Origin of the sequence: Nonomuraea sp. GTA35, assembly GCF_041950525.1 — a bacterium.
In the GTDB taxonomy this organism is placed as follows: domain Bacteria; phylum Actinomycetota; class Actinomycetes; order Streptosporangiales; family Streptosporangiaceae; genus Nonomuraea.
Map to the genome: position 1 here is coordinate 1 of NZ_JBGNUV010000017.1, position 57,671 is coordinate 57,671.

Here is a 57,671-nt window from a genome sequence, read left to right on the forward strand (position 1 = left end):
TCCGAGGCGATCATCCGCTGGGCTGCCATCGCCGGCATGACCCGCCGCCTCACGCGAGGTGGCCCCGCTCGGCGACAGGCCAAAATCGTCTGCAAGTAAGCAAGATCGTCGATCTCAAACACTCACTGAGGTTCTCGCAGGTCAACCGTATGCCGATGCATGCCACGACTGGCGATGCCAACTTACGGGGGATGGACCGCCCCGGGAATCTTGGAGGCTACGATTCCTGCGAACTTGCGAATGACGTAGTAGATCCCTGCGTCTTATAGAAGGCGTCCTCGTACTCCTTCGGCGGAATATTACCACAGAATGAGTGGAGCCTCGTCTCGTTGTACCAGGAAACCCATTCCATAGTTTCCAGCATCACGTCGGTGACGCCGCGCCAGCCGCCGCGAAAGTCGATGAGCTCTTTCTTGTACAGACTGTTCAGCGACTCGGCGGCAGCGTTGTCGTAAGAATCACCTTTACTGCCGACCGAGCGCACCGCGCCGATATCCGCCAGACGCTCACCATAGCAGATCGACGTATATTGCACACCCCGATCAGAATGATGCACCAGATCGCCGTCCAGGCTCTCACGCCGCGACCATATCGCCATTTCCAGCGCCGACAAAGCCAGATCGGCCCGCAGATGATCGGCAACCTCCCAGCCGACAATCATCCGCGAATACAAATCCATCACGAATGCCGTATACACCCATCCCGACGCGGTCGGCACGTACGTCAGGTCGGCGACCCAGCGACGGTTCGGCGCCAACGCATCGAAGTCCCGCTTCAGCAGGTCAGCGGGCGGCTCCACACCGGCCGGCAACGTCGTGCGGGGCCGCTTACGGCGCGCGCACGCACCCTCGATACCTAATTCACGCATCAACCGCTCGACCGTGCACCGCGCCACCACGATTCCCTGACGATTCAGTTCACGCCAGACCTTGCGCGCCCCGTACACCTTTCTGCCCGGATTTTCCCACACACGCATGACCTCGACTTTCAACTCCTCGTCACGGCACGCCCGAGCCGACGGTTCACGTTCGCGTCGCTTGGCTTCGTGATAGCTGGACGGGGCAAATTCCAGGACCGCGCAGATCGGTTCCACACCGAACCGATCCCGATACAGGTCAACGAACTCGATCAGCGCGGCAGTCTCGGGTCGAGTTCCCGGGCGAAAAACGCGGACGCCGCCTTCAGAATCTCGTTGGCCCGGCGCAGCTCACGATTCTCCCGCTCCAATTCGGCGATCCGCTGCGCGTCGCTCGACGTGGTGCCCGGACGCTTTCCCTCATCTACTTCCGCCTGCCGTACCCATGAGCGCAGCGCCTCGCGATGCACGCCGAGCCGGTCGGCCACCCGGGCAATCGCCCCGGCCTTGCCTCCGGTCTCCTCACGCAGGTCGAACACCATCTTGACGGCGCGATCACGCAGCTCTTGGGGGTACTTCCTCGGTGCGGGCACGACTCCCAGCCTTCCAGTCTTGGGAGCCTCCAACCAACCCGGGGCAGCTCAGGATTCCAGAAGCCTGGCCGCGATGGATCGGATTCCTCCCTGATGAGTGAAACGACCGGGCACAGGCGGGGATGGCTGGCAGTGGCACAACGAGATGGGCGAGGGCGCCGGCTGCGGCGGGTGTGCGGGCCTGGCTGTGGGCCGAATTGGAGTTACTGGCGGTGGAGGCGTCCCAGTGGCGTCCTGAGACCCAAGGTGGCCTTTTCTCTGCCGGGTTCATGCGGTGTCCCGCATGACAGCCGCAGGAGGGTTGCGTGGGTGGGTGATCTGGGCGGCTCGCTATGCGTGTCCGATAGATGATCATTCGACGGATGTACGGAGTGTCACGCACCCGAAAGATCTATTGTCCGTTTTGTGATAAACACGCACCTTGCCCGGAACGTCGGATTTCCTTACCTTGATCGTTGGAAATAGATCGACTCTGAGCCGCGCGACCTACGAGGGCCGTGGCGGAGAGTGACGGCTACTCCTCTGCTGGTGTCCCTCCTTACGGTTCGGAGTGTGATGGCGCATGCGCCGTTTTTCGTTATGGCGTCGTTCGACTGGAGTGATCCTTGCGTTAGCCGGGTTAGCGCCGGGTCTGCTTGCGCTGCAGCCTTCGCCAGCCGCGGCTGCTACTTCAGCGGCAGCTGTTGCGGATCTCGGTGCCCCATCTGCGGTGCCGCAGCAAATGATGGAGTCGGCTACGACGCTGCCGCCAGCGGTGCTCGCGAGCAAGGGCTCTACTGCGGCGGAGTCTCCGGCCGGATGGCGGTCGGAGGTGAAGCCTCCGAAGGGTGCAGTGCCGCAGGAGGACCGGACGATTGATGTAGCGTTCGAGTCCGATGAGTCCAGTCTGCCGGCGGGGACTTTGCGGGCCGAGGCGGCTGATCGGGCGGTCATGGCAGTGCCTACGCTGACGAGCGTGTATCCGGTACAAGGGCATCTGGTCGATACGCTGACTCCCACCTTGCGGGCCTGGGGGCAGAGCAACAACTTCACCATCTCCAAGGTGTCCTACTCGTTCAAGCTCTGCGACAACGAGGCCATGACGACCGGCTGCACCACCTCCGGCTATGTGGCGGGCAACGGCAACAGCTGGAGCGTTCCGGCGGCTGGGAAGCTGGTCTGGGGCAAGCAGTACTGGTGGACGGTCACCGTCCGGGACTCCTACGACAGCTCTACCACCACCTCGCCGAAGCTGACGTTCCTCACCGGGGTGCGCCAGCCGATGGTGACCTCGCAGCTGGCCTCCTCCGGTGTGGAGGGGCGGGAGTTCAACCAGCAGACCGGCAACTACACCACGACCTCGACTGATTTGCAGGTGGTGACGGTGGGGCCGCCGCTGTCGGTGGTGCGCACCTACAACAGCCTGGACCCGCGCACGGACGGCATGTTCGGGGCGGGCTGGTCCACGCGCTGGGACATGAAGGTCGTCAAGGAGGTGCGCGGCGCGTCCGCCTCGGCGCTGGTCACCTATCCTGATGGGCGGCAGGTGCGGTTCGCCTCGAACGGGGATGGCACGTTCCAGCCGCCGCCCGGCATGTACGCCACCCTGGCCGAGGAGAGCGGCGGCACCTGGCGGCTGCGGGACAAGATCAACGCTACCTATCTGTTCAACGCGGCCGGGCGGCTGACGAAGCTGACCGACCAGCGGGGCCGCAGCAGCGAGCTGACCTACGACGCAGGCGGGAAGCTGGCGAAGGTGGCCGGGGTCGGTGGCCGGTCGGTGACGTTCACCTGGCAGGGCGACCAGGTCTCGTCTGTGTCCAGCGACCCGGTCGATGGTAAGGCGCTGACCTGGACCTATGGCTATGACCAGGGGCGGCTCGTGCAGGTGTGCGCGCCGGTGGCGGCGCCGAACTGCACCGTCTATGACTACGGCAGCGGGTCGCTGTATCGCAGCAGCGTGCTGGACTCGGACCCGTTCGGCTACTGGCGGCTCGGCGAGGCCTCCGGCAACGCGGTCGACCTGGGCTGGGGCGCCGGCGATGCCAGCTACGACGTCGCCGCCAAACGCGCTCAGCCGGGCGCGCTGGCGGGCACGACGGACGGCGCGGTCGAGCTGACCCCCACCACCGGGGTGCGGCCCCCGGAGGGGATCGTGCCGAGAATCGGCAAGCAGGCGACCATGGAGGCCTGGTTCAAGACCAGCTCCACCGTCGCCGGCACCCTCATCTCGCTCCGCACCGTGGCTAATGGCACCAAGGAGGAGGTGTTCGCGGTCGGCACCGACGGCAAACTGCGCAGCTCCTACCAGCCGACCACCACCCCGATCACCACCGCTGGTCCGGTCAATGACGGCGCCTGGCACCACGCGGTGCTCACCGTCGCCGGCGACCTGCAGACCCTGTACCTGGACGGCGCGGTCGTCGGCACGCTCACCCAGCCCATCATCGGCACCGAGAACCGGTACATCACCACGATCGGCGGGATCGCGGGCCTGGTGGACGAGGTCGCCATCTACGACCGCCCGCTCAGCGGCAGCGAGGTGCAGCGGCACTACGCCGCCCGCACCGCGGCCCCGAACAAGCTGACCAAGGTGACGCTGCCGTCCGGCCGGGTGCACGCGGTCAACACCTACGACGACAAGACCGACCGCATCGCCACGCACACCGACGCCGACGGCGGCACCTGGAAGATCGGCACCGTCGGGATCGAGCAGCAGTCCGGCGAAGCCGAGGTGACGGTGACCGACCCGGGCAACGACACACTGGGTTACCTGTATGACTCCCGGCGCGGCTACCGCATCCGTGGCGTGACCGACCAGAAGGAGTACACCACCTGGTACGAGTACGACCAGGCAGGCTTCCTGACCAAGGTGATCGACCGCAACAACATCGCCAACGACATCTACCAGGACAAACGGGGCAACACGATCGGTCGCAAGTACTGCCGGACAGCGAACGAGTGCGCGATCGAGCACTGGACGTACTACGTCAACGAGAACGACCCGTTCGACCCGCGCAACGACCAGGTGATCGCGTACCGGGACGGCCGCTCAGCCAGCGACACCGACCCCACCCACGCCACCACCACCGAATACAACAGCTTCGGCGAGCAGACCAAGATCACCACCCCGGCGACGGGCGACTTCCCGCAAGGCCGCTCGGAAAGCATCACCTACACCGACGGCACCGAACCGGCGGTGGACGGCGGCACCACCCCGGCCGGACTGACCAAGAGCAAAACCGATGCCCGCGGCAACACCTGGACCTACCGCTACACCGCGGCCGGCGACCTGGCCGAGCAGACCAGCCCGGAAGGGCTCGTCACGAAGCTGGAGCACGACGTGCTGGGCCGGATGATCGCCAGCACCCGCATCTCGGATGCGGTGCCGGACGGGGCGACGACCACCTTCGCCTACGACGGCTGGAACCGCCTCGTCTCCAGAACCGCCCCGGGGGTGAAGAACGAGATCAGCGGCGTCACCCACACGGCGCAGACCCGCACCGCCTACGACCCGGACGGCAACCCGCTGACGCAAACGATCGCCGACCTGACCGGCGGCGACCCGGAGCGCACCACCACGTTCACCTACGACGCGCACGGCCGCCAGGACTCCGTAACCGATCCCGAGGGCGGTGTGGCGCGGCAAGAGTGGAACCACCGCGGCCAGGTCATCCGCACCACCGACGCCCGCGGCACCATCGTCGAACAGACCTACACAGAACGCGGCGAACTGCACACGCGCACGCTGAAGGGCTGGACCGGCAGCCCGGTCAACCCGCAGCCGGCCAAGGACGTGCCGCTGGAGACCCGCACCTACGACAACGGCGGACGCCTTGAGATCATCAAGGACGTCGCGATGGGACGCACGTTCAAGAACTTCTACTGGTGGGACAACCGGCTCAAGGAACAGATCGCGGTCGGGGCCGTGCTGAACAGCCCCACCGCCGCGCCCCGGGATGTGCTGGTCAAGGCCGAGGAGTACGACGCGGCCGGCAACCTGACCGTGCAGGTCAACGGCATCCGCGCGAACGGTGAAGCACTCGTCACCAGCTTCAACTACGACCAGGCCAGCCGGCTCATCAAGCAAACGCTGGACCCACGCTCGGCCCAGAACCCGGACGGGCTGGCGCGCGTCACCGCGTTCGGCTATGACGCCAACGGCAACATCACCACGACCATCCGCACGGCCGCTGGTGGCGACCGCACCGAGACCACCAGCTACGCCTACAACAAGCTGAACCAGCAGACGAAGCAGACCGTCGAGAACGGCGCCCAGGACATCGTCTCCACCACCGACTACGACGACCGTGGCCTGCCCATCGCCAGCACCGACCCGCGTGGCAACGCCGACGGCGCGAACGCCGCCGACTACACCACCACGATGCGCTATGACATCCTGGACCGGCTGGTGGAGAGCAAGGCGCCGCAGGTGCAGGTGGACAAGAACGGCACCGCCGCCCCGGCCCGCCCGACGGCGCTGGTCGGCTACGACACGGTGGACAACCAGACCCATCAGCGCGACGCCGAAGGCCGCACCGTCACCTTGGCCTACGACAAGGCCGATCGGCTGACCAGCACCACTGCGCCCGCCTACACGCCGCCCGGCGGCAGCGCGCTCACCTCGACCGTCGAGCATGCCTACGACAAGGCCGGTCAGCTGATCAGCACGACCGACCCGCTCGACAACGTCACCACCTATGACCATGACCAGCTCGGCCGGCAGGTCCGAGTCACCGATCCCGCCCCTGCGGACGGCCAGACACCCGGCACGTGGGTGAGCGAGTACAACATGGCCGGCGAGAAGGTCGCCACCGTTGATCCGACCGGCGCCCGTGCCACGGCTTTCTACGACGGTCTGGGTCGGCAGATCACCGCCACTCAGATCGAGCGCAAGCCCGCCAGCGCCGCCTACACCACGAGGATGGAGTACGACGACGCCGGTCGGCTGATCAAGCAGATCGTCCCTGGCCCAGGCACGAGCACCAAGACCACCAGCTTCGAGGTCAACGCGGCCGGTGAGATCATCACGGTGACTGATCCGACAACCGCTCCCAACGCCACGACAACCATGGAGTACGACCTGGCCGGGCGTCTGGTGAAGACCACCGACGCGAACGGTAACGCCAGCGTCGCTGAACACGATTTGGCCGGCCGCACGACAGCGATCAAGGACTTGGACGACACCGAAGCGGTCTTGCGCACGTACGGTATGGGCTACGATGCCGCGGGTAACAAGATCAGCACCACCTCGCCAGAGGGCCATGTCACCCGGCAGACCTTCGACGCGCTAGGCCAAATCACTTCGCTCGTCGAGCCGATCTCAGCCGACGAGTCGATCACCACGAGTTTCGGTTACGATGCCACTGGCGCCCGCACCCGGATCACCGACGCGCGCGGCAATGCCACCTGGACCAGCTACAACAGCCTCGGGTTGGTAGAAACGGTGACTGAGCCATCCACGACGGCGCACCCGGACGCTGCCGACCGCACCTGGACTCACGTCTACGACGCGGCCGGCAACCAGACGGCCACCGTTCAGCCCGGCGGGGTGCGGCTTGACCGCACCTTCGACAAGCTGGGCCGGCTAACCAAGGAGAGCGGCGCGGGTGGCGGCGCCACGACGGCCGAAAGCACGTACGGCTACGACCTGGCCGGGCGCCGCACCACCGCCGGCGACCTGACAGTCGACTACAACGACCGCGGACTGCCCCTAAAAATCTCCCGCGGCACCACTCAGGAGACCGCCTACAGCTACGACGGCACCGGCAATCCCACTCAGCGCATCGACGCCGCTGGCACCGCCACCTTCACCTACGACGCCGCCAACAGGCTGAAGACCATCACTGACCCGGTCACCAGCCGTACCCTCACCTACGACTACGACTCGGCCAGTCGGCTCAAGACCATCACTGCCACCACCGGCACGGCCAGCACCCAGATCATCGACTACGACAACATGGACCGGGTCACCGGCCAGACATTGAAGAACGGCTCCGGCACCCAGCTCGCCAAGACCGCCTACGGCTGGGATAAGGATGACAACCTCACCACGAAGACCGCGACCGGCACCGCCGGAGCGGGTATCAACAGCTACGCCTACGACCACGCCGGCCGGCTTACCTCTTGGACCTCCCCCAGCGGCGCCGTCACCGCCTACGAATGGGACGCCTCCGGAAACCGCACCAAAGCTGGCAGCGCAACGTTCAGCTATGACGAGCGCAACCGCCTGACCTCCGGCGATGACACCAACTACACCTACACCCCGCGCGGCGCCTTGGCCACCAGTACCAAGGGGGGCGCCACGACGAACTACACTTTCGACGCTTTCGACAGGCTCATCGCCGACGGCGACAGCCTCTACACCTACGACGCCCTCGACCGTTTGATCAGCCGCACGCGTGGTACTGCCAAGCAGACCTTCGCCTACAGCGGGCTCGGCAACGAGCTGGCCGCCATTGCCGACGGTGCTGACATCGTCCAGGCTAGATACGCCCGCGACCTCACCGGCGGCCTGCTCGGACTGAAGGAAGGCACCGCCGCAGCAGCGGCGCTGACTGACCTGCACGGAGATCTGGTGGCTACTTACACCACTACCCTGCAGAGCTCTGCCGCCTACGACCCGTTCGGCACCATCACTACTCAGACCGGCACCAAAGCCGGCCTCGGCTATCAGGGTGAATACACCGATCCGGACACCGGCAGGATCAACATGCACGCCCGCTGGTACCAGCCCGGCACCGGCACCTTCATCAGCCGCGACTCTATGACCCTGGAACCGATGCCGTCGGTGCAGGCTAACCGTTACACCTATGCCAACGCCTCCCCTCTCACCGGCACCGACCCCACCGGCCACTACACCGTCATCGATAGCGGCTCGCTCGCCGGGGGCGGTGGCTCCGGATACAACAGTTCTGGATACGGCCGCTCCGGATCGAGCGGCGGCTACGCCACCATTCCCGCTGGCGGCTCCAGCAGTTCCGAAACATGGGGAGGCGGCAAGGTCATTGGCCCCGGCGGCGGTGGCTCGGTCGATGACACGTGCGCCCGAATGGGCTTCTGCGTCGGTGCCGGCGATGTCATCGTTGACCCGAGTTGGCTCCAGCAAATCGAATGGAACCCAGGCTTCTCAGAAGAAGAAGCACGCCGAATAGACGTCGTACCCGTGGGGCCAGACGCCGGCCGGGATGCACAGGGCCTCTGGGACGTCATAGATGCGGAAGAGCGTGCTCTATATCCGGGCGTATTCGGCGAGGCACATGACCCCTTGAGCTCAGCCCGCAAGGGGCAGGCGTGGCTCCCGAAGAATAAGGGCGGAGGCGGCGGCAGGGGAGCAAATGCAAATGGTGGTGGCAATACCTCCATATGGTTCAACAGCAAGGCTGAGGCCGAGGCTGCTGCCAGAGCGCAGCACGGAAAGCGAGAAGGCGGCAAGCGCTACGTGTATCGGCCGCAAGGTAATTGCACCAGCCATTGCCATGTCGATGTCTACGACGGCAAGCGGAAAGTTGGAACCATTCACTACAGGTGGTGGCCGCCCACGAACGGTAGTAGCGGAAGGGGACCAACTGCTTCTGCTGATGGCGTGAATCCGGGAAGCGGTCGTGGCGGTGGCCGCGGTGGCCGCGGCGGCGGCGGAGGCGGAGGCGGGCACTGGACTAAAACGCCGCGCTAAAAGACGCGCCGCTAATAACCTAGAGCCCTGCTCTTACGTGCCTGATGAAGCGTAAGAGCAGGGTGCGTTCGACTCTCATACAGTGGAAAGCACTATGGCATCTGAAAAAAGGGCTCACAGACGTGAAGATATCGACGGGCTATGCGCCGCAACTCGAGAACTAATTGCATCCGCCCAAGCGTATTTGCGTGAAATCGAGAAGCATACGGAGTACCTGAGCCTGGCCAATTCGTCGACGCTGGTTGGTGCCCAAGAAAATCTTGCGGGTGCACTACGAAGATGCAATGAAGCGCATACGCTACTCTTCGATCGGAATATGCTGTCACTATCATCTAATGCGACGCCATCAGTGGGAGGTTATAGCCCAACGAGCGTCGATGACGGGGATGAGAAGATCATGTCAATCCTGTCGCGTATTGACTACCGCATCGGCAGCTTTGATGAACTGGTCGAGGAGGGCCGAAACTCCTATCTGCGAGAAAATCCCGGCACGACATATAGTGAGGCCGAAGCTGTGGTTGGCGGCGTCGGTGACGCTCTATATGAGATCCTGCACGAGAACGGCGATTTGGTGCCATTCCCGTTTCCAGCAGCAGCGCCCGTAGCCGGCGTCACCTGGTTTGTGGAAACTGCTGAAGCGTTGTCGCAGGACCCCAGCGAAAGCCCTGATGTCCCATTCGAAATCGCAGAAGAAAGCGAACTTCTCTTCTCTCATCGCGACATATTCATGTTGTCCCATAAACCAGACGATGGTCAAGACTGAAATTCAGCCCACGGTGGCCGGGGACGGATGACGGCCTCTCTTCTTGCCCTTGTGATGACCAGGCGTGCGGCGATGTCGCGCAGGCTGAGGTTCTGCTGGCGCAGGTGCAGGGCCATGGAGAGCATGGCGTCGTCGGTGACGGCGGCGCCGCAGGCCTTCGCCGCCTCTAGCTAGGGGGCATCGCGGGCGTCGTCGAGGACGCGGGCCGCCTCCCGCTCGTACGAGCCGCGGGAGGTCAGCACCACCAGGCCGCCGAGCACCATGGGCACGATCAGCGCGTACATGGCGACGAGGAGGGACCCGGTGGCGTCGGAGGTCAGGCCGACGACGAGGGGGCCGAAGGCGGCGCCGACCGTCAGCAGGAACTGCAGGACGGCGAAGCCGACGCCCCTCGACCTGGCCCCCACGACGTCGGCGATGCAGGCCGTGCACGTGGGGATCGCGGTGGCGGAGACCGTGACGGCGAGCAGCAGCAGGGTCACCATCGCCACGGGGGAGCTCATCAGCAGGGCGACGCCGAGCAGGGACGAGCCGGCGGTGATGCCGGCGCCGCCGACCAGCAGCCGGCCGCCCCTGACCCGGCCGTGCAGCCGCTTGCCGAGGTGGGAGCCGAGCACGGTGCCGGTGAGCACGCCCACGATGGTGACGCCGCCGCTGATGCTGCTGGCGACGCCGGTCTCCATGCCGAAGCCGCGGACCATGAGGGACGGCAGCCAGAAGTAGACGCCGCCCAGGCCCAGGGTGAGGATCATCACGCCGAGGGCGACGCGGACCAGGGTCCGGGTGGCCAGGACCTGACGGACCTGGGGCCAGAAGGGCGGCTTCGCGGTGCCGCCGGGAGCGGGGCCGGTCGCCGGCGGCGCCTCCATGGTGCCGGGCGGGGGCGCCTGCCGGGGTACGGCGGCGGCCATGATCTTGTCGAGCTGGCCGCGCTGCGGCTCGCGCAGCCGCCAGACGAGGACGGCGGTCAGCGCGCCGGGGATCGCCATCAGCAGGAAGGCCGCCCGCCAGCCGAAGGCCTGGCCGATGACGCCGCCGAGCAGGGTGCCCACGCCGCCGAGGTAGGTGGTCATCCGGGTCCAGCCGTACACCTGCATGCGGGTGGCGGCGGGGTAGAAGTCGGCGAGCAGGCTGCCTGTGGCGGGGTTGTCGATGTTCTCCGCGGCGGCGAGCAGGACCCGGAAGAGGTAGAAGACGGCGAACCCGGCCGCCAGGCCCGAGCCGAGCGTGGCCAGGGCCCAGCAGAGGACCACGATCGCGATGATCCTGGTACGGCTGTAGCGGTCGGCGAGGTAGCCGGCGGGCAGCGCCACGGCGGCGGCGGCCAGCGCCGCGGCGGTCGGGATGGACCCGGCCGCCGTGTCGCTGAAGCCCCATTCGGCCTGCACCAGGGGCAGGACGCCGGACATCAGGTTGGCTTCGATGCGATCGACCATGCCCACGATGAACAGCACGACGAACGGCCCCCACCCGAACGGGTTGGGATCGGTCGCGGTGATGCCGGCTTGCGGTGGTGATCCGAGTTTGCGGCGTTCGCGGGTGACGGCCTTCACCATGGACTTACTCCTCCGCGGGTCGGTGCTCCCGGTGGTGCAGCGGACGTGGGAACCCCCCAGAACTCCGTTCTAAAACGAAGTTCTAGGAAGAGTGTCGTACATCACACTGCGTTTCACCAGTGCCAGGCCGGGCCCTGTGAAACTTCCGCCGCAGAGGCCGTCGTGCGTCACCATGGCTGGAGGGCAGCGGCCTGCCCCGTGATCCCATGGTTGACATCGCTTCGCCTGTCCCATGAAACTCTCCCGAAACAGTACGCGCGCGTACAGTAAACGTTTACAGGAGTGCCGATGCCCTTACCCCGTTGGACCGCCGCCGGCGCCCTGGCCGTCCTGGCCGCGCTCATCCTGACGGCCCTGCCTGGTCAGACGGACGTACGGGCGGGCGGGACGCTCGCGGCCGGCTCGGCGCCGTCGCCGGCCCTGGGCGAGGACATCGCCTACAACGTCTACCTCCCCGCCCGCTACGACCGGGACAACGCCCGCCATCCCGTGCTGTACCTCCTGCACGGCCGCGGCGACACCATGCAGGCGTGGACCCGCGTGAAGACGACCCTGGACGACATGATCCGCACCAGGCGGATCCCGCCGGTCATCGCCGTCATGCCGGACGCCCCCTGGAGCGAGCGCGGCAACTGGTACGTCGACTCGCGGCACACCGGCGGCGACCTCCCCGGCCGCCCGGTGGAGACGGCGCTGACCCGGGACCTGATCGCGCACGTGGACGCCACGTACCGGACGGCGCCCATCAGGCAGGCGCGCCTCGTCGGCGGCTACTCGATGGGCGGCGCGGGCGCGCTGCGGTTCGCGCTCGCGCACCAGGACCTGTTCGGCGCCGCCGCCGTGCTCAGCCCCGCCGTCTACACGCCGCTGCCCCCGGCCGACTCCTCCGCCCGCGACCACGGCGCGTTCGGCAAGGACGGCGCGAGGTTCTCGGACGAGGTGTACCGGGAGCTCAACTATCCCGCCCTGCTCCCCGAGCTGGACCCGGACCTGCCCGTCCGGCTGTTCGTGGCGGTCGGCGACGACGAGTACGCCAACCCCGGCCCCGCCGACGCCCGCCACGACCTCGACTTCGAGTCCGCCGCCCTGTACAACGCCGTCAGGCGCTCGCCGGCGATCTCCGCCCAGCTCCGCGTCCTGGACGGCGGCCACGACTGGACGGTCTGGTCGCCCGCCTTCGAGCAGGCCATGGCGGAGCTCGGCCCGGGCCTGAGCACCACGCCGCCGACGGGCCTGCCCGCCCCGCTGCACGGCACGCCCGCCACCGACTGGGCCGGCGGCGTCGCCGCCCACGCCGACGGCTCCCTGACCGTCGGGTACGCCGCGTCCGGCCCGGTGAACGGGCAGCCGCACGCCGGCCGCCTCGACGCGGTGGTGGCCCGTACCGGGACATGGACCAGGCAGCTCGGGACGGCGGCGGACGAGCGCCTGTACGGCCTCGCGCCCCTGCCCGACGGGGGCGTGCTCGCGGCCGGCTACACCAAGGGCGACCTGGACGGCCGGCACGCCGGGAACGCCACGGACGACGCGTTCGTGGCCAGGCTCGACGCCAACGGCGAGGTGCGCTGGCTCACCCAGTTCGGCGCGCCGGGCGCGGCCGACCGCCTGTACGGCCTGGCCGCCGCCCCCGACGGCGGCGCCTACGTCGCCGGCTACACCAAGGGCGCGCTCGACGGCCCCAACGCCGGGGACAAGGACGCCATCGTCGCCCGCCTCACGCCCGGCGGCGAGATGGCGTGGATCCGGCAGTACGGCGGCCCCGGCGAGGACAAGGCCGCCGGCATCGCCGCCGGCGCCACCACCGTCTACCTGACCGGCAGCGCCACCGCCGCCCTGCCCGGCACGAGCGCCCTCGGCGGCCTGGACGGCTGGATCGCCGCCTACTCCACGGACGGCGCCAGGACCTGGGCCGCCACCACGGGAGGGGCCGGCGACGACCGGCTGAACGCGGTCACGGTCACCACGGCGGGCCTGGCCGTCGCCACGGGCGTCTCGGCGGGGGACGCGCTCACGGTCGCCTACACCGCCTCGGGCAGGCGGCGCTGGGAGCACACGCTCGCCACGCCGTCGGCCGACGAGGGCGCCGCCGTCACCCCGCTGCCCGGCGGCGAGGTCGCGGTCGCCGGCTACACGCGGGGCCGGGTCGGGGTGCAGGCGGGCGGCGCCGACGTGCTGACCCTGCGGCTGGACGCCCGGGGCGAGCAGCGCGCCGCCACCCAGCTCGGGACGGCCCGCGACGACGCCGTCGATCCGTTCGCCGAGCCCAACCTGTACGCGGCCACGACGGCTTCGGGCCGGGTGGCGGTCTCGGGGCTGACGTACGGGGCGCCGGAGGGCGGCGACGCCCCGGGCAACGGCGACGTCTTCCTCGCCACCGTGCCGGGGTGACCCACTGATACGGCGGGGGCGGGCCGGGTGTCCTCAGCCCGCTTGCCGCCGGTTGGCGATGATGGCGTCCAGGTTGGCGCGGGTCGCCGCCAGCTCGTCGATGGCCGCGCCGATCCGCTCCCGCTGCTTCTCCAGCTCGCCGACCAGCTCGGGACAGTCGGGCACCAGCAGGCCGTCGTCGTCGACGATGCACGGCAGCACCTCGACGATCTGCATGGTGCTCAGCCCGGCCGCGAGCAGGATCCTGATCCGCCGCACCGCCGCCACGTCGGCGTCGCCGTAGACGCGGTAGCCGCTCTGCCGCCGTCGCGGGCGCAGCAGGCCCTGCTCCTCGTAGTACCGCAGCGCGCGCTCGCTGACGCCTGTCCGCCGCGCGAGTTCCCCGATCCGCATCCCGGCCCCAGAGTTGACTCTGACATCAACGTGAAGGTTTAGCTTAACCGGCATGACTCCCGTTACCGTCCTGGGCCTCGGCCCCATGGGGCGCGCGCTGGCCGCCGCCTTCGCCGCCGCCGGCCACCCCACCACCGTGTGGAACCGCACGCCCGGCAAGGCCGGCGGTCTCGACGCCACCGTCGCCGAGACCGCCGCCCAGGCGATCGCCGCCGGCCCGCTCACCGTCGTGTCCGTCCTCGACTACCGGGCCGTACGGGCGGTGCTCGACGCCGGCGCCCTGAGGGGCCGCACCCTGGTCAACCTCACCGGCGGCTCGCCCCAGCAGGCTCGCGAGACGGCCACGTGGGCCGCCGGCCACGGCATCGGCTACCTCGACGGCCTGATCATGGGCGCGCCCGCGGCCGTCGGCGGCCCCGAGGCGACCCTGCTGTTCAGCGGGCCCGAAGACGTCTACCGGGCGCACCGGCCCACGCTCGCCGCGCTGGGCGAGAACGCGACGTACCTCGGCCCGGACCCGGGCCGGGCGGCCGGGTTCGACGCGGCCATGCTGGACGCGTTCTGGACGTCGCTGAGCGGGGTCGTGCACGCCTTCCGGCTCGCCGCCGCCGAGAACATCGCCCCTGCCGACGTCGCCGGCTACGTGAAGGTGGCGACCGGGCTGCTCCCGGACCTGATCGACGTGGTCGCCGAGCACGTCACCGCCGGCCACTACCCGGGCGAGGAGTCCACGATGCTCTCGGCGGCGGCGAGCATGGACCACGTCCTGCACGCCGTCCGCGCGAACGACCTCGACAACGGTGTGCTCAGCTCCGCGCGGGCCGCCGTGCAGCGGGCGATCGACGCCGGTCACGGCGAGTCGGCCTTCACCCGCCTCGCCGCGCTCTAGGGTCCCCGGCGAGTCCCTCCCCGCGCTCCAGGAACGCCTGGCAGGTCCCTCCCCGCGCCGTTCACACGCCCGCCGCCTACTCCTTCCGGTGCAGGGATACGGCGAACGGTGCAAGCTCAGGTGTCGGTCGATGGATGACGCGCTCCCCGGGCGCCGGGCCTAGCGTTTCCCGGCGAGCCGACTGACGAGCAATCGGGAGAGATCACCATGATCAAGAAAGTCGTCACCGCGATCGCCGGGCTGACCCTGACCGCCGGTCTGGTCGGGTCGGTCAGCGTGCCGGCCGGCGCCCAGGCCGGCGCCGCCACCGGAACCGCCACCGGCGACGCGGTGCAGGTGGCCGCGCCGAAGCCGCCGAAGGGCGCCAGGGCGGTGGTGCAGGTCAGCCCCAACCCCACCGCCAGGCGCGGCCAGGAGGTGACGATCACCGGCCACTGCGGGGGCGGCACGGGGCTCAAGGCCGTGATCGCGGGCATCGACAGGGAGCGCCCGGTGCTGGAGAACGTCCGCATCATCAAGGACGACCCGAAGGGCTTCCTGGCGAAGGGGACGCTCTCGTCCAGGATCGGGAACGGCGTCGGCCCCGTCTTCGTGGACTGCGGCGGCGAGGCCGGCGTGACCCTCCTGGTCACGCACGTCTGATAGTGATCCGAACGGTCACCGGGCCGGTGCGCCTCGCCGGCCCGGTGGCACCCTCACCCCCTGGAAGAAAGGGCGTCCGCGCATGGCCGAAGCGCCGCCACGACGCGAACCCGCACCTGTCCGGCACCTGGCCAGGATCACCGACGTCGCGCTGGCCGTCGTCACCCTCGTCTTCTTCGTCGCGGTCGCCCTCGCCACCGGCATCCACAGCCGCTCGCAGGGGCTGTCGAACCTGACTCCCTGGCACGGGCCGATCCAGCTCGGCCTGTTCCTGGGGGCGCTCCTGCTGTTCAGGCGCCGCTGGCCGATGGCCGTGCTCCTGCTGTCGGTCTGCGGGATGTTCGCCTACCACCTCGTCGCGGGCATCTTCTCTCCCGCCGGCTGGATCTGGCCGGTCGCGGTCGCCTACTTCACCGCCGCCACCACGCCCCGCGTGCGCTGGGTGGCCGTCGTCGGCGTGGCCCAGCTCGTCTACTCCGCGATCGACGCCCGCATCATCCTGGACAGGAACCTGACCCGCTACGTGATCCACGTCGCGGGGGAGGGGCTGCTCCTGGCGGCCCTGATCGCCGCGGGCCTCACGTACGCCGCCGCGATGCGCCGCCGCGAGCGGATGCGCGAGACCGACGGCCGGGCGCGCGCCGCCGAGGAACGCCTGCGGGTCTCGCACGAGGTCCACGACGCCATCGCCCACACGCTGGCCGTCGTCGGCGTCCAGCTCAACGTCGCCGCCGACGCCCTCGACGAGGGGGACCCGGCCGCGGCGGCCGCCGCGCTGAGCCTGGCCAAGGACGTGCGGAACCGGGCGATGGCCGACCTCCGCTCCCTCATCGCCACCCTGCGCGACGACTCCGGCTACACGGCGCCGCAGCCCGACCTGGCCCGCCTGGGCACGCTCGTCGCGGACGCCCGCGCAGCCGGGCTGGAGGTGACGCTGGACGAGCGCGGCGACCCCGCCGCCGTCCCCGCCATGCCCGCCATCGCCATCTACCGCGTCGTCCAGGAGTCGCTGGCCAACACGCTCAAGCACGCGGGCGCGAGCAGGGCCGAGGTGACGATCGACTACCGGCCGGGCTCGGTCGTCGTCGAGGTCACCGACAACGGCCGCGGCGCTCCGGCGGCAGGCGAGGGCCACGGGCTGGCCGGCATGCGCGAGCGGGTGAGCGCACTCGGGGGCGTGCTCACCGCGGGGCCGGTCCCCGGCGGCTTCGCCGTGCGGGCCGACATCCCTGTGGCAGGCTCGGCAGCATGACGATCAAGGTGCTCCTCGCCGACGACCAGGCACTCGTACGGGCCGGCTTCCGCAGCCTGCTGGCCCGCTCCAGGGACATCACGGTCGTCGGCGAGGCCCAGGACGGCGACGAAGCCGTACGGATGGCCGCGAGCACCCACCCCGACGTCATCCTCATGGACATCCGCATGCCGGGCACCGACGGGATCACCGCCACCCGCCGCATCGTCGCCGGTCAGGCCGTTCCCGGCTGCCGGGTCATCATCCTGACCACGTTCGACAGCGACGAGCACGTCTTCGCCGCCCTGCGCGCCGGCGCCAGCGGCTTCCTCACCAAGGAGGTCGAGCCGGCCGAGCTGCGCCGGGCGGTCGCCGCCGTCGCCGCCGGGGACGCGCTGCTGTCACCGGGCGTGACCCGCCGCGTCGTCGAGCAGTTCGCCCACCGGCAGGACCTCTCGCCCGGCGCGGGGCAGCGGCTGGCCGCGCTGACCTCCCGGGAGCTGGAGGCGGTCAAGCTCGTGGCGCTCGGCCTGTCCAACAACGAGATCGCCGAGCGCCTGGTCATCAGCCCGCTCACCGCCAAGACCCACATCACCAGGGCCATCGCCAAGCTGGACGTGCGCGACAGGGTGCAGCTCGTCATCCTGGCCTACGAGAGCGGCCTGGTCCGCCCCGGCGGATGAACCCCTTGACTTCATGTTGACATTAACTTGCAGACTTGCCTCCACGTCCAGCGATCACCGCTCATGGAGGCACACATGTACGACGCCGTCATCACCGGCGGCGGCCCGGCCGGGATGGCCGCCGCCCTGACCCTGGGACGGGTCCACCGCACGGTGCTGCTGATCGACGCCGGGGAGGGCCGCAACGCCCGCGCCGGCAACGTGCACAACTTCCTGACCCGCGACGGCACCCCGCCCGCCGAGCTGCGCCGGCTCGGCCGCCAGGAACTGGCCGCCTACCCGGCGGTACAGATCAGGACGGGTACGGTCACGGGCGCCCGCGCCCTGCCGGAAGGCGGCTTCCGCCTGGAGCTGTCCGGCGGCGGCACGGCGGACGCGCGCCGACTGCTGCTGGCCACCGGGCTGGCCGACGAGCTCCCCGGCCCGCGCGGCGTGGAGGCGCTGTGGGGCCGCTCGGCCTTCCACTGCCCCTACTGCCACGGCTACGAGTGCACCGGCAAGCGGGTCGCGGTGCTCGGCGCGGAGCCGGCCCGCGTACGGCTGGCCCTGCAACTGAGCCGCTTCGCCGCCGACGTCGTGCTCTGCACGGACGGCCAGGCGCTCGACCCCGCCCTCCACGCGACGCTGACGTCGAACGGCGTGGGCGTGCGCTGCGAGACCGTCACCCGCCTGGAAGGCACGGACGGCAGGCTGGAGCGGATCGTGTTCGAAGGCGCCCCGCCGGCGGAACGGGACGCGGTGTTCGTCGTGAACGTGCCGCGCCAGCGCTCCGGACTGGCCGAGCGGCTCGGCTGCGCGCGCTTCGCCGACGGCTGCGTGGAGGTGGACGAGTTCTGCCGGACCAGCGTCCCGGGCGTGTACGCGGCCGGCGACATGGCACGGCGGGCCACCGTCCCGATGCCGATGGCCGCGGTCGTCGGCGCGGCGGCGGCCGGCACGCTCGCCGCTGGAGCCGTCGACCAGGACCTGCTGAGCGTCGACTTCGGCCTGCCCGCCCCGTTCGCGAAGGGCTGAGCACGATGTCCACGACCCTCCCGCAGGCCCCCACGAAGGCCGCCAACGTGCCGCTCGCCACGGCCGGCCTGCTGATCGGCATGCTGCTGTCCGTCCTCGACCAGACCGTGGTGGCCCTCGCGCTGCCCGACATCGCCGCCGACCTGGGCGGCATGGACACGATCGGCTGGATCGTCACCTCCTACATGCTGGCCTCCACCGCGACCGGTGCCCTGTACGGCCGCATCAGCGACCGGTTCGGCCGGCGCCCGGTGTTCCTCGTGGCGGTGGCCGGCTTCGTCGCCGGCTCCGCGCTGTGCGGCCTGGCCCAGACGGCGCCCCAGCTCATCGCGGCCAGGACCCTGCAGGGCATCGGCGCGGGCGCGCTGTTCGTGCTGCCGACCATCGCCCTGTCGGAGCTGTACCCGCAGCACCTGCGCGGCAGGGTGCAGGGCTTCACCGGCGGCGTGTTCGCCCTGGCCAGCCTGGGCGGCCCGCTCGCCGGCGGCGCGATCACCGACGCCTGGGGCTGGCGCTGGATCTTCTACGTCAACCTGCCGCTCGGCCTGCTCGCCCTGGCCCTGGCCGCGTTCGCGCTCCGGCTGCCCAGGCCGGGCGGGGACGGCAAGGTGGACCTGGCCGGCGCCGAGCTGATCGCGGGGGCGACGGTGAGCCTGCTGCTGGTGGCCGAATGGGGCGGCCGCGCTTACGCGTGGGACTCCGGCGTGATCCTCGGGCTGGCCGGGGCGCTGGTGGTGCTGGCGGGCCTGTTCGTGTGGCGGGAACGGCGGGCGAGCAACCCGCTGCTGCCGCCGCGGCTGTTCGCCGGCCGTACGCTGCGGGTGGTGCTGCCCGCCGCCGCGCTGCTCGGGGCGCTGCTCGGCGGCTCGATCGTCTACCTGCCGACGTTCCTGCAGGGCGCGTACGGCATGGGCGCCACCCAGGCGGGCCTGGCGCTCAACCCGTACGTGCTGACGTTCATGGCGGTCTCCTCGCTGGCCGGTGCCCGCATCGGCGCGAGCGGCCGGTTCAGGCCCTACCTGATCGCCGGGGCGGCGGTCGCGGTGCTGGGGTTCGCCCTGCTCGGCCGGTTCACCCCCGACACGCCCTACGCCCTGTTCGCCGCCGGGATCGCGGTGCTGGGCGTCGGCTTCGGGCTGCTGATGCAGAACCTGGTGGTGGTCGCGCAGAACGCGGCAGCCCCCGCGGACCTGGCCGCCACCACCTCCGCCGTGGTGTCCGTCCGCGGCCTCGGCCTCTCGCTCGGGGTGGCGCTCTTCGGCAGCCTGCTCGCCCGCGAGCTCCAGGGCCGTGCCCCCGGCCCGCGGGCGGCCGCCGCGGCGATCCCCGACGTGCTGTTCTGGGGCGCCCCGGCCGCCGCCGTCCTGGTGGTGCTGGTGGCGCTGCTGCCCCGGACGGGCCGTCGCCCCTGAGCCCCGTCACCACCGGCCGTTTACCACCGGCCACACCGGGCGCCATGACCGGCCACGCCGGCCGTCACCGCCGGCCGGCGCGCCGCCGCCGGGCGGGCAGCGGCTCGATCAGGTCCTCCATGGTGCAGCCCAGGATGTCCAGCAGCGCCATCAGCGTACGGAGGCTGAGCCGCTCCGGCTTCTCCGCCACCAGCCGGTACACCTGGCTCGCCGACAGGTCAACGCCGCGCTCGGCCAGCAGCGGGCGCAGGTCGGTGGTGGCGAACATGCCGCGGGCGGCCATGACCTCCCGCAGCCGCCACCGGTAGTCCAGCGCGCCGGTCACGACAACCGCCCGAGCTGGCGGCGGGAGGCGATGCCCAGCTTGGCGAAGACCTTGCCGAGGTGGTACTCGACGGTCTTCGGGCTGACGAACAGGCGGCCGGCGATCTCCTTGTTCGTCAGGCCCTCGCGGACCAGCCGCACGATCTGCGTCTCGTGCGGGGTGAGCCGGCCGGCGGGCTCGGCCGTGGTCCCGCGCGCCGGCTCGCCGGCGGCCAGCAGCTCGCGTTCCGCCCGGCCGGCGAACCCCGCCATGCCCATCGCCGTGAACAGCTCGCAGGCGGTGTGCAACGGCTGCCGCGCGTCGGCCGCGCGGCCCTCGCGGCGCAGCCACGCGCCGTGGAGCAGGTGGGCGCGGGCCAGGTCGGCGCGCATGCGGGTGCGGCCGAGCCGGTCGATCGCCTCGCGGAAGAGGCTGTCGGCCTCGGCACCCTCGCTGAGCAGCGCCCGTGATCGGGCCTCGATCCCGAGGGCCCAGTCGGTGCCGCTCGCCTGCGTGGTGGCGACGAGCCGGTCGAGTGCCCGGGCGGCGAGGTCGCGCTCGCCGCTGTGCACGGCGGCCTCGACGAGCTCGGCCGGCGCCCAGTGCCCGGCCGCGCCCGGCGCGGGGTGGTGGGCGCAGGCGCGCGCGGCGGCCGTCCGGGCCTGCTCGTACTGGCCGAGGCCGTTGTGGAGCACGGCTCTCAGCCACTGGGCGAGCGCCACGGTGGCGCCCTCGCCGTGCGCCGCCGCCTCGCTCGTCAGGGTGCCGGCCAGGTGTTCCGCCTCGGCCTGCCGCCCCTGCCAGGCGGCCAGGGCGAGCGCGCCGCCCGCCGGCCCGGGCAGGCCGGGACGGACGCCGGTCGCGGTGGTGAGGGCGTGGATCTCCTCGTGCACGGACGCCGCCTCGTCCAGGCTGCCCTCGGCGGCGAGCAGGAGGAGCCGGGTGTGTAACGCCAGGGGCAGCAGGGCGAGCGCGCCGGTCTCGCGGACGAGCCGGACGTTGCGGTCCGCCAGCTCGTGGCCCGACCTGTCGTCCCACAGGGTCACGGCGATCGTGTGGGCGGCCCAGGACCAGCGCAGCCGCTCCGCGTCGGGGAGGTCCTCGCTCAGGAAGGCGGCCACGGCCCGGCGCATCGCCGGTGCCGCGCTGCGGGCGTCCTGGGTGAGGTGGCGGGTCAGGGCGTCGAGCAGGAGGTCCGCGGCTCGGGGGACGGCGGGTGGAGGCGGGGCCGTGCGGGTGGCCGCCGCGACGGCCGGCAGGCCGCGGCCCTCGTCCGGGAGGGTGCGGATCTCCGCGGACAGGGCGTGCAGGTAGGCGTCGCGGGCCAGCGCGGCATCCAGCGGCTCCAACCGCTTGGCGGCGGAGAGCAGCGTCGGCGCGGCGGAACTGCCGGGGGCCGAGGTGATCGCGATCTCGGCGCGCAGGAGTTCGGCTCGGGCGAGCCGCAGCTCGTCCGGCGGCCCGGCGTCGGCCGAGGCCAGGAGCGCCAGGGCCGGTTCCGAGGCGCCGGCCAAGTGGTGGGCGCGGGCGGCGGCCAGGGCGCGCCCGGCCCGGCGGCGGGGGTCGGGGGTAAGGATGGCCGCCCGGTCCAGGAAGGCGGCGACGGCTGCCAGCCCGCCGCGTGCCTGCGCGCGGGCGGCCGTGCGTTCGAGCTCCGCGGCGACCTGCTCGTCCGGTTGCCTGGTGGCGTGCGCGCGGTGCCAGGCGCGCCGGTCCGGGGCGGCGTCGGCGTCGGTCGCCTCGGCCAGCGCCTGGTGCGCCTGGCGTCGTTCCTCCGGCAGGGCCGCCTGGTAGATCGCCGAGCGCAGCAGCGGGTGCCGGAAGCGCACCCGCACCCCGAGGGCGATCAGGTCGCCGGCCTCCCCGAGCGCCGCCATGCCCAGGCCGAGCCGGGCGGCCGCCCGCCACAGCAGCGCCGGATCGCCGAGCGGTTCGGCGGCCGCCAGCAGCAGCAGCCGCCGGGTGGGCCTGGGCAGGCGGCCGAGCTGCCGCCGCAAGCCGTCCTCGACCCGGCCCGGCAACATCCGCGCGGCGGGCAGCTCGTACCCGCCGGCCAGCGTCGGCGTTGCCGGGAGCCCGTATCTCCCGGCCGGCGTCCGTGTTGCCGGGAGCCCGTGTCCGCCGGCCGGCTCGGGGCGGGTGAACGCGTGCACCAGCTCCAGCAGCGCCAGCGGGTTGCCCCGGGCCTCGGCGATCAGCCGGTCCGTGACCTGCTCGTCCAGCGGGCCGGGCACCATCGAGCGCAGCAGCGCACGGGCGTCGTCGGCGGGCAGGCCCGCCACGTCCATCACCGGCAGCCCGGACAGCGGGCCCGCCGGCCCCGACGGCCTGTCCGCCAGCCCGGACAGGAGGCCCGCCGACCCCGACGGCCTGTCCGTCAGCCGGGACAGCCTGTCCGCCGGCCCCGGCAGTTCGTCCGCCTCGTCGGTGTCGCGGAGCGCGAACACGCAGGCCACCGATTCGGCGAGCAGCCGGCGCGCGACGAAGGCGAGCACCTGCGCCGAGGCGTGATCCAGCCACTGGGCGTCATCGATCACGCACACCAGCGGGCGTTCCTCGGCCGCCGCCGCGAGCAGGCTCAGAACGGCCAGGCTGAGGACCAGCCGATCCGGCGCCGGCCCCTCCTGCCATCCGAACGCCGTGCCGAGCGCGGCGCGCTGCGGCTCCGGCAGGGCGTCGAGCAGGTCGAGCAGCGGCACGCAGAGCGAGTACAGCGCCGCGAACGCCACCTCCGCCTCCGACTGCACCCCCGCGGCGCGCACCACGCGGCAGCCGGATGCCCTCGCGGTCAGGTGTTCCAGCAGCGCCGACTTGCCCACGCCCGCCTCGCCGCGCATCACCAGAGCCCGGCTCCGGCCGGCGCGCACGTCGGTCAGCAGCCGGTCGAGCGCCTCGCACTCGACCCGGCGGCCCAGCAGCCCGGCCCTGGCTCCCAGCAGTCCCGCCTCGAAACCGCGCAGTCCAGCCCTGAGGTCGAGCAGCCCGGCGCCGAGGCCGAACGCTCCAGCCTTGCGGCCGAGCGGCCCGGCCTCGGAGCCGAGGAGTGCGGCGTCGTGGCCCAGCAGCCCGGCGGCCTTCGGGCCAGGGCGGTGGAAGCCGCCGGGCAGGCCGTCGACGCCGCCCGGGACCTGGGGCTCCCCGGAGCGCCCGCTCACGTTCTCCAGCAGATCGAGGCTCGCCTTGCCCAGCACCCGCCATCGCCTCCCACCGCGTTTCCAACCCCCTGATGGTTGAAAACCGTACGAGTGGTGGCGGCAGGTCAGCGTACGTAGGAGTACGTAATGCTGCCGCCCGGCGGATCAGAACGGCCGTTCGGCCATCATCGCGGCGAGCTCGCCGCGCGACTTGACCCCCACCTTCGGATAGATCCGGTAGAGATGGGTGGTGACCGTGCGCGGCGACAGGAACAGCCGCTCGGCGATCTCGCGGTTGCTCAGCCCGTCGGCAGCCAGCCGCGCGATCTGCTGCTCCTGCGGCGTCAGCGCGTCGATGGCGTCGATGGGCTTGCGGCGGGACTCGCCGGTGGCGCGCAGCTCGGTCCTGGCCCGTTCGGCCCACGGGGCCGCCCCGAGCGCGTCGAACGCGGCGGCCGCGGCGCGCAGCAGCGGCCGTGCCTGCGCCGCCTGGCGCCGCCTGCGCAGCCAGCCGCCGTACGTGAGCTGCAGCCGGGCCCGCTCGAACGGCCAGTCACGCAGGTCCGCGGCGAGCGCAGCCTCGTACGCCGCCGCGTCGTCGGCCGGGACGGCACCGGCGTGGCGCAGCCCCGTGAGGAGGACGGGTGAGCGGCTCCGCTCCGCGATCGGGGTCAGCTCGGCCACCACGGCGCGGAGCTCGTCGAGCGCGCCGCAGTGCGCCGCCGCCTCGGCCAGGTGCCCGACGAGGGTGAAGCGCACGTACGGGTGGTAGGCGACGTCGCCCGGGTCGAACACCCGGTACAGGTGCCAGAACGCCTCCTCGAACCGGCCAGCGGCCAGCGCGTTGACGCCGCGGATGCGCTGCGTCAGCGCCAGCATCGGATGCATGCCCGCCGAGAAGATGATCTTCTCGGCGGCGTCCGCGATCTCGTCGGCGGCCTCGCCGTTGCCGCGCAGCGCCTCCGCCTGGCCGAGCTGCAGCCGGGCCTGCAGCTCCCACGTCGGATGGCGGGTCTCCGTGGCCAGCGCCACGGCCTCGGTGGCGGTGGCCACGGTCGCCCGGGTGTCGCCGGCCGCGGCCGCGTTGTAGGCCAGGCTCACCAGGGCCTGCGTCAGCATGCCGACCCTGCCGTGCGCCCGCGCCTCGGTGACGCCCGGCGTCAGGAACGCGTTCGACAGCTCGTACGCCCCGAGCGCCGACGCCGCCAGGCCCAGCTGGTAGCGCTGGCCAGGGGTGAGGTCCACGTCGTAGCGCAGCGCCGCCAGCCTCTCCAGGCAGGCCGCTCCGCGCTCGACCGGCGCGACCTGGGCCAGCGCGCACATCACCAGGACATCGTCCTGCGGCGCGTCGATCAGCTCCGCGACGCGCACGAACTCCATCCGGGTGTCGTCGTCGGGGTTGGACCAGTAGAACCGCAGGCTGATGTTGGTCAGCGACTCCAGGGTGAGCTGGACGTCGCCGGCGGTCCGCATGGTGTCGATGAGCTCGTTGTAGACGCGCAGCCGCGTGTTGCCGCTCCAGCCGGTGCCGAGATACACCTCGCGGAACCAGGCCAGCCTCGCCCGCTCCGCCGGGCGCAGCCGGGATTCGTCCACCAGCCCCAGCAGGCGGCGGATCGACTCCGTGTCGCCCTGCTCGTCGGCCATCGCGGCGGCCCACAACAGCCGGCTGCCGCGCTTCTGCGGGTCCTCGCTGAGCTGCGCGGCCCGCTCCATGGCGGCCAGCGCGGCCGCGGCGGCCCGCAGGTGGCGGTCGCGGGTGGCCATGGCCGCCAGGTCCGCGGCCAGCGCCTCGTCCGGGCCGGACGCGGCGGCGGCGCGATGCCACACCCGCCGGTCGTCGCCGGCCACGACGGCCGCCAGGCAGGCGTGCGCCCGCCTGCGCCGTGCCGGGCTCGCCGACTGCCGCAGGGCCGAGCGCAGCAGCGGGTGCCGGAAGCGCAACCGGTACTGCTCGTCCACGCCGACCAGCCGGCTGACCACGGCCGGCTCCAGGTCGTCGGCCGTGACCGGCCGCTCTTCGAGCCGGGACGCCGCCGCGAGCACCTCGTCGAGGTCGTCGCCGTCGTCCAGCGCGGCCACGAGCAGCAGGGCGCGCGTGGCCGCGGGCAGCTCGCCGACCAGCCCGGCGAACGTGCGCTCCACCCGGGTGCTCAGCGGCAGGCGTGAGGTCAGCAGCGCGGCGCCGCCGGAGCGGGCGGCCAGCCCGCCGAGCTCCACCAGCCCGAGAGGGTTGCCCGCCGACACGGCGAGCACCCGATCGCGCAGGGCGGGCGCGAGCCCGGGCGCGACCTGGTCGAGCAAGGCGCCGGCGGACGCCGCGTCGAGCGGCTCCAGCGGCAGCTCCGGCAGCGAGGCGGCGGCCAGGAGCCGGTCGACGTCCTCGCCGTCGCGGGCCGTCAGCACGAGCGCGACGGGGTCGGACTCCAGCCGCCGGGCGACGAAGGTGAGCACCTCCCAGCTCGCCCGGTCCAGCCAGTGGGCGTCCTCCACGGCCAGCAGGACCGGCTCGTCCAGGCGGGAGAGCAGGTCGAGCACCTCGACCCCGACCCGGAACGGCGACTCGCCCTCCACCGCGCCCAGCTTCCGGCCGGACTCCCTGCCAGGCTCCGTGCCGGGCGCCGGGCCGGGCCCCGGGCCGATCTCCGTGCCGAGCTCCGGCAGCCGGCGGAACAGGTGGCCGATCCCGGCGTACGGCAGCTCCACCTCGGCCTGCACGCCCGTGGTGGTCAGCACCCGCATGCCGCGCTCCCCGGCCAGCGCGCAGGCCTCGCCCCACAGCGCTGACTTGCCGATCCCGGCCTCTCCCCGCACCACGAGGGCGCCGCCGCGGTGCCGCGTGGCCTCGTCCAGCAGGTCGGCCAGCACCTGGAGCTGCGCCGCCCGCCCGACGAGCATCGGGCTCCCTGCGCGTGCCGGCGGGTGCCCCGCATCTCCGGCCACGCGCCCCCCTTCCGTCTGACGCGGGAATCGCTCATCAGATGCAAGGAACCGTACAACACGGGCAGGTCACCTGCCGTGCCCGCGGATCACCAGGCCGGCGGGCGATCGGTGCGGGTGCCTCGCCACCATAAACTCAGAGGTGGGTCGCCCTTTCTTCGGCGTCCCCGATCGAACAGGTGGAGAGCAGAGCCCATGGTGAGCACGGATGCCAAGTCGCAGCTGCGTGGCCGGCGGATCGAGTGCGAGACGCTGGACCGGCTGGTGGCGACCGTGCAGGACGGCCGCAGCTCGGTGCTGGTCCTGCGGGGCGAGGCCGGCATCGGCAAGACGGCGCTGCTGGAGTACGCGCGCGGCAGCGCGGCCGGCTGCCGGATCGCCAGGGCGGCGGGCGTGGAGTCGGAGATGGAGCTGGCCTACGGCGGGCTGCACCAGCTCTGCGCCCCGTTCCTGGACCGGCTCGACCGGCTGCCCGATCCGCAGCGCGACGCGCTCGGCACCGCGTTCGGCCTGAGCGCGGGCACGCCGCCGGACCGCTTCCTGGTGGGGCTGGCGGTGCTCAGCCTGCTCGCCGACGCCTCCGAGAGGGAGCCGCTGATCTGCCTGGTCGATGACGCGCAGTGGCTCGACCACGTCTCCGCGCAGACCCTCGCGTTCGTGGCGCGGCGCCTGCTCGCCGAGCGGGTCGGGCTGGTGCTGGCGGTACGCGAGCCGTTCCTGGAGACCGAGCTGGCCGGGCTGCCGCAGCTGGAGGTGGCACGGCTGGGCGACAGCGACGCCCGGGCCCTGCTGGACTCCGTGACCACCGGGCGCATGGACGACCGGGTCAGGGACCGCATCGTGGCCGAGGCGCAGGGCAACCCGCTGGCGCTGCTGGAGCTGCCGCAGGGGCTGACGCCCGCGGAGCTGGCGGGCGGGTTCGGCCGGCCCGACGCGGGGCCGCTGGCCGGCCAGATAGAGGAGAGCTTCCTGCGGCGCTTCCGGCCGCTGCCCCCCGAGACGCAGCAGCTGCTGCTCGTCGCGGCGGCCGAGCCGGTGGGCGACGTGACCCTGCTGAGGCGGGCGCTGGAGCTGCTGGGCATCGAGGGCGCCGCCGCGGCGCCGGCCGAGGCGGCGGGGCTGGTCACCATCGGGACGCGGGTGCGGTTCCGCCATCCACTCGTGCGTTCGATGACGTACCGGGTGTCGACCCTGGAGGCCCGGCAGCGCGCGCACCGCGCGCTGGCCGACGCGACCGACCCGGAGGCCGATCCCGACCGCCGGGCCTGGCACCTGGCCAACGCGACGGCCTGCGCCGACGAGGAGGTGGCCGCCGAGCTGGAGCGCTCGGCCGAGCGGGCGCACGCGCGCGGCGGCGTGGCGGCGGCGGCCGCGTTCCTGGAGCGGGCGGCCGAGCTGACGCCCGATCCCGCCCGCCGCGGGGTCAGGGGGCTGGCGGCGGCGCGGGCCAAGTACCGGGCCGGCGGGTACGACGCCGCCCGCGGCCTCCTGGACGCGGCGGAGCTCAGCCCCCTGGACGAACGTGACCGCGCCCAGGCCGACCTGCTGCGCGGCCAGATCACGTTCGCCTCCACCAGCGCGGGCGCCGCCCTGCCGCTGCTGCTCAAGGCCGCCAGGCGGCTGGAGCCGCTGGACGCCGGGCTGGCCCGCGAGACCTACCGCGACGCGCTGAACGCGGCCATGGCCGCCGGCCGCCTGCCGAGCGGCGCCCAGGCGGTGGACATCGCCGAGGCGACCCTCGCCGCGCCGCCCGGCCCGCCGCCGAAGCGCAACGACCTGCTGCTGAACGGCGTGGCCCTGGCGGCGACGGAGGGGTACGCGGCGGGCGTGCCGCTGGTGCGCCAGGCCCTCGACGCCTTCCGTGCCGACGGCGTGTCCAGGGAGGAAGGCCTCGGCTGGCTGCCGTTCGCGTGCCGCATGGCCCACAACGTCTGGGACTTCGAGACCTGGTCGGTGCTCTCGGCGAGGCTGGCCGACCTGGCCCGCGAGACGGGCGCGCTGTCCGTGCTGGCATCGGCCCTGCACATGCTCGTGGCGAACCGGGTCCTGGCCGGCGAGCTGGAGCTGGCCGACGTGCTGGTCGCCGAGGCGGCGACGATCGGCGAGGTGACGGGCAGCCGCTCCCTGGCCCAGTACTCGGCCCTGGTGCTGGAGGCCTGGCGAGGCCGGGAGCCCGCGACGGGCCAGGCGCGCGAGGCGGTCCTGCGCGACCCGGCCATCCAGGGCGAGGGCAAGGTGGGCACCGCCACCCAGTGGGCCACCGCGGTGCTCTGCAACGGTCTCGGCCGTTACGAGGACGCCTACGCCGCGGCCGAGCGCTCCGCCGAGCACCCCGAGGCGCTCGGCGGGACGTACATGAGGTCGATGATCGAGCTGGTCGAGGCCGCCGCGCGGACCGGGCGGCCGGCCCGGGCCGCCGAGGCCGCCCGGCGGATCGAGGAGATGGCGCAGGCCGCCGGCACCGAGTGGGCCGCCGGCACCTCGGCGCTGGTGCGCGCCCAGGTGTGCGACGGGCCGGAGGCCGAGCCCCTGTACCGGGAGGCGATCGAGCGGCTCGGCCGCACCGAGGTCCGCACGTCGCTGGCCCGGGCCCGGCTGCTCTACGGCGAGTGGCTGCGCAGGGAGAGCCGCCGCGTCGACGCCCGCGAGCAGCTGAGCCTCGCCTACGAGTCGCTCAGCCAGATGGGGGCGGAGGCGTTCGCGGAGCGCGCCAGGCGGGAGCTGCAGGCCACCGGCGAGACGGTACGCAAGCGCACCGTGGACGAGCGCGCCACGCTCACCGCCCAGGAGGCGCAGATCGCCCGGCTGGCCGGCGACGGGCTGACCAACCCCGAGATCGGCGCCCAGCTCTTCATCAGCCCGCACACCGTCGAGTGGCACCTGCGCAAGGTCTTCACCAAGCTCGGCATCGTCTCCCGCAAGCAGATCAGCGCCAAGCTGCTGCAGTCGGCTCAGCCGCCGCTGTCGTACTCGCGCTCGGCGTAGCGGCCGGGCGTGCAGCCGTACTCCCTGGTGAAGGCCGTGATGAACGCCGACGGGCTGGAGTAGCCGACCCGGTGCGCCACCTCGGCCACCGGGCGGGTCTCCAGCAGCACCCGCGACGTGCTGAGCCGCAGCTTGGTGCGCACCTTCGAGTACGGCATGCCGAACTCCCGCTCGAAGTCGCGCTGCAGCGTCTTGACGCTGACGTGCAGCCGCTCGGCCCACTCCGCCAGCCCGGCCTCCTCGGCGGGGTCGTGGGAGAGCGCCCGCGCCACGGTGAGCGCGAACCCGGTCCCGTTCGCGTGGTGGCCGACGAAGTCGGCGGTGGTCGGGCCGAGCCCGGCCATGATGCGCGCCCGGGCGGCGAGGGCCTCCGCCTCGTCACAGGACGGGCGGGCGATGGCCTCGATGAGCCGGGCCGCCTCCGGACCCATCGACACCGCGCCGGCCCGCAGCCCGGCGAGCGCCGGGGGCGTCTCGCGCAGGCAGATCCGGTAGACGGTCTGCCGGTCGGCGGCCCGCACCTCGTGGGTGACGGCCCGGTGGACCCAGAACGCCTCCCGGTGCCCCACGAACTGGGTGCGCGCCCCGTACCTGGCCGACAGCATCCCGTCGGGGGACCAGTAGAGCTGGTGCAGGAAGTCCTGGCGGCTCTCGCCGAACTCCAGCACGGCCGCGGAGCGGTACTTGAGCACGAGGATGCCCTCGATCCGGCCGAGGCCGTAGCCGTACTCCTCGCACCAGAGCGGGTCCGTGCCGACGGGCTCGGTGACCGTCACGGAGTGGCGTCTCGGCGACATCGGTTGGCCTCCCAGCGACATCAGCGGCAACTTTGGTAAGGGTAACCTAAGTTCGTTCTCAAGGCTGTCGAAGGAAGCCCCTCCATGCACTCTGTTCAGCTCCGGCGCACCGCCGGGGCCACCGTTCTCACGCTCGCCATGGTGGCCGGCTGCGGTTCGGCGGGCTCCGCGGAGCAGCCGGCGGCCGCCGCCGCGACCCGCGTCTTCACCGCGGACAACGGCCGGATCACCATCCCGGCCGACCCCAGACGGGTCGTCGCCACGGGGTACGCGGTGCCCGCGCTCATCGAGGCCGACGCCGCGCTGGTCGGCATCTCGAGCTGGCAGCGCGGCCTGCCACTGATGTCGGAAGAGGACCGGGCCACGTACGACCGCATCGAGAAGGTCGCGGGCGAGGCCGCGGCCGAGACGAACTACGAGGCCATCGCCAAGGTCAAGCCGGACCTCATCGTCATCGGAGTCCCGCAGCCGGTGCTGGCCGACGTGGACGTGGAGCGGCTGAAGTCCATCGCGCCCGTCGTCGCGATCGGCCCCACCATCCCGTCCGCGTGGCGCGAGCTCTCCCAGCGCCAGTCCGACGCCGCCGGCCGCGCCGCGAACTTCGGGCAGGCCAAGGCCGCCTACGAGAAGAAGGCCGCAGAGCTGGCCGCCAAGCACAAGGACGCGCTGGCGGGGCTGAAGTTCGGCCACGTGGGCTCGTACGGGGAGGTCGCCAAGGGCACCTTCCAGCGCGAGTTCGCCGGCTCGTGGGGCACCAACATCGCCCAGGACGTCGGCGTCACCTACTACGGCCGGGTCAAGGTGAAGGGCGGCGGCAGCAAGGACGTCTCGGAGTACCCCTCGATCGAGGAGCTGACCGAGAGCCTCGGCGAGGCCGACGCGATCACGTACTCGGTGCAGCCCGACGGCACGCCCAACGAGGCCGTCAAGTACGTGCTCGACTCCGAGCTGTGGAAGAACCTGCCCGCGGTCAAGGCAGGCAGGACGTTCGCCATCCGCTACACGGAGGCGGCCACGTACGCGGCCGCGATGAAGACCCTGGACGCCGTCGACCAGGCGCTCGCGCCGCTGGGGGAGTCATGAGCATCGACCGGAGCGACCCGGGCCCCAGGGTCGCGGCCCACCACGCCACCGGGACCGGCGTGACCCGCATCCCGTACCCGATCGGGATCCGCACGGTCACGGTCGGCAGGCGGGAGCTCGTGACCCCGCGCATGCTCCGCCTCACCCTGACGGGCCCCGGCCTCGACGGCTTCCACAGCTACGTGTGCGACGACCACATCAGGGTCGTCTTCCCTGACCCCGACGGCACGCGCAGGCTCCCGGTGCCCAACGACCAGCAGATGCTGGACTGGCCCAAGCCGTTCCCGACGACGCGCAAGTACACCGTGCGCCGCTACGACGCGGCCGCGCGCGAGCTGGACCTGGACGTCGTGCTGCACGCGGGTGGCGTCGCGGCGACCTGGGCGGCCGGCGTCGAGGCCGGCGAGGAGGTGGCCGTCGCCGGGCCCCCGGGGACCAAGACGTTCCCGCCGTCGTACGGGCATTACGTGTTCGCCGTCGACTCCACCGCGCTGCCCGCCGCGGCCCGGTGGCTGGAGGAGTCGCCGTCCGGGGTCTCCGCGCACCTGGTGATCGACACCGACGACCCGGCCGAGCACGCGTACCCGCTGGACAAGCGCGACGGCGTGGAGGTGATCTGGCTCGTCCGCGACGGCGAGCGGTCGTCGCTGGCCGAGACCGTGCGGGGCCTGCGGCTGCCGGACGTGCCCACGTTCCTGTTCGCGGCAGGAGAGGCGAACGACATCAAGCCGCTGCGCTCGTGGAGCGCCGGCCGGATGGAGTCGCTGTTCACCGGCTACTGGAAGCGCGGAGTCGCCGATCTTGACGACGACTGACCGTCCCGGACGGCCGGGGACGGACGACCGCGCCGGGCCGCGCGCCTCGCGGGCCCACCGGCCGGTCGTGCTCGCCGCCTGCGTGCTGCTGCTGCTCGTCGCGGTGGTCGCGAGCCTCTGCGTGGGGGCGCAGACGATCGCGCCCGCCGAGATCTGGCGTGCGCTCACCGGCGCGGCGGGCGGCGAGGCGTACCTGATCGTGCACGACGTGCGGGGGCCGCGCACGCTCCTCGGCATCTGCGTCGGCGCGGCGCTCGGCACGGCCGGCACGCTGGTCCAGACGCTGACGCGCAACCCGCTCGCGGAGCCCGGGATCCTGGGCGTGACCGCGGGCGCCGGCTTCGCGATCAACATCGGCGGCGTGCTCGGGCTGGCGGGCGGCCAGGTGGCGCAGCTCCTGCTGGCCTCGCTCGGGGCCGCGCTGGCGGCCGTCCTGGTCCACGCGCTCGGCTCGGCCGCGCCGCTGCGCCTGGTGCTGACCGGCGTCGCGCTCAGCTCCGTGCTCGCCGGGATCTCGCTCGGCCTGCGCCTGATGCTGCCGGACGTGTTCGACCGCTACCGGTTCTGGTCGGTCGGCTCGCTGGCCGGGCACGAGCAGGTGCCGCTCACCCTGCCCGCCGTGACGATCGTGGTCGCGCTGGCGTGCGCGGCCCTGGTCGCCAGGCCGCTCGGCGCGCTCGTGCTGGGGGAGGAGGTCGCGCGGTCGCTCGGCGGGCACGTGCTGCGGACCAGGGTGATCGTGCTGGTGCTGGTCACCCTGCTCGCCGGGGCCGCCACCGCCGTCGCGGGGCCGATCGCCTTCCTGGGGCTCATGGTGCCGCACCTGGCCAGGCGCCCGGCGGGCGCGTCGATCCCGTGGCTGATGGCGTACACGATGGTGCTGGGTCCGGTGCTGCTGCTGGCCTCGGACGTCGGCGCGCGGGTGCTGCTGCCGACGGGCGAGGTGCCGGTGGCGGTGGTGACGGCGTTCGTGGGCGCGCCCGTGCTCATCTGGGCGGTACGGCGGCGCGGGCGGGTGCCGTCGTGAGCGCGCACCCGGGCTTCCCCGCAGGCCGGCACGTGGTCGTGCGCGTCGGCGCGTACTCGATCAGGGCCGGTCGCAGGACGCTGGCGGTGTCCGGCACGCTGCTGGCCGCGGCCCTGGGCCTGGCCCTGCTGGGGCTCTGCCTCGGCGGGTCGTGGACGGCGCCCGGCGACGTGCTGGCCGCGCTGGCCGGTCACGGCGGCTCGGTCGTCGTGGTGCGGGAGTGGCGCCTGCCCAGGGTGCTGGCGGCGCTGGTGTTCGGCGCGGCGCTGGGCCTGGCGGGCGCGGTCTTCCAGAGCCTGACCCGCAACCCGCTCGGCAGCCCCGACGTCGTCGGCCTGGACGCGGGCGCCTACACGGGCGCGCTGTTCGCGATCACCGTGCTGGGCGGCGGCCCCGCCTCTCTGGCGGCCGGCTCCATCGCGGGCGGCCTGCTGGCGGCGGCGGCCGTCTACGCCCTGTCGCTCGGCTCGGGGCTGGGCGGCCTGCGCCTGGTCGTGGTCGGCATCGCCGTGAACGCCATGCTGACGGCGCTCAACTCGTGGATCGTGCTGCGTGCCGACATGGAGGTGGCGCTGGCCGCCACCGGCTGGAGCGCGGGCTCGCTGAACGGCCTGGACTGGCACGAGGTCGTCCTGCCGTTCGCGGTCATCGCCGCCCTCGCCCTGCTGCTGGCCGCGCTCGCGCCCGCCATGCACCAGACGGCGCTCGGCGACGACCAGGCGCTCGCGTCGGGCGTGCGCCTGAGCCGGCTGCGGCTGCTGCTGGTGCTGGCGGGCGTCGGCTGCACGGCGACGGTGACGGCGGTGGCCGGGCCCATCGTGTTCATCGCGCTGGCCGCGCCGCAGATCGGCCGGCTGCTGACACGCGCGCCCGGCGTGGCGCTGGTCCCGGCGGCGCTGTCGGGCGCGGTGCTGCTGCTGGCCGCCGACCTGGCCGCGCAGCTCCTGCTGGCCCCGGTCGCCCTGCCCGTGGGGGTGGTGACCACCGTGATCGGCGGCTGCTACCTCGCCGCCCTGCTCGCCAGGAGGACGACCCGCCACGCCGGGTAGGGCAGCCTGCTCCTGCGGACGCGACGCCATGACGGGTGGGCGGCCTCCTCCTGCCGACGCGACGCCATGACGGGCGCGCGGCCTCCTCGCGCGGACGCGACCCGACGGCGGACGCCGCCACCCGGGAGGACGTCCTGCCTGGTGGGCGCTACGACGCTGACGCGGCCGCCGCCCGGAGCGCGGTCCGGGCGTCCATGACGGGGTCGCCGTGACCCACGCAGGCGACCTCCACGTCGAGCTCGGCGAGCCGTCGGAACGAGCGGAGCATCTCGTCGCGGTCCATGTTGAACACCCCCGGCATGACCTGCCCGTCGACGTGCGCCACGGTGTCGCCGGTGAACAGCACCCCCGCCCCCGTCACGTGGACGGCGATGCTGCCGGCGGTGTGCCCGGGGGTGGCGATCACGCGGGCTCCGCCGCCGAAGCCGATCAGGTCGCCGTCCTCCAGCTCCCGGTCCACGCGGCACGGCGGGGCCGGGGGCAGCAGGTGGGCGCCGAGGCTGCGGTGCAGCGCCCGCTCCTCGTCGGTGAAGTCCGGTGGCGGCGCGGGCACCTCGCCCCTGATCACCGGCGCCTCCACCCTGTGCGCCAGCACGGTCACGTCACCCCACGCCGCGATCGCCGCCGCGCCGCCGCAGTGGTCCTCGTGGTAGTGGGTGAGCACGACCTGGCGTACGGCGTCCGTACGCAGGCCGAGCCGGCCGATCGCCTCGGCGATCTCGTCCCCGCTGGTGGCGATGCCCGTGTCGATCAGCGTGAGCGCGCCCGCGTCGTTCCACAGGTACGCCTGCCCGAACGCCGGCCGCAGCAGGTGCAGCTCCCGGCGAATCTCCACGATCTCCACTGTTCCGCCTTCCCTCGTCGCGACGACCAGGTAACCCGGTCGCCGCCGCCCCTGTCCAACAGCGATCGGCGCCGGATTGACAACCGATCGTTGTCAGTCCACGCTCCTGAGCGTGGATGCGGACATATCAGGCATGCGGGCCTTCGTGGTGACCGCGGAAGAGCTGCACTTCGGCAGGGCCGGAGCGCGGCTGTTCATCACCCAGCAGGCGCTGTCGAAACGCATCCGCAGGCTGGAGGAGGCCCTCGGCATCGCGCTGTTCGAGCGGACCACCCGGTCCATCGAGCTGACGGCGGCCGGGCGGCGCTTCCTGCCCGGGGCGGTGGCGGCGGTGGCGGCGTTCGACCAGGCCGTCGAGGCGGTCCGCGCGGACGGCGACCCGATCCGGGTGGACGTCTACGACGAGCGGTTCACGCCGTTGCGCCTGGTACGCGAGGCCAGCGAGCGCGACCCGCGGCTGCGGGTGGAGCTGAGCATGCGGCAGGGGCTGGCGGTCGCGCTGCCGGCGCTGCGCCGGCAGGAGATCGACGCCGCCTTCGGGCGGGCGCACGACCTGCCAGGGCCGTGGCCGGAGGAGCTGGCGCACCGGCTCGTCCACCTGGAGCCGCTGGCCGCCTTCGTGCCGGAGGATCACGTGCTCGCCGGCAAGAGCGAGCTGCGTCCGGCGGACCTGCGGGCCGGTGGCATCGCGATGCCCGACCCGGCAGGCGCCACCGAGTGGCGGGGCTACCTGGAACGCCTCGCCGCCCGGCTCGGCGTCCCGCTGCGGTTCAACGCGCCCGCGATCGGCGTGCGGCATCTGGTGGAGCAGTTCCTGCGGGAGAAGAGCGCCGTGGGGCTGGGCGAGATGAGCATCGACGCCGCGGGCAGCGGCCTGCGCCGGATCCCGATCGTCGAACCGGTACCGCTGCTGCCGTGGTCGGTGGTCTGGCACCGGCGCAACCCGCGCCCGCTCCTGCGCGCGCTGCTCGCCCAGCTGCGACCCGCGCGCCCGCCCGATCCGGCCGACCCGCGGCACTGGCTTCCCGAAGCCGGCCTGCTCGGTCACGGCACGGGAAACGCACGGCGTCCGCGCTGACGTGTCCGCCGGCGGCGTCGCCGGGCTCGACCACGCCGCCGAGGGGAGGAAGCCCCGCGCCCGGGCGTCGCGTGGCCGTGCGAGTGCGCCGCGTGCCGCGCGGAGGTGGCGCCCGTCCACCTCGGCCCGGTGGCGGTCAGGCCGGGGAGAAGGTTCCCGGCGCCCTGCCGGTGGCGGTCAGGTCGGCGAGGAGCCGCAGCGCGGCCTCCGACGGCGAGCCCGGCTCGGCGTTGTAGACGGCCACGCGCTGCCCCTCGTCGTTCGGGAGGACCATATCGGTGCGACGGGGACCATCGGCAGCGCGGTCGCGCAGGCGCTGGCGGCGCGCACGACGTCGTGGGCGTGTCACGCCGCGGCCCGATGCGCACGGACCTGGACGACGCCGCCTCCATCGACGCCCTGTTCGCCGGGCTCGGCCAGGTGGACGCGGTGGTGTGCTGCGCGGCGAGCGGCGCCCTGACCCCGCTGGACACGCGGCGGGACGAGGACTACTGGCGCGGGCTCCAGGGCAAGCTCGTCGGGCAGGTGAACCTGGTCCGCAGGGCGCTCGCCCACGTCGGCGACGGCGGCTCCGTCACGATCACCAGCGGGCGCTTCGCCGAGCCGATCCGGGGGAGCTCCCTCGGGCACCTGGTCAACGCGGGTCTGGAGGCGTTCGTACGGGCCGCCGCGATCGAGATGCCCCGAGACGTCCGGCTGAACACCGTCAGCCCCGGCTGGGTCCGCGAGACCCTCCTCGCCCTCGGCATGGACCCGCCGGCGGCACCCCCGTGGCCGACGTCGCCCGCGTCTACGTGGAGGCCGTGGAGGGCCGCGCGCACGGCGCCACCCTCCTCGTCTGAGCCGCCGGGACACGCCCGCAGGCCGGGGAGCGCGTCACTCGAACAGGTGGCGGTGGGCGAGGCTCCAGGCCAGCCTGCCTCGGAGGTCGTCGAGGTGGCCCTCGGCGACCCAGTGGGCCTGGGGCTGCCGCCCGGCGGCCGCCAGGGAGCGGACCTGCTCGATGCCGTGCCGCTGCACCTCGATGACGGCGTCCACCAGGCCCGCCGCCGACGGCAGGCCGTAGGCGCCGGCGAACAGCTCCAGGCGGCGACGCCGGTCGGGAGGTGCGGGGTGACGCAGCCAGCGCAGGCATTCCGCGTCGTCGCGGAAGGGCGCCACGTACTCCAGCGCGTAGGCGACGTCGTGCAGCCGGGGCCTGGGCAGGGCGTAGTCCCAGTCGAGGATCCCGGCGGGGCGGTCGCCGCGCCAGACGACGTTCCACGGGCCGAAGTCGCCGTGGCAGATCACCTCGCCGTCGCGCGGCTCGGCCTCGCCGGTGAACCAGCTCAGCCCGGCAGGCGGGCGGAAGCCGGCGACCGCGTCGTGGTAGTCGCGCAGCAGGCGGGCGAAGGACGCCAGCCCCGCGTCGCCGACCACCCTGGCCCAGCCCTGCGGGCCGGACTCGCCCTCCAGGTAGGTGAGGATCTCCCGGCCCTGCCCGTCGATGCCCCGGACGCGCGGCGAGTACGGGAAGCCGGCCTCCTCCAGGTGCCGCAGCAGCGCGTGGACGGCCGGCGTCCACGGGTGGACGGGCCTGCGGACGGTGTCGCCGACGCGCACGATCCTGCGATGCTCGCCATCCTGCAGGATCTCCTCACGGGCCACGGCCGTGACTCTAGCCGCCGGTGCGCCGGCGCACGCACGCCGGTCTGCGGGCCGGCACCGACGCCGGCGCCCGCATCGTGGCCGGGGTGCTCACGGGCAGCCAGGATGCCGCCACCCTCGGCGCCGTTCCGCCACACCCACCTCCTGCCGGGCGTGGCGAGCATCTCCGGCCTGCTCAGCCGTCGATCAGATGGAGCCGCCGGTCGTCGACGGCCGAGCCGGAGGCCGGGACGGCCCGTGGTAGTGCGGCAGGTCGAGCGGCGGCACAGGGAAGCCACCGGCCGTCGGCTCCTCGGACAGTTGCGCGAACTCGGCGTCCACCTGTGCCTTCCTGGCCTCCTTGCGCCGCTGGTTCACGGTGTCGAACCGCATCCAGATGGCCAGCGCGGCGATCACGATGACCACGCCCAGCCCGATGCCGAGCGTCCGGTTGCCGTCGTTGACCACCACGTTGCGCACCGCGGCCACCAGCAGGATCCAGGCCAGGTTGACCGGGATCAGCACCTTCCAGCCCAGCGACATCAGCTGGTCGTAGCGCACCCGCGGCAGCGACGCGCGCACCCACACGATGAAGCAGAACGTCAGCACGAACTTGATGAAGAACCACAGCACCGGCCACCAGCCCTGGTTGGCGCCCTCCCAGAACGTGGAGATCGGCGCCGGAGCCCGCCAGCCGCCCAGGAACAGCGTCACCGCGATGCCCGAGGCGGTGAAGGTGTGCAGGTACTCGCCCATCATGATGAGCGCGAACTTCAGCGACGAGGAGTACTCGGTCTGGAACCCGCCGACCAGCTCGCCCTCGCCCTCCGGCAGGTCGAACGGGATGCGCGCGGCCTCGCCGAACATGCATACCACGTACACCAGGAAGGACGGGATGAGCAGCACCGCGAACCAGGTCTGCTCCTGCGCCTTGACGATCTCGGAGGTGGACAGCGTCCCGGCGAACAGGAAGATCGCCACGAACGACAGCCCCATCGCGATCTCGTAGGAGACCACCTGGGCCGCCGAGCGCAGCCCGCCCAGCAGCGCGTACGGCGAGCGCGACGACCACCCGGCCAGCACCACGCCGTACACCGACACCGCGCCCATGGCCAGCATGAACAGCACCGCCACCGGCAGGTCCACCAGCTGCAGCGGCGTCTCCACCCCGAACAGGTTCACCACCGGCCCGAACGGCACGATGGAGAAGGCCAGGAACGCCGGCACCACCATGATCACCGGCGCCAGCAGGTAGAGCACCTTGTCCACCGTCCGCGGGAAGATGTCCTCCTTCAGGCCCATCTTGATCGCGTCGGCGACCGACTGCAGCAGGCCGAACTTGCCGGCCCGGTTGGGGCCGTAGCGGTGCTGCATGCGCGAGATCAGCTTGCGCTCGAACCAGACCCCGAAGACGACCCCGAGCCCCAGGAAGGCGAAGAGCATCACGGCCTTGACGACGGTGATCCAGAGGGGGTCGTGGCCGAAGTCGGCGAGGGTGGGATCGGCCGCGAGAACCCCTGTCGCGAGCGCCGTCGTCCCGGTGAGCGTCATGGACGGGCACGCTAGTGCGCGAGCCGCCCGGTGTCTTGAACGAATGCGAACAGCTGCTTCGGCGTCATCCCCGCCATCGCGCGGACCTCCCGGGCGAGGTGGGGCTGGTCGGCGTAACCGCACGCGACCGCCCGGCCCAGCGTGGCCGAGGGCCGGCTCAGCGCGTGCACCGCCCGCTGGAAGCGGGCGACCCTGGCCACCGTCTTGGGCGTGAGGCCCACCACCCGGCGGAAGCCCAGCTCCAGGTAGCGGCGGCTGACGCCCAGCTCACCGGCCAGGGCCTCGATCGTGAGCCGCCCGGCCGGCCCGGGCCGCGACCTCTCCGGCTCCTGCGGCGACCTCTCCCGCTCCTGCAGCCGCCGCCAGGCGTACATGATCAGGCCGTCGGAGCCCGCGGCGGCGGTGCGTGGCGCCGCCGCCACCAGCCACCGCTCCAGCACGCCGAAGCGGGCCGCCCAGCTCGCCGGTTCCGCCAGCCGGCCGGCCAGCTCCTCGGCACGGGCGGCCCCGAGGAGGTCCGCCAGGGGCACGGTCGCGCCGGCCACCTCGCGCATGGGCGTCCCGAGCAGCGCCGACACCCCGGCAGGGGTGAGCCCGACCGCCACCCCGTGACGCCAGAGAGCACGAGGCGAGAGCGTCGCGGCGCTCCGGGGGCCGGTGACGATCGGGCCCGCGCCGGCGAAGTCGATGATCAGGGTGGCCGCGTTGAGCGGCAGCATCCTGGTGGGCGCCTCCGCTCCGCCGGGCCCGGCCCGGAAACCCGCCCATCCCAGCACGTAGGGACGCAGGTGCGGCCCTGACGCGACGGCGACGGACCGGTACGGCTCGGGGCGCGGGTTCCCCTGGAAGCGAATGGATCGACATCACCCCACCATCCTGCGGTCCGTACGCGACCCGCGGCGCGCCCACATCGGGAGCCGGTCGCCTAGAGCGCATCTTCCTGCCGTGCGGGCGGGGTGTTTGTTGCCTCGCGGCGAGTTCAGGGAACGTCGTTCCGTGCAACGTATCCGGTATGACGGCAAAGACGATGAAATCCTGCTCGTGCGGACACGGATCCTCCTGCTCGTGCTCCAGCAGCTGTAGCTGCGGCTGCAACTCCTGATCCCTGCCCGGTACGCGGGCCCGGACGCCGGCGAGCTCCGGTGGGTGGAGCACAGAGCCGTGCTCACGAACCGCAGCGCGGAGCCGGTGGGTGAGAGTGTCGATGCCGACCTCCCCGGACGTGGCGACGCCGCCACGCTCCAGCACCGGCGCCATGCCGGCGATCGTCCGGGCGAAGCACGCGTACGCGGGAGATTCCGGGTCGGCCGCCGCGGGAACCGACACGGCCACCCCGGGCACCGGGACCCGGCCTCGCGCGAGACCGTCGCGAGCCGGACACCGGCGTCCGGGGTGCGGCCGGCCTCGCGCGTGACCGCCACGAACCGGCGTCCGGCGGATGGCCTCGCGCGTGGCCGCCGGGAACCGGTCACCGGCGGGTGGCCTTGCGCGTGACCGTGGCGGGCCGGCCATCGGCGGCCGGGCGTGGGCGGCGCCATCGCCCCCTGGTGCGCAGGCGTCCCTGGCGGGATCTATCTTCGGTAGCGTGATCGACTGGTATCCGAAGGCAGAGCCGTACGACTGCGGCATGCTCCCCGTCGGCGACGGCGCCGAGATCTACTGGGAGACCTGCGGCAATCCGGCGGGCAAGCCCGCGCTGTTCCTGCACGGCGGCCCCGGCGGCGGCCTGCTTCCCGACCACCGGCGCTTCTTCGACCCGGACGCGTACCGCATCGTGCTGTTCGACCAGCGCAACTGCGGCCGCAGCCGGCCCTACGCCGGCGACCCGGAGGTCTCGCTGCGGCACAACACCACACCCCACCTGGTGGCCGACATCGAACGGCTGCGCGAGCGGCTCGCCGTCGAGCGCTGGCTGGTCTTCGGCGGGAGCTGGGGCACCACCCTCGGGCTGGCGTACGCGCAGGCACACCCCGACCGGGTCACCGAGCTCGTGCTGCGCGGCGTGTGGCTCGTCCGTCCCGGGGACGAGGCGTGGTCCTTCACGCCGTCGGGTGCTGCGCACCTGTTCCCGGCCGAGTGGGCGGCCTTCGTCGCCCCGATCCCCGCCGACGAGCGGCACGACCTCGTCGCCGCCTACGGCCGCCGCATCACCGACCCCGATCCGGCCGTGCACGTGCCCGCGGCCCGCGCCTGGATGGGCTGGGAGCTGTCCGCGAACACGCTGCTGCCGGTGACCCCGCCCGACCTCGACGACACCGCGCTGCTGGCCTTCGCCCGCATCACGCACCACTACATCGCCAACGGGGCCTTCCTGCCGGAGGAGGGCCTCCTGGCGGGCATCGACCGCATCCGGCACATCCCGGCGGTCGTCGTCAACGGCCGCTACGACGTCAAGACGCCGCCCGGCCAGGCGTGGGCACTGCACCAGGCCTGGCCGGAAGCCGAGCTGCGGATCGTCGAGGACGCCGGCCACGGCGGCTCCGAGCCGGGCATCCGCAGCCTGCTGATCCAGGCCACCGACCGCTTCCGGCCCTGAGACCTCGGCGCCCGTACGGCTACGTTGCCGGCGAGGCACCGGCTCCGCGCCGAACACGGAGCCGGCCGCCCTCCAACCACGGCCGCCCTCCAACCACGGCCGCCCTCCAATCACGGCCGCTCGCCTGCTTGCGGCTGCTCTCACCGCGAGGGACGCCCGCCCTTCGGGCCCGTCCCTTCGCCACGGCGTCCCCCTGCTCACGGGCGCCCGTTCAGGGTGCCGAGGAAGCGCTGCTCGAACGCGGCGGTGCCGGCCGCCGTGCCGTACCGGAGCGGTCCTCCCGACGGCGAGAGGAACGTGCGCCCCGCCGACGGGCCGCTCGGCACCACGTCCACGCGCCCGTACGTGAACTCCACGTGCCCGGGGCGGACGGCGCTCATCGCGGCGAGCGGGTCCCACCAGTAGAGCAGGGCCTGCTCGATCAGGGGCCGCACCTCGGGATGGGTGACGATCTCCAGCACGGTGTCGGCGGCCGGGGTGCGGTGGTCGGCGGCGAGCCGGTCCAGGAACGCGCCGGTGATCGGCACCTCGTTGGCGGCGTCCAGCGACACCATGCGTACGGCGCCCCGGCTGCCGGTGAGCACGGCCCGCGCGGCGGCGGGGTCGAGCCAGTAGTTGAACTCCTGCGTCCCGTCGAACTCGGGCGGCGTGCCGCAGCACAGGTTCCCCGGCACGTGCACGGCGCCGCCCATCGAGGTCAGCCGGGAGGCGGAGGAGGGCAGGGCGGCGGCCAGGTTGGTGAGCGGGCCGGTGGCGATGATCTGGGTGGAGGGGTCGGCCCGCAGCAACTTCCTGATCAGGTCGGGCGCGCGGACCGCTGACGGCGTCTCGTCGCCCGCGCAGCCGGGGGTGGCGGACGTCAGCACCCGGTCGAAGAGCCGGCGCAGGTCGGCGGGGAAGGAGTTCGGCCCGGTGGCGGAGCCGTCGGCGATCCGCACGCCGCTCAGGCCGAGCCGCTCTGCCAGGCACCTGGCGTGCCGGATCGCCCGGCCGGGTAAGCCGGCGCCGCTGTTCGTCACGGTGATGGCGCGCAGCTCGATGCGGCCTGCCCGGTGCTCCTGGGCGAGGTAGGCCATAGTGGCGGCGTCGTCGAAGTCCATGTCGGTGTCGAAGACGACGGCGGGGGGACGGGCGTGGGCGGCGGTCGCGGGGAGCACGGCCAGGGCCAGGAGGAGAGCGAGCAGGAATCTTTTCATGAGGTTCCCGGAATGTGTGGGGTTGATCGGTACGGGCTCCAGTCAAACCCGGAGCTGTTTCATTTCGCACTCATCTCCTCCCGATTGCACGACCTGGACGTCACCTGTCAAACTGGTGATGTGAACCATGTCTTCCTGTGCGGCAACCCCGCGCTCGACTTCGCCTGCACCCTGCGCGCCCGCCGTACGGCGCGCTTCGAGACGCTGGACGCCCCCGCCACGCTCGACTCCTGGTACGTGGAGTGCGGCCTCGTCAACGCGGCGCCCGCCTGCCAGGAGGGGGACCTCGCGCGGGCCGTGGAGGTGCGGGAGGCCATCTACGCGCTGGTCACCGCCCGGCTCGCGGGCGACGGCTACGACGAGCAGGCGCTCGCGCTGGTGAACGAGGCGGCCCGCACGCCGCCCGCGACGCCCCGGCTCACCGCCGCCGGCCGGTGGACGGAGGCGACTCCTGAGCAGGCGCTGTCCACGGTGGCGCGGCACGCCATCGAGCTGCTCAGCGGGCCGGACGTGCCGCTGATGAAGGAGTGCGCCAACCCGGAGTGCACCAAGGTCTTCATCGACCGGTCGCGGGGCGGGCGGCGGGAGTGGTGCGGCATGGAGTCGTGCGGTAACAAGGTCAAGGCGGCGGCGTACCGGGCCCGCAAGAAGCAGGCGGCCACGGCGCGCTGACGCGGCTCGCGAGCGGCGGAACGGCCCACAAAGCCGGATTTATCCCGCTAAGGTGCATGGGTCCGTCCCGGCTGTCACAGGAGTCACGCCGCTCATGCCCCGTGCCGAACCGCTCCGCCCGGATGACCCCGAGGCGATCGCCGCCTACCGGATCGTCGGGCGGCTCGGCGAGGGCGGCCAGGGTGTCGTCTACCTCGCGCAGGCGCCGGACGGGCGGCCCGTCGCCGTCAAGGTGCTGCGGGAGTCCGCGCGCGGTGACGAGCGGTTCGCCAGGGAGATCGCGGCGGCGCGGCGGGTGGAGCCGTTCTGCGTCGCGCAGGTGCTCGACGCGTCGCTGGGCGGGCGGCCGTACATCGTCAGCGAGTACGTCGAAGGGCCCTCGCTCCAGCAGGCCGGCCGTCACCACGGCGCCGACCTGCAACGGCTGGCCGTCAGCACCGCCACGGCGCTGGCCGCCATCCACCAGGCGGGCATCGTGCACCGCGACTTCAAGCCCGCCAACGTGCTGCTCGGCCGGGACGGGCCGCGCGTCATCGACTTCGGCATCGCCCGCGCCGCCGACTCCGCGCTCACCGTCACCAGCGGCATCGTCGGCACGCCCGCGTACATGGCGCCCGAGCAGCTCGCGGGCGCGTACGTCGGCCCGGCGGCGGACGTGTTCGCCTGGGCCTCGGTCATGGTGTTCGCCGGCACGGGCAGGCCGCCGTTCGGCGACGACTCGCTGCCCGCGGTCATCAACCGCATCCTCAACCACGAGCCGTTCCTGGGCGACCTGCCGGAGCCGCTGCGCCCGATCGTGCACGCCTGCCTCGCCAAGGACCCGGCCGCCCGCCCAGGCATGCAGGACGTGCTGTTACGCCTCCTCGGCGGGAGCCACCCGGCCCACCCGGCCGCCCCCGTCCCAGGCCATCACGGCCTTACGGGAGGCGGTGAGCCGGTCGCGCCAGGCCCGGGCGGTCACCACGCCGTACCGGGTGGCGGGTGGCAGGCCGTCCCGCACTTCCCGCCGCCCCCCGGCCCCGGGCCCGCTCACCCGGCGGGCACGTTGCCGCCGCGCCGCCCGAAGCGGCGCCTGCCCGTGATCGCCGCGCTCTCGGGAGCGCTGGCCGCGTGCCTGGTGGCCGGGGTCGCCGTGTGGAACGCGCGCTCGGACGAGGACCCCGTCCAGCCCGTGCTGGCCGCCGACTCCGGCGAGCCGTCCCCTTCGCCCTCCAGGAGCAGGAAGCGGGCCCGCACCCCGTCGCCATCCAGCTCCAGGAGCACCCCCGAGAGCACGCCGTCTCCCACCGTCAGGACCACCCGCCCCCGCCCCACCCCGTCCCAGGCGCGCACGACCGCCCGCCCCACCCCGTCGAACCGGCCGACGACCACCCGCCCGTCACCCACCGCGAGCAGGACCAAGGCAGCCGCGGCCGCCTCCTTCAGCCTCTCCTACGTACGGGTCGCCGGCAGCTCCAAGATCAACACCGAGGGTGTCACCTGCTACACGGGCACGCTGGGCTTCGGCGTCGGCCTGGACGCGAGCCGGGAGGGCGCCCCGTTCTCCTACCAGTGGATCGTGGACGGCCAGGTGATCGAGAGCGGCTCCAGAAGGATCCCGTCCTACGGCAAGAGCGACTACTTCGGCTCGAAGAAGCAGATCACCCCCGAGCTGGGCTCCACCCACACGGTCGTCTTCCAGCTCACCTCCCCGGTACGCAAGAGCAAGTCGACGAGCTGGACCATGTGCTGACAGACCCGGGGCTCACCCGGCGGCGCCGCGCATCTCCGCCTCGATGTCGCGCGCGGTCACGGCCAGCGCGCCGACCAGGGCGGGCAGCCGGTCCCGCGAGAACCGCGTGGTGGGCATCGACACCGTCACGGCCGCCTGCGCCGTGCCGTCCTCGCCGCGCACGGCCCGGCCGACGGCGGTGACGCCCGCCTCGGTCCTGCCCGCGTTGATGGCGAAGCCGCGCTCGCGCGTCGTGCGCAGCTCGCGGCGCAGTGCCACCAGGTTGGGCCGCTGGTCGGGCCGGTCGGCCCACTTGTCCTCGCTGTAGAGCAGGTCGAGCCGCTCGGGCGGCAGGTCGGCGAGGATGACCTTGCCGCCGGAGGCCAGGTGGGCGGGGAAGACCATGCCTTCGCGGTTGCCCACCCGCAGCGCCTGGTCGCACTCCACCGTGCCGATGAACCGTACGTGATCACCGGAAAGGATCACCAGGTTGGCACTCTCACGGACCCGCTCGACCAGCGCCGACAGGTGCGGCATGGCGGTCGCGCGCAGCCGCGAGGTGTGGGACAGGGAACCGGCGCCCAGCGAGAGGACGGGCCCGGCCGCGTACCGGCGGTCCTCGGACTGCACCGCGAAATCCCGGTACACCAGCATGGCCAGCAGCCGGTGCGCGGTGGACGGCGCCACGCCGAGCCGCTCGGCGGCCTCACCGACGCCGAGCGGGCCCTCCACCTGGAGCATCACCGCGAGTTGAAGGGCGAGGTCGACGCTGCGGATGGCGTAGTTCGGCGGATTCTTCACAGCAGAATGTCCTGTTCTTCTGGGACGCCCAGGCTACAAGCTGGCACCACAGCATCGAGCCGCACGCCGACGCCGTGTCATCGACGAAGGAGCCAGCATGACCCAGACCGCGAACCAGCCCGTGCGCCTCGCCGTGGTCGACGCCCCGGACCAGCCGCCGCCGTCGCCCGCGCTGGAAGAGCTGTACCGCGGCTTCGAGCAGGAGCTGCTGATCCCGCTCTGGACCGAGATCGGCGACCTGATGCCGCCGCACCCGCGCGCCAAGGCGGTCCCGCACCTGTGGCGCTGGCAGAGCCTGCTGGCCCTGGCGGACCGGGCCGGCCACCTGGTGCCGGTCGGCCGCGGCGGGGAACGGCGGGCGATCGCGCTGGCGAACCCGTCACTCGGCGGCCGGCCGTTCGCCACGCCGACGTTGTGGGCGGCGATCCAGTACCTGATGCCGGGCGAGGACGCCCCAGAGCACCGGCACACCCAGCACGCGTTCCGGTTCGTCGTCGAGGGCGAGGGCGTGTGGACCGTCGTCGGGCGCGACCCGGTGCCGATGCGGCGCGGCGACTTCCTGCCCCAGGTGGGCTGGAACTGGCACGCCCACCACAACGGCGCCGCCGGGCCGATGGCCTGGATCGACGGTCTGGACATCCCGTTCCAGTACGCCGTGGACGCGCAGTTCTTCGAGTTCGGCCGCGACCGGATCTCCGAGGCCGAGCGCATCACCCCGGACCGCTCCCGCTCCGAGCGCCTGTGGGGGCACCCGGGCCTGCGCCCCGTCTCCGCGCCCGGCCCGCAGCCCGGCACCCCGCTGCTGGCCTACCGCTGGGCCGACACGGACCGCGCACTGTCCGACCAGCTCGACCTGGAGGCGGAGGGGTACGCCGGCACGGTCGAGCCCGGCCACGCCGCCGTCCGCTACACCAACCCCACCACCGGCGGCGACGTGCTGCCGACCATCCGGGCGGAGATGCACAGGATTCGCGCCGGCGCCGAGACCGCGCCCCGCCGCGAGGCCGGCTCCTCGGTCTACCAGGTCTTCGACGGCAGCGGGCGCGTCACGGTCGGCGACACCTCGTGGTCGGTGACGCGCGGCGACCTGTTCGTCGTCCCGTCCTGGCTGCCGTTCTCGGCCAGATCCGACGCCTCGGCCTCCGACTCCGACTCGGGCGCCCTCGATCTGTTCAGGTTCAGCGACGGGCCGGTCTTCGAGGCGCTCCACCTCGACCGCGTCGCCGTGGAAGGAAGGAACGCATGAAGCTCGCCACCATCCGGACCGCCGACGGCCGTACCAGGGCCGTGCGCGTGGACGGGGACACCCTCGTCGACCTCGGCCTCGCCGACGTGGGCGAGCTGCTGGCCCGGCCAGGCTGGGCCGAGCACGCCGCACGGGCGGACGGCGGCGCCGTCGAGAGCGCCGGGTTCGCGCCCGTCGTCCCCCGGCCCGGCAAGATCATCTGCATCGGGTTGAACTACCGCAGGCACATCCTGGAGATGGGCCGGGAGCTGCCGCAGTACCCGACGCTGTTCGCCAAGTACCCCGAGGCGCTCGTCGGCGCCTACGACGAGATCCTGCTGCCGCCCGAGTCCGAGCAGGTGGACTGGGAGGCCGAGCTGGCCGTCGTCATCGGCAGGCGGGTACGCCGGGCCACCGAGGCCGAGGCGGACGCGGCCATCGCCGGGTTCGCCGTGCTCAACGACGTCACCATGCGCGACTGGCAGTACCGCTCCCCGGTCTGGCTGCAGGGCAAGACCTGGGAGGCCAGCACGCCGTTCGGCCCGTACCTGGTCACGCCCGGCGACCTGCCCGGCGGCACCCGCCCCTCGCTCACCCTGACCGGATGGGTGGACGGCGAGGTGGTGCAGCAGGCCGACACCGCGGACCTGGTCTTCGACCCCGTCGCGCTGGTCCGGTACGTCTCCACGATCCTCACCCTCGACCCGGGCGACGTCATCGCGACGGGCACGCCCGGCGGGGTGGGGCACGCCCGCAAGCCCGCCCGCTACCTCGCGGACGGCAGCGTCCTGGCCACCGAGATCACCGGCCTGGGCCGCTCGGAGTCGAGGGCCGTGGCGGAGCCGGTCGCAGAAGCCGCCACCGGCCCCGCCCCTGCGCCTGCCTCCGGGCATACGGCCTGATGGCGGCCCAGCGGAGCCTGGCCGGCAGCCTGCGCTGGATGGCCGAGGGCACCGACACGTTCTTCGAGGCGCTGGCCGGACTGCCCGACGACCGGCTGGACGTGCCGACGGCGCTGACCGGCTGGACGGGCAGGCACCTGCTCGCCCACGTCGCCGCCAACGCCGACGCACTGGGCAACCTGGCGCACTGGGCGCGTACGGGCGAGGAACGGCCGATGTACGCCTCGTTCGCGCAGCGCGACGCCGACATCCAGGCCGGCGCCCTGCGCTCCGCGGCCGAGCTGCGCTCCTGGGCCGCGAGCTCCGCGGAGCTCCTCGACCGGCGGCTGTCCGAGCTGGACGAGCGCCGGTGGAGCCACCCGGTCCGCACCGCCCAGGGCCGCACCGTCCCCGCGGCCGAGATCCCGTGGATGCGCGCCAGGGAGATCATGGTGCACGCCGTCGACCTCGGCGCCGGGGTGGGCTTCGGCGACCTGCCCGCCGACTTCCTGGCCGCCCTGATCGACGACATCACCGCCAAGCGGTCCGGCGCGGGCGACGGCCCCGCGCTCGCCCTCACGGCGACCGGCCACGGCGGCACGTGGACCGTCTCAGGCACCGGCGATCCCGCGGACGTCACCGGCACCCTCGCCGAACTGGCGGCCTACCTCTCCGGCCGCGCGGCCGGCCCCGGCGACCGGCCCGCGCCCGCCCTGCCGCGGTGGCTGTGAAAAGCACCCCCCAGGCAGCGCACGCCAGGCAGCCCACGCCACGCAGCGCAACGATGGAAGGAGCCCCTCAGGTGACCAGTGACGACGTCGATGTGGTCGTCGTGGGCGGCGGCATCGGCGGCCTGTCCAACGCCCTCGCGCTCAGCCGCAAGGGCCTGCGGGTGCGGGTGCTGGAGCGGGCGCAGGAGTTCGGCGAGGTCGGCGCCGGCCTGCAGATCGCTCCCAACTGCACCCGCATCCTCGACCGCTGGGGCCTGCTCGCCGAGATCACCTCGCTCGGCGTGCTCCCGGAGAACATCGTCATGAAGGACGCCGTCGACGGCAGCGTCCTGACCAGGCTCGACCTGCGCGACGTGGAGCGGCGCTACGGCTTCCCGTACATGGTGATCCACCGCAGCGACCTGCACGGCACGCTGCTGCGCGCCTGCCGGGAGGCGGGGGTGGACCTGGTCACCGACGTGGCGGTGACGGGGTACGAGCAGGCCCCGGGCGGCGCGGTCGCCGTGCACGACGGGGGCGGGGAGTGCGGCACGGTGGTGATCGCGGCGGACGGCCTGCACTCGGTGGCCCGCCGGATCCTGAGCGACGACGAGCCGGTCAACTCCGCCTACGTCGCCTACCGGGGTGCCGTGCCGTTCGACCGGGTCGCCGGCCTCGACGTGCACGCCAAGGACGTGGTCGTCTACGTCGGCCCCCGCTGCCACTTCGTGCAGTACCCCCTGCGCCAGGGCGAGATGTTCAACCAGGTCGCGGTGTTCGAGTCGCGCAGGGCGCTGGCAGGCGAGGCGGACTGGGGCACGCCCGACGAGCTCGACGCGGCCTTCGAGGGCACCTGCGGGCAGGTGCGGGCCGGGCTGCCGCTGATGTGGCGCGACCGCTGGTGGCGGATGTTCGACCGCGACCCGATCATGAACTGGGTCAGCGGCAGGATCGTCCTCACCGGGGACGCGGCGCACCCGCCGCTGCAGTACCTGGCGCAGGGCGCGGTCATGGCCATCGAGGACGCCTGGGTGCTGTCCGAGCACGTGGCGAGCGGCGGGGGCGACTGGGACGCCGCGCTGGCGGCGTACAACGCGGTCCGCACCGAGCACTGCCGCCGCGTGCTGACCACCGCGCGCGCGTGGGGCGAGCTGTGGCACCACGACGGCGACAAGCGGCTGTGGCGCAACGGCGTGCTGCGCGGGCGCGACGTCCACGACTACACCTACGTGGACTGGCTCTTCGGGCCGACCGCGCTCACTCCCGAGCAGGAGCCGCCCATGTTCCCGGCGGGCTGAGCGGGAGCCGGGGCGAGCGTGTCATAGTGAGTCATGAGCCAGCAAGCGCCGCCCGTGAAGGACATCTCCGCCGAGCAGGCCGCCCGCGAGCAGGCTCTGGTCCGGCAGGTGCTGGCGGCCTTCGACGGCACGCCGTCGCCCCGGCTCAAGCAGCTCCTCCAGGCTCTGGCCGGGCACCTGCACGCCTTCGTCCGTGAGACCCGGCTGACCACGCGGGAGTGGGAGGCGGCGATCGGCTTCCTCACCGCGTGCGGGCACATCACCGACGACCGGCGGCAGGAGTTCGTCCTGCTGTCCGACGTGCTCGGCCTGTCGATGCAGACGATCGCGGTCAACAACGAGGCGCGCGGCGACGCGACCGAGGCGACCGTGCTCGGGCCGTTCTTCGTGGAGGGCTCGCCGGAGATCCCGATCGGCGGCGACATGTCCGGCGGCGCCCCCGGCGAGCCGTGCTGGGTGGAGGGCGCCGTCAGGGACAGCGCGGGCGAGCCCGTCCCGCATGCCAGGATCGAGGTGTGGGAGGCCGACGCCGACGGCCGCTACGACGTCCAGTACGGCGACGACCGGACCGCGGGCCGCGCCCACCTCCACAGCGACGACCAGGGACGCTTCGCCTTCTGGGCCGTCACCCCGACGCCGTACCCGATCCCGTCGGACGGCCCGGTCGGCGACCTGCTGCGGGCCACGGGGCGCTCGCCGATGCGCGCCTCCCACCTGCACTTCATGGTCTCCGCCGGCGGGCTGCGCACGCTGGTGACGCACATCTTCGTCCGCGGCTGCGCCTACCTGGAGCGCGACAGCGTCTTCGGCGTCAAGGAGTCGCTGATCAGGGACTTCGCCAGGCAGGAGGCCGGCACGCCCGCCCCCGGCGGCCGGGAGGTCACCGGCCCGTGGACGCGCGTGCGCTTCGACATCGTCCTGGCCCCCGATCAGGAGGCCGAGGACGTGGGCCGCGCGGAGCGGCGGTGACCGGCTAGCGGGCCGCCCGTACGTCGGCGTCGATCGGCTCGCCGTTGGCCAGCGCGGTGAACAGCCTGTCCCACAGCGGCATGACGACGTGCGGGGTGTAGTCGTAGGCCGTCTCGGCCGCGGCGGCGCCCAGGCGCACCCGCAGCTCGCGATCGCCCATCGCCCGGCCGAGCGCCTCGGTCAGCGCGGGCACGTTGCGCGGCGGCACCAGCAGCCCGTCCTTGCCGGGCGTCAGCACGTCGGCGGGCCCGGTCGGGCAGTCGAAGGCGACGACCGGCAGGGCGTGGCCCATGGCCTCGATCATGGCCATCGGCAGCCCCTCGATCCGGGAGCTGAGCGCGTAGACCGACGCCTTGGCCAGCTCCTCGTGGATGCGGTTGCTGCGGCCCATCAGCCGGATCCTGTCGCCCGCGCCGGCCTCGTCGATGCGCTTTTGCAGCCGCTCCTTCGACGGCCCGGTGCCGAAGATGCGCAGCTTCCACTCCGGGTGCTCCTCCGCGGTGGCGGCGAAGGCCGGGATGAGCATGTCGAAGCCCTTCTGCGGCACCAGCCTTCCCACGGCGATCACGATCGGGTTGCTCTGGTCGGAGTGCTTGCGCTCCTCCATGTGCACCGCGTTGGGGATGCGCACCACCGGCGTGCTCTTGAGCACCTTGCGGTATTCGCGGCGGCTGGTCTCGGTCAGCACGGCGATCGCGTCGAAGTTGCCGTAGTGGCGGACGATCTGCTCGCGGACCCGCTCGTGGTAGGAGGCCAGGTTCATGTGCTCCTGGGCGACGCGGATCACGCTGGAGGAGGCGCGGCGGGCCGCGATCAGGTTGAGCGCGGGGCGGGTGGTGACCAGGATGCCGTCACGCAGGCCGGAGACGTAGTCGATGACCGCGGCCTCGACACGCTCGGTGAAGTACTCCGCCGCGAACTCCCCGTACGGGACGATCTTGCCGCGGGCCCGGCGCCAGACCTTGCGCGCCAGGGAGTCGGCGGCGATGCCGTCGCGCTGGTCCACCAGCGCCGAGAGCCGCACCAGCGGGTCGATGGCGAACTGCAGCTCGTTCCTGCGCCGGACCACGCTGACGATCTCGACGTCGTGGCCGGCCGCGGCCATGGCGTTGGCCTGGTTGACGACGGTGCGGATGGTGCCGCCCATGCCGTAGGCGTGCAGCAGCATGTAACGGATCTTCATGTCAGGTACTCCCAGGTCCTGCACATGTCCTTCAGCACATCAGGGATCTGGTCGGGGCGCGGCAGGTCGCGACCGCGTTGTACCGTTCCTGAGCGGATCTTGTCCTTCCAGTCCCCCAGGCCCTTGGTCACCACGTCGGGAGTGCCGTAGGAGAGCAGCTCGGGCGCCCAGGGCACCTCCAGGAACTCGCAGATGCCGCGCCCGATGCCCTCGGGGTCCGCGGTCAGCTCCTCGTAGCGGACGGTCAGCCCCGGCAGGGCCTTGCGCGCGCGCTGCACGGCCTTCATGTACCGCAGCGCGTCCGCGGCGGCCTCGTCGGGGGTGCGCTTGCCCGGGCTGGCCTCGTACCAGGAGCTGGCGATCGAGGCGGGATGGCGCAGCAGGAACACGAACCGCGCGTCCGGCCAGCACGTGGACAGCCGCTCGTAGGCGAACGCGTTCGCCGGCGTCTTCTCGACGATGAACCGCTTGCCGCTGCGCAGCAGCTCCCGGTGGAGCACCCGGTCCCACAGCAGATGCTCCAGATCGGCCTTGTTGTGGCCGAGTGCCTCCATGGCCCTTTCCGCCAGCGAGGTGTCGAATTCCACTCTCAACCGGCGTACGTGCAGCTCGTGCGGAGCATGCAGGTCCGGGTGAGCGTTGAGCATCGCCCGCAGCAGCGTCGAGCCCGATCGGACCGGCGAGATGATGAACACCGGCGCCTGCACGAGGCGATCGGTCTTCGGATCCGCCGGCGGCCTGAAAGGCGTTTCCGGTCGTTTGACCGGGGCCTTTTCCGTGGCCGTCGTCGTAGCCGCTTGCCCTGCTTTACCTACTCGGTTGAACTGGAATCCTGTGTACCTCGCCAGCGCCCCGTTGATAGTGCGCTGCCACTTCATGCCCCGGAGAGTACCCGGCCTACCTGGAAATTGCCTGAAGAAGAACGGCTCTTTAACGCGGCACCACGGGCAGGGTGATGAAGGAGTCAGGGAAAACGCGCTGATTCTGAACGACGAGATCCGCCTCCGTGGCCAGGGCGGCGGGCCGGCCGGTACCGGGGTTACGGTCGAAGCGGGGGAAGTTCGAGCTGGAGATCTCCACCCGGATGCGGTGGCCCGCCTTGAAGACCTGGCTGGTGGCGACCAGATCGATGGTGTACGTCCCGGACGGCGTGGCGGTGCGGACGATGCCGTCGATCACGCTCATCGCCCGCCCGTCCGGGTACACGTTCACCAGCTTGGCCGTCCAGTCGGTGGCGGCGGCCGAGGTCTCGGCGCGCAGCGTCACCGACACGGGCCCCGTCACCTCCACGTCGGAGCCCAGCACGTCGGTGGTGTAGCAGAGCACGTCGGCGCGGCGCTCCACGTCGCGCTGGTCCTGCGGGCCCACGTTCGTGGGGTCGGCCAGCAGGGTCGGGCCGCCGGTGGTGGGCACCGGGTCGCGCGGGTCGAAGGTGAAGGCGCGCGGCTCGGCGCAGGCGGGCGGCTCGGGGGAGAGCAGGCCGTCGGCGTGCAGGTGGTAGCGGGTGTCCACGGCACGGGCGAGCGGCCAGGACTCCTCGTCCCGCCACACGTCGTCGCCCATCACGAAGATCTTCACGGCCGGCCCGGTGTCGAGCCCCCGCAGGAACGCGAGCTGCCGCTGCTCCAGCTGGATCGCCTGCGCCGAGGCGGCGAACCCGAAGTCCAGCCGCCCGGTGCCGGACGAGGCGGAGGTCAGGTGCGACCAGGGGCCGATGACCAGCGGGCCGCCCAGCCGGCGATGGTTCTCCAGCGTGCCGGACAGGAACAGGTCGAACCAGCCGGCCACGTGCATGACCGGCGCCTCGATGCGGTCGTGCCGCAACGTCTCGGCCAGGCCCTGCCAGAACGCGTCGCGCTCGGGGTGGGAGATCCAGTCGTGCCACCACGGGATGCCCCGCACCGCGTCCAGCGGCAGCGTCCGCACGGCCGTCGCCTGGCCGGTCATGGCCGGCAGCAGCTCGCCGAACGCCGCGCCGACGTCCTCGCCGGCCTCGGCGGCGTGCATCAGCCCGAGCGCCGCCTGCATCGCGCCCCAGTTGAGCGCCGAGCCCAGGGCCAGCGCCCCGCCGTGGTACTTCAGGCCGTCGTGGAAGTCGTGCGGCGTCATGGCGGCGTACACCGCCTTCAGGCCCGGCGGGCGGGTGGCCGCGGCCTGCAGGGCACAGCCGGCCAGGTACGACATGCCGGTCATCACGACCTCGCCGTTCGACCACGGCTGGGCGGTGATCCAGGCGATCGTGTCGTACCCGTCGTCGCCCTCGTCCAGCCACGGCCGGAACTCGCCGTCGCTGCTCCCGCGCCCGCGGCAGTGCTGCAGCACCACCGCGAAGCCCGCCTCCAGCGCCGCGGTCAGCGGGATCATCCGGAACGCCCCCTCGCCGTACGGGCTGCGCGCCAGCAGCGTCGGGAACGGCCCGCCCGCCGCCCGCCGGTGCACCGTGCCGCGCAGCACGGTGCCGTCACGCATCGGCATCGGGGTGTCGTAGTCGGCGGTGACGGGCATGGGCGAGCGGTCGAGCTTCGGCATCGGGGCCTCCGGCGTCGGTCAGGTCAGGGCGCAGGCGTCGTGGCGCACGGCGGAGATCGCGCTGACGGCCGCGGGGGAGCAGGCCGTGCGGGAGGCGTTCGCCGAGCAGGCGCGGCGGGAGGGGGAGTGGTTCGCGCCGCTGGACGAGGCCGAGCGGGCGCGGCTGACCGGGTTGCTCACCCGCATCCTGCGGGAACGCCCGGCGATGGGCGTCACACGGTGCAGCTGACCGCGAACCAGACGAGCTTGCCGTTGTCCGCCTTCGCCACGCCCCACTCCTCGGCGATGGCCCCGACGATCTGCAGGCCCCTGCCCGAGAGGGCGTCCACGCCGGGGGAGCGCTGGAGGGGCACGCCGTCACCCGGGTCGAACACCTCGCCGTACAACCGGCCCGCGCGCTCCTCCAGCCGCAGGGTGTAGGCGGAGCCGCCGTGCCGGACGACGTTGGTGACGAGCTCGCTGACGATGAGCAGGCAGTCGTCGGTGACGTGGGCCAGGCCCCAGCGGTCGAGCTCGGCCCGGACCAGGGATCGGGTCTCGGCGACACCGGAGGGAGCGGACGGCAGCAGGTACTCCACCGCGCGGGCCTGCGGGGCGGCCAGGGATCCGCCGGACGGGGCCAGGTGGGGGGCCATACGCATCACGTCTCTCGGGTTTTGGGAGCGCTCCCATACCCACGATAAGCGTTCGTCTTCACTTTTGTGAATGCGTGGCGGAGAAGTTTCCTCAGGGGATGCGGGCCAGGGCGCCGTAGTTGCCCGACGAGCTGGGCTCCTCGCGGCAGGCGTGGTCGCCGTCGCCTGGACGCCACTCCGGCACCCAGACCAGCCCGGGCGGCACCAGGTCGAGCCCTTCCAGCAGAGCGGCGACCTCGTCCCTGGAGCGGATCGCCAGGTGCGGCAGGGTCATCGCGAGCAGGTCGCGGATGGCCGGCAGCAGCTCCGGCGGGACGCCGTCGAACGTGGTGTGCAGCAGGCCGAGGAAGCTGCCGCCCGGCGCCGTGTGCCGCAGCCGCTTGACGAGGTAGTGGGCGTACTCGTCGTCGTGCAGGCTGTAGGTCGACAGCAGCAGCACGGCCACGGGCCGGTCCCAGTCGATGAACGTCCTGACCACGTGGTCCCGGAGCACCTCGTCGATCTCGCGGATGTCGCCCTCCACCACCCGCACCAGGTCCGTGAACGGCTCGATGGTGGCCTGCGCCATGGTGACCACCATCGGGTTGTTCTCGACGTACAGCACGCGCGGGGCGGCCCCGCAGGCCTGGCGGGCCGCGTCGTGCAATCCGTTGCCGGCGGAGGGGCCGCTGGGAATGCCGCTGCCCACGATCAGATATTGATCCACGCCTTCGGCGGACAAATGGCGGATCATCCGGGTGAGGAATTCGAGTACCGCGCGGGCCGCCGTGGTCAGGGCGGGGGCAGCTTGATCGAAATGGCGAACGGTGTCCCTGTCGGCCAGGAAATGGTTCTTCCCGCCTGCCGCCGCGTCGAAGATGCGCGTGATCCTGGCCTGCGTCGTCTCGAGGCTGGCCAAGTTGCGGACGGCGCGCTGGTGCATGAGCGTTGCCCCTTTCCCTCGCCGCTACCGTCATTCCGGTAAGCGATCTTCGGACCTCACTCGATGACTCGAACCATATGTTCCAACAATTCCAGTCAATGACAACACGCTAGACCGGTTGTCTTGGATATGTTTGGCCGCTGCATCGTTGTGGCAAGGCACCTCTGCCGGGCGGGACATACCCGGCAGAGGGTGGTGTGACTCCTGCGTCAGTCGGTACCGGTCTCGATCGCCGCCTGGTCGAGCAGCTGGTCGTCCTCCGGCACCTCGACGTTCTCGCCGCGCGAGGCGATCGCCTCGGCGCCGCCCTGCGGCATCGCGCCGATCAGGCCGGTCGCGGCGACCTGCGGGGTGCCCAGCAGCGTCTGGTGCCCGACCATGCCGAGCCCGGCGTACTGCTCCAGCTTGGCGCGCGAGTCGGCGATGTCGAGGTTGCGCATGGTGAGCTGGCCGATGCGGTCGAGCGGGCCGAACGCGGAGTCCTCGGTGCGCTCCATCGACAGCTTGTCGGGGTGGTAGCTGAACGCCGGGCCCGTCGTGTCGAGGACCGAGTAGTCCTCGCCGCGCCGCAGCCGCAGCGTCACCTCGCCGGTGATCGCCATGCCGACCCAGCGCTGCAGCGACTCGCGCAGCATCAGCGACTGCGGGTCCAGCCAGCGGCCCTCGTAGAGCAGCCGGCCCAGCTTCCTGCCCTCGATGTGGTAGCTCGCCAGGGTGTCCTCGTTGTGGATGGCGTTGACCAGCCGCTCGTAGGCGGCGTGGAGCAGCGCCATGCCGGGCGCCTCGTAGATGCCCCGGCTCTTGGCCTCGATGACGCGGTTCTCGATCTGGTCGGACATGCCGAGCCCGTGGCGGCCGCCGATGGCGTTGGCCTCCAGCACCAGATCGACGGCCGAGGCGAACTCCTTGCCGTTGATCGTCACCGGCCGGCCCCGCTCGAACCCGATCGTGACGTCCTCGGCCGGGATCTCGACCTCGGGGTCCCAGAACCGCACTCCCATGATCGGCTCGACGATCTCGATGCCGGCGTCCAGGTGCTCGAGCCTCTTGGCCTCGTGGGTGGCGCCCCAGATGTTCGCGTCGGTGGAGTAGGCCT

The 57,671-nt window shown here is 72.6% G+C and carries 44 protein-coding genes and 1 pseudogene (1 of these 45 running past the window's edge); 25 read left to right on the top strand and 20 right to left on the bottom strand.

From position 1 onward, the window contains the following. Positions 1-217: 217 nt before the first annotated feature. Positions 218-1,398 (bottom strand): IS3 family transposase gene (locus ACBJ32_RS49080; protein WP_375132986.1). Its coding sequence is split into 2 segments (ribosomal slippage): positions 218-1,164 and positions 1,164-1,398, totalling 1,182 coding nucleotides; the frame shifts between segments, so codons are not numbered across the junction. An 883-nt stretch (positions 1,399-2,281) separates the two neighbouring features. Here ACBJ32_RS49080 and ACBJ32_RS49085 point away from each other — a divergent pair. Together ACBJ32_RS49085 and ACBJ32_RS49090 are read left to right on the top strand one after the other, a co-directional pair. Continuing rightward, positions 2,282-9,103 carry an RHS repeat-associated core domain-containing protein gene (locus ACBJ32_RS49085; protein WP_375132779.1) on the top strand — a complete coding sequence of 2,274 codons (6,822 nt, stop codon included), beginning with the start codon at positions 2,282-2,284 and terminating at the stop codon, positions 9,101-9,103. 94 nt (positions 9,104-9,197) lie between these two features. Then, positions 9,198-9,866 (top strand): hypothetical protein, encoded by a 669-nt coding sequence (locus ACBJ32_RS49090; RefSeq protein WP_375132780.1) that lies wholly within the window; start codon positions 9,198-9,200, stop codon positions 9,864-9,866. 170 nt (positions 9,867-10,036) lie between these two features. On the opposite strand, the gene ACBJ32_RS49095 is transcribed toward ACBJ32_RS49090, so the two are convergent. Next, entirely contained in the window at positions 10,037-11,422 is a 1,386-nt protein-coding gene (locus ACBJ32_RS49095) for an MFS transporter (RefSeq protein ID WP_375132781.1), read from the bottom strand. Positions 11,423-11,710: 288 nt separating this feature from the next. Here ACBJ32_RS49095 and ACBJ32_RS49100 point away from each other — a divergent pair, with 288 nt between their 5' ends. Continuing rightward, positions 11,711-13,810, top strand: coding sequence for an alpha/beta hydrolase-fold protein (locus tag ACBJ32_RS49100; protein WP_375132782.1), 2,100 nt, complete (start codon positions 11,711-11,713; stop codon positions 13,808-13,810). A 33-nt stretch (positions 13,811-13,843) separates the two neighbouring features. On the opposite strand, the gene ACBJ32_RS49105 is transcribed toward ACBJ32_RS49100, so the two are convergent. After that, a complete protein-coding gene (locus ACBJ32_RS49105) occupies positions 13,844-14,203 on the bottom strand; it encodes a MerR family transcriptional regulator (RefSeq protein WP_357892009.1) in 360 nt (119 codons plus the stop codon). A gap of 52 nt (positions 14,204-14,255) precedes the next feature. Between ACBJ32_RS49105 and ACBJ32_RS49110 the strand changes: the two genes are divergently transcribed. The 6 genes from ACBJ32_RS49110 to ACBJ32_RS49135 all read left to right on the top strand — a co-directional run bounded on the left by ACBJ32_RS49110 (position 14,256) and on the right by ACBJ32_RS49135 (position 20,074). Continuing rightward, positions 14,256-15,092 carry an NAD(P)-dependent oxidoreductase gene (locus ACBJ32_RS49110; RefSeq protein WP_375132783.1) on the top strand — a complete coding sequence of 279 codons (837 nt, stop codon included), beginning with the start codon at positions 14,256-14,258 and terminating at the stop codon, positions 15,090-15,092. Positions 15,093-15,299: 207 nt separating this feature from the next. After that, the gene (locus ACBJ32_RS49115) at positions 15,300-15,734 is read left to right on the top strand and encodes a hypothetical protein (protein WP_375132784.1); all 435 of its coding nucleotides are present in this window, start codon (positions 15,300-15,302) and stop codon (positions 15,732-15,734) included. Positions 15,735-15,816: 82 nt separating this feature from the next. Then, positions 15,817-16,986 (top strand): sensor histidine kinase, encoded by a 1,170-nt coding sequence (locus ACBJ32_RS49120; RefSeq protein ID WP_375132785.1) that lies wholly within the window; start codon positions 15,817-15,819, stop codon positions 16,984-16,986. Then, a complete protein-coding gene (locus tag ACBJ32_RS49125; protein ID WP_357891997.1) occupies positions 16,983-17,648 on the top strand; it encodes a response regulator transcription factor in 666 nt (221 codons plus the stop codon). Before ACBJ32_RS49120 ends, ACBJ32_RS49125 begins: the two co-directional genes overlap by 4 nt. 75 nt (positions 17,649-17,723) lie before the next feature. Continuing rightward, the gene (locus tag ACBJ32_RS49130) at positions 17,724-18,662 is read left to right on the top strand and encodes an NAD(P)/FAD-dependent oxidoreductase (RefSeq protein WP_375132786.1); all 939 of its coding nucleotides are present in this window, start codon (positions 17,724-17,726) and stop codon (positions 18,660-18,662) included. Between the two features lie 5 nt (positions 18,663-18,667). Continuing rightward, on the top strand, positions 18,668-20,074 hold the full coding sequence (locus ACBJ32_RS49135; RefSeq protein WP_375132787.1) for a DHA2 family efflux MFS transporter permease subunit: 1,407 nt from the start codon (positions 18,668-18,670) through the stop codon (positions 20,072-20,074). Between the two features lie 64 nt (positions 20,075-20,138). On the opposite strand, the gene ACBJ32_RS49140 is transcribed toward ACBJ32_RS49135, so the two are convergent. The 3 genes from ACBJ32_RS49140 to ACBJ32_RS49150 all read right to left on the bottom strand — a co-directional run bounded on the left by ACBJ32_RS49140 (position 20,139) and on the right by ACBJ32_RS49150 (position 26,410). Continuing rightward, positions 20,139-20,399, bottom strand: a complete 261-nt coding sequence (locus ACBJ32_RS49140) for a helix-turn-helix transcriptional regulator (protein WP_357891988.1) — start codon at positions 20,397-20,399, stop codon at positions 20,139-20,141. Beyond that, positions 20,396-23,569: an AAA family ATPase gene (locus tag ACBJ32_RS49145; protein WP_375132788.1), complete on the bottom strand. Its 3,174-nt coding sequence runs from the start codon at positions 23,567-23,569 to the stop codon at positions 20,396-20,398. Before ACBJ32_RS49145 ends, ACBJ32_RS49140 begins: the two co-directional genes overlap by 4 nt. A gap of 108 nt (positions 23,570-23,677) precedes the next feature. Further along, positions 23,678-26,410: an AAA family ATPase gene (locus ACBJ32_RS49150; protein WP_375132789.1), complete on the bottom strand. Its 2,733-nt coding sequence runs from the start codon at positions 26,408-26,410 to the stop codon at positions 23,678-23,680. 237 nt (positions 26,411-26,647) lie between these two features. Here ACBJ32_RS49150 and ACBJ32_RS49155 point away from each other — a divergent pair, with 237 nt between their 5' ends. Continuing rightward, the gene (locus ACBJ32_RS49155; RefSeq protein WP_375132790.1) at positions 26,648-29,437 is read left to right on the top strand and encodes an AAA family ATPase; all 2,790 of its coding nucleotides are present in this window, start codon (positions 26,648-26,650) and stop codon (positions 29,435-29,437) included. Here ACBJ32_RS49155 and ACBJ32_RS49160 read toward each other — a convergent pair. Next, positions 29,404-30,234, bottom strand: coding sequence for a helix-turn-helix transcriptional regulator (locus ACBJ32_RS49160; RefSeq protein ID WP_375132791.1), 831 nt, complete (start codon positions 30,232-30,234; stop codon positions 29,404-29,406). The genes ACBJ32_RS49155 and ACBJ32_RS49160 overlap by 34 nt on opposite strands. A gap of 84 nt (positions 30,235-30,318) precedes the next feature. Here ACBJ32_RS49160 and ACBJ32_RS49165 point away from each other — a divergent pair, with 84 nt between their 5' ends. Genes ACBJ32_RS49165 through ACBJ32_RS49180 form a run of 4 tightly spaced genes read left to right on the top strand, consistent with a single transcriptional unit; the run spans position 30,319 to position 34,208 of the window. Continuing rightward, entirely contained in the window at positions 30,319-31,317 is a 999-nt protein-coding gene (locus ACBJ32_RS49165; RefSeq protein WP_375132792.1) for an ABC transporter substrate-binding protein, read from the top strand. Next, positions 31,314-32,132 (top strand): siderophore-interacting protein, encoded by an 819-nt coding sequence (locus ACBJ32_RS49170; RefSeq protein WP_375132793.1) that lies wholly within the window; start codon positions 31,314-31,316, stop codon positions 32,130-32,132. Before ACBJ32_RS49165 ends, ACBJ32_RS49170 begins: the two co-directional genes overlap by 4 nt. Continuing rightward, positions 32,119-33,159: a FecCD family ABC transporter permease gene (locus ACBJ32_RS49175; RefSeq protein ID WP_375132794.1), complete on the top strand. Its 1,041-nt coding sequence runs from the start codon at positions 32,119-32,121 to the stop codon at positions 33,157-33,159. The genes ACBJ32_RS49170 and ACBJ32_RS49175 overlap by 14 nt, the downstream gene beginning before the upstream one ends. Beyond that, positions 33,156-34,208, top strand: a complete 1,053-nt coding sequence (locus ACBJ32_RS49180) for a FecCD family ABC transporter permease (RefSeq protein WP_375132795.1) — start codon at positions 33,156-33,158, stop codon at positions 34,206-34,208. The genes ACBJ32_RS49175 and ACBJ32_RS49180 overlap by 4 nt, the downstream gene beginning before the upstream one ends. 148 nt (positions 34,209-34,356) lie before the next feature. Here the strand turns inward: ACBJ32_RS49180 and ACBJ32_RS49185 are convergent, their stop codons facing one another. Continuing rightward, on the bottom strand, positions 34,357-35,043 hold the full coding sequence (locus ACBJ32_RS49185; RefSeq protein ID WP_375132796.1) for an MBL fold metallo-hydrolase: 687 nt from the start codon (positions 35,041-35,043) through the stop codon (positions 34,357-34,359). Between the two features lie 121 nt (positions 35,044-35,164). On the opposite strand from ACBJ32_RS49185, the gene ACBJ32_RS49190 reads away from it, so the two are divergent. Beyond that, a complete protein-coding gene (locus ACBJ32_RS49190) occupies positions 35,165-36,130 on the top strand; it encodes a LysR family transcriptional regulator (protein ID WP_375132797.1) in 966 nt (321 codons plus the stop codon). Positions 36,131-36,266: 136 nt separating this feature from the next. Here ACBJ32_RS49190 and ACBJ32_RS49195 read toward each other — a convergent pair whose 3' ends face one another. After that, complete coding sequence (locus ACBJ32_RS49195) at positions 36,267-36,404, bottom strand: hypothetical protein (RefSeq protein WP_375132798.1); 138 nt, start codon at positions 36,402-36,404, stop codon at positions 36,267-36,269. An 86-nt stretch (positions 36,405-36,490) separates the two neighbouring features. Here ACBJ32_RS49195 and ACBJ32_RS49200 point away from each other — a divergent pair. Beyond that, positions 36,491-36,850: pseudogene (locus tag ACBJ32_RS49200) on the top strand (SDR family oxidoreductase); the annotation flags it as partial. Between the two features lie 156 nt (positions 36,851-37,006). Here the strand turns inward: ACBJ32_RS49200 and ACBJ32_RS49205 are convergent. From ACBJ32_RS49205 to ACBJ32_RS49215, 3 genes are all read right to left on the bottom strand, one after another. Further along, a complete protein-coding gene (locus ACBJ32_RS49205) occupies positions 37,007-37,777 on the bottom strand; it encodes a phosphotransferase (RefSeq protein ID WP_375132799.1) in 771 nt (256 codons plus the stop codon). 186 nt (positions 37,778-37,963) lie between these two features. Next, positions 37,964-39,307 (bottom strand): NADH-quinone oxidoreductase subunit NuoH, encoded by a 1,344-nt coding sequence (gene nuoH, locus ACBJ32_RS49210; RefSeq protein ID WP_375132800.1) that lies wholly within the window; start codon positions 39,305-39,307, stop codon positions 37,964-37,966. A gap of 11 nt (positions 39,308-39,318) precedes the next feature. After that, on the bottom strand, positions 39,319-40,083 hold the full coding sequence (locus tag ACBJ32_RS49215) for a helix-turn-helix transcriptional regulator (RefSeq protein WP_375132801.1): 765 nt from the start codon (positions 40,081-40,083) through the stop codon (positions 39,319-39,321). 809 nt (positions 40,084-40,892) lie between these two features. Between ACBJ32_RS49215 and pip the strand changes: the two genes are divergently transcribed. Then, positions 40,893-41,843: a prolyl aminopeptidase gene (gene pip, locus ACBJ32_RS49220; protein WP_375132802.1), complete on the top strand. Its 951-nt coding sequence runs from the start codon at positions 40,893-40,895 to the stop codon at positions 41,841-41,843. A 197-nt stretch (positions 41,844-42,040) separates the two neighbouring features. Here pip and ACBJ32_RS49225 read toward each other — a convergent pair whose 3' ends face one another. Then, positions 42,041-43,039 carry a nucleoside hydrolase gene (locus tag ACBJ32_RS49225; protein WP_375132803.1) on the bottom strand — a complete coding sequence of 333 codons (999 nt, stop codon included), beginning with the start codon at positions 43,037-43,039 and terminating at the stop codon, positions 42,041-42,043. 120 nt (positions 43,040-43,159) lie between these two features. On the opposite strand from ACBJ32_RS49225, the gene ACBJ32_RS49230 reads away from it, so the two are divergent. Next, positions 43,160-43,711 carry a CGNR zinc finger domain-containing protein gene (locus ACBJ32_RS49230; RefSeq protein ID WP_357876577.1) on the top strand — a complete coding sequence of 184 codons (552 nt, stop codon included), beginning with the start codon at positions 43,160-43,162 and terminating at the stop codon, positions 43,709-43,711. 94 nt (positions 43,712-43,805) lie between these two features. Further along, positions 43,806-45,443 (top strand): serine/threonine-protein kinase, encoded by a 1,638-nt coding sequence (locus ACBJ32_RS49235; protein ID WP_375132804.1) that lies wholly within the window; start codon positions 43,806-43,808, stop codon positions 45,441-45,443. A gap of 12 nt (positions 45,444-45,455) precedes the next feature. Here the strand turns inward: ACBJ32_RS49235 and ACBJ32_RS49240 are convergent, their stop codons facing one another. After that, positions 45,456-46,223, bottom strand: a complete 768-nt coding sequence (locus ACBJ32_RS49240; RefSeq protein WP_375132805.1) for an IclR family transcriptional regulator — start codon at positions 46,221-46,223, stop codon at positions 45,456-45,458. A 97-nt stretch (positions 46,224-46,320) separates the two neighbouring features. Between ACBJ32_RS49240 and ACBJ32_RS49245 the strand changes: the two genes are divergently transcribed. The 5 genes from ACBJ32_RS49245 to ACBJ32_RS49265 all read left to right on the top strand — a co-directional run bounded on the left by ACBJ32_RS49245 (position 46,321) and on the right by ACBJ32_RS49265 (position 51,306). Continuing rightward, positions 46,321-47,469 (top strand): cupin domain-containing protein, encoded by a 1,149-nt coding sequence (locus tag ACBJ32_RS49245; RefSeq protein WP_375132806.1) that lies wholly within the window; start codon positions 46,321-46,323, stop codon positions 47,467-47,469. Next, positions 47,466-48,350, top strand: a complete 885-nt coding sequence (locus ACBJ32_RS49250; RefSeq protein ID WP_375132807.1) for a fumarylacetoacetate hydrolase family protein — start codon at positions 47,466-47,468, stop codon at positions 48,348-48,350. Before ACBJ32_RS49245 ends, ACBJ32_RS49250 begins: the two co-directional genes overlap by 4 nt. Further along, positions 48,350-49,060: a maleylpyruvate isomerase family mycothiol-dependent enzyme gene (locus ACBJ32_RS49255; protein WP_375132808.1), complete on the top strand. Its 711-nt coding sequence runs from the start codon at positions 48,350-48,352 to the stop codon at positions 49,058-49,060. Before ACBJ32_RS49250 ends, ACBJ32_RS49255 begins: the two co-directional genes overlap by 1 nt. 71 nt (positions 49,061-49,131) lie before the next feature. After that, complete coding sequence (locus ACBJ32_RS49260; RefSeq protein ID WP_375132809.1) at positions 49,132-50,337, top strand: FAD-dependent oxidoreductase; 1,206 nt, start codon at positions 49,132-49,134, stop codon at positions 50,335-50,337. A 33-nt stretch (positions 50,338-50,370) separates the two neighbouring features. Next, positions 50,371-51,306 carry an intradiol ring-cleavage dioxygenase gene (locus tag ACBJ32_RS49265; RefSeq protein ID WP_375132810.1) on the top strand — a complete coding sequence of 312 codons (936 nt, stop codon included), beginning with the start codon at positions 50,371-50,373 and terminating at the stop codon, positions 51,304-51,306. A gap of 4 nt (positions 51,307-51,310) precedes the next feature. Here ACBJ32_RS49265 and ACBJ32_RS49270 read toward each other — a convergent pair whose 3' ends face one another. From ACBJ32_RS49270 to ACBJ32_RS49280, 3 genes are all read right to left on the bottom strand, one after another. Further along, a complete protein-coding gene (locus tag ACBJ32_RS49270; protein WP_375132811.1) occupies positions 51,311-52,489 on the bottom strand; it encodes a glycosyltransferase family 4 protein in 1,179 nt (392 codons plus the stop codon). Then, on the bottom strand, positions 52,486-53,184 hold the full coding sequence (locus tag ACBJ32_RS49275) for a sulfotransferase (RefSeq protein ID WP_375132812.1): 699 nt from the start codon (positions 53,182-53,184) through the stop codon (positions 52,486-52,488). The genes ACBJ32_RS49270 and ACBJ32_RS49275 overlap by 4 nt, the downstream gene beginning before the upstream one ends. Positions 53,185-53,419: 235 nt before the next feature. Further along, positions 53,420-55,018 carry a CocE/NonD family hydrolase gene (locus ACBJ32_RS49280; RefSeq protein ID WP_375132813.1) on the bottom strand — a complete coding sequence of 533 codons (1,599 nt, stop codon included), beginning with the start codon at positions 55,016-55,018 and terminating at the stop codon, positions 53,420-53,422. Between ACBJ32_RS49280 and ACBJ32_RS49285 the strand changes: the two genes are divergently transcribed. Continuing rightward, positions 54,993-55,247: a hypothetical protein gene (locus ACBJ32_RS49285; protein ID WP_375132814.1), complete on the top strand. Its 255-nt coding sequence runs from the start codon at positions 54,993-54,995 to the stop codon at positions 55,245-55,247. The genes ACBJ32_RS49280 and ACBJ32_RS49285 overlap by 26 nt on opposite strands. Here the strand turns inward: ACBJ32_RS49285 and ACBJ32_RS49290 are convergent. The 3 genes from ACBJ32_RS49290 to argG form a co-directional block, all read right to left on the bottom strand. Further along, complete coding sequence (locus ACBJ32_RS49290; protein ID WP_357876553.1) at positions 55,231-55,659, bottom strand: ATP-binding protein; 429 nt, start codon at positions 55,657-55,659, stop codon at positions 55,231-55,233. The two genes, ACBJ32_RS49285 and ACBJ32_RS49290, sit on opposite strands and share 17 nt — an antisense overlap. A gap of 85 nt (positions 55,660-55,744) precedes the next feature. Continuing rightward, positions 55,745-56,575 carry an SAM-dependent methyltransferase gene (locus tag ACBJ32_RS49295; protein ID WP_357876551.1) on the bottom strand — a complete coding sequence of 277 codons (831 nt, stop codon included), beginning with the start codon at positions 56,573-56,575 and terminating at the stop codon, positions 55,745-55,747. A gap of 209 nt (positions 56,576-56,784) precedes the next feature. Further along, positions 56,785-57,671, bottom strand: the 3' portion of a protein-coding gene (argG, locus tag ACBJ32_RS49300; RefSeq protein WP_357876549.1) for an argininosuccinate synthase. The gene runs 565 nt beyond the window's last position; only the last 887 of its 1,452 coding nucleotides appear in the window; its start codon lies off the right edge, out of view; it ends in the stop codon at positions 56,785-56,787.

Excerpts from the sequence above, each read along its gene's own strand:
- ACBJ32_RS49090 (WP_375132780.1), top strand. The coding sequence starts at position 9,198 with ATGGCATCTGAAAAAAGGGCTCACAGACGTGAAGATATCGACGGGCTA.
- ACBJ32_RS49095 (WP_375132781.1), bottom strand. The coding sequence starts at position 11,422 with ATGGTGAAGGCCGTCACCCGCGAACGCCGCAAACTCGGATCACCACCG.
- ACBJ32_RS49100 (WP_375132782.1), top strand. The coding sequence starts at position 11,711 with ATGCCCTTACCCCGTTGGACCGCCGCCGGCGCCCTGGCCGTCCTGGCC.
- ACBJ32_RS49105 (WP_357892009.1), bottom strand. The coding sequence starts at position 14,203 with ATGCGGATCGGGGAACTCGCGCGGCGGACAGGCGTCAGCGAGCGCGCG.
- ACBJ32_RS49110 (WP_375132783.1), top strand. The coding sequence starts at position 14,256 with ATGACTCCCGTTACCGTCCTGGGCCTCGGCCCCATGGGGCGCGCGCTG.
- ACBJ32_RS49115 (WP_375132784.1), top strand. The coding sequence starts at position 15,300 with ATGATCAAGAAAGTCGTCACCGCGATCGCCGGGCTGACCCTGACCGCC.
- ACBJ32_RS49120 (WP_375132785.1), top strand. The coding sequence starts at position 15,817 with ATGGCCGAAGCGCCGCCACGACGCGAACCCGCACCTGTCCGGCACCTG.
- ACBJ32_RS49125 (WP_357891997.1), top strand. The coding sequence starts at position 16,983 with ATGACGATCAAGGTGCTCCTCGCCGACGACCAGGCACTCGTACGGGCC.
- ACBJ32_RS49130 (WP_375132786.1), top strand. The coding sequence starts at position 17,724 with ATGTACGACGCCGTCATCACCGGCGGCGGCCCGGCCGGGATGGCCGCC.
- ACBJ32_RS49135 (WP_375132787.1), top strand. The coding sequence starts at position 18,668 with ATGTCCACGACCCTCCCGCAGGCCCCCACGAAGGCCGCCAACGTGCCG.
- ACBJ32_RS49150 (WP_375132789.1), bottom strand. The coding sequence starts at position 26,410 with ATGCTCGTCGGGCGGGCGGCGCAGCTCCAGGTGCTGGCCGACCTGCTG.
- ACBJ32_RS49155 (WP_375132790.1), top strand. The coding sequence starts at position 26,648 with ATGGTGAGCACGGATGCCAAGTCGCAGCTGCGTGGCCGGCGGATCGAG.
- ACBJ32_RS49160 (WP_375132791.1), bottom strand. The coding sequence starts at position 30,234 with ATGTCGCCGAGACGCCACTCCGTGACGGTCACCGAGCCCGTCGGCACG.
- ACBJ32_RS49165 (WP_375132792.1), top strand. The coding sequence starts at position 30,319 with ATGCACTCTGTTCAGCTCCGGCGCACCGCCGGGGCCACCGTTCTCACG.
- ACBJ32_RS49170 (WP_375132793.1), top strand. The coding sequence starts at position 31,314 with ATGAGCATCGACCGGAGCGACCCGGGCCCCAGGGTCGCGGCCCACCAC.
- ACBJ32_RS49195 (WP_375132798.1), bottom strand. The coding sequence starts at position 36,404 with ATGGTCCTCCCGAACGACGAGGGGCAGCGCGTGGCCGTCTACAACGCC.
- nuoH (WP_375132800.1), bottom strand. The coding sequence starts at position 39,307 with ATGACGCTCACCGGGACGACGGCGCTCGCGACAGGGGTTCTCGCGGCC.
- ACBJ32_RS49225 (WP_375132803.1), bottom strand. The coding sequence starts at position 43,039 with ATGAAAAGATTCCTGCTCGCTCTCCTCCTGGCCCTGGCCGTGCTCCCC.
- ACBJ32_RS49235 (WP_375132804.1), top strand. The coding sequence starts at position 43,806 with ATGCCCCGTGCCGAACCGCTCCGCCCGGATGACCCCGAGGCGATCGCC.
- ACBJ32_RS49245 (WP_375132806.1), top strand. The coding sequence starts at position 46,321 with ATGACCCAGACCGCGAACCAGCCCGTGCGCCTCGCCGTGGTCGACGCC.
- ACBJ32_RS49250 (WP_375132807.1), top strand. The coding sequence starts at position 47,466 with ATGAAGCTCGCCACCATCCGGACCGCCGACGGCCGTACCAGGGCCGTG.
- ACBJ32_RS49255 (WP_375132808.1), top strand. The coding sequence starts at position 48,350 with ATGGCGGCCCAGCGGAGCCTGGCCGGCAGCCTGCGCTGGATGGCCGAG.
- ACBJ32_RS49265 (WP_375132810.1), top strand. The coding sequence starts at position 50,371 with ATGAGCCAGCAAGCGCCGCCCGTGAAGGACATCTCCGCCGAGCAGGCC.
- ACBJ32_RS49270 (WP_375132811.1), bottom strand. The coding sequence starts at position 52,489 with ATGAAGATCCGTTACATGCTGCTGCACGCCTACGGCATGGGCGGCACC.
- ACBJ32_RS49285 (WP_375132814.1), top strand. The coding sequence starts at position 54,993 with ATGGGCGAGCGGTCGAGCTTCGGCATCGGGGCCTCCGGCGTCGGTCAG.
- ACBJ32_RS49280 (WP_375132813.1), bottom strand. The coding sequence starts at position 55,018 with ATGCCGAAGCTCGACCGCTCGCCCATGCCCGTCACCGCCGACTACGAC.
- ACBJ32_RS49290 (WP_357876553.1), bottom strand. The coding sequence starts at position 55,659 with ATGCGTATGGCCCCCCACCTGGCCCCGTCCGGCGGATCCCTGGCCGCC.
- ACBJ32_RS49295 (WP_357876551.1), bottom strand. The coding sequence starts at position 56,575 with ATGCACCAGCGCGCCGTCCGCAACTTGGCCAGCCTCGAGACGACGCAG.